We start from the raw sequence: 56,844 nt of genomic DNA on the forward strand, positions 1-56,844 counted from the left end.
ACCAGGCCGTTCATGCGGCTCAGCGCCTGGCCCATCAGTTTTCCTGCGTGGTCTGCGTCACCGGCGCCGTTGATTATATCGTGTCCGACCGGGCCGTCATCAAAGTCAACAACGGCCATCCCCTGATGCCGCGGGTAACAGGCCTGGGGTGCTCGGCCTCGGCCCTCTGCGGGGCCTTTGCCGCGGTCAACCCCGACTATGGCATGGCCGCGGCCCATGCCATGGCCGTCATGGGAATTGCCGGGGAAATGGCCGCAGAGACCTCTCCGGGCCCGGGCAGTTTTCAGGTCAACTTCATTGATGCCCTCTACCGGATCGGGCAACCCGACATTGAACAGCGGCTGAAAGCATGAACGTGGGCCATGGACGTCATTAGCCGCCTATAGCACGGTGATGGTGTTCTTGCCCCTGTCCTTGCTGCTGTAAAGGGCGTTGTCGGCCAGTTGCAGCAGGCCTTTCTGGTCCGGGGCGTCTTGAGGGTAACTGGCAATACCGAAGCTGGCGCTGATACCGATGTCAAGGCCCTCCTCCCGCAGAAAAACCGTGTTGCCGAAGGTCTCCCTTATCCGCTTCACCTTGACAAAAGCAGCCGTTTTGTCCTGTTCCGGAAGGATGATGACAAACTCATCGCCCCCGTAATGAATCAGCCGGTCCTGCGGATCCATGCCGGCGACCAGAGTGGCGGCCACCTCTTTTAGCATTTTACTGCCAAGCTGATGCCCGTGCCTGTCCACCACCGCCTTGAAGTCATCCAGGTCCAGAAATACCAGGGAAACCTCACGTCCGTCGCCGATCGCCCGGGCCAGATAGTCATGCATGAAACGGGTGTTGTAACAGCCGGTAACATCGTCGGTAATCACCAGACGATTGATTTCCTCGTAAACGCGGGCATTGACGATGCCGATGGCGGTAAAATCCGCCAGGATCGACAGGATCGGCTGAAAGTCATCCTCAAAAAGGGAAGTATCCTGGGGATTGATCACCTCCAGAACACCGATAACACGATCATGAACTTTTAACGGCACACAGATAACCGATTCGGTTTTAAATCCCGTCAGGGCGTCGATGTGGGGATTGAAGCGGGGGTCTCTGTTGACACGGTCCCGCACGAAAATAGGCTCGCCGGTCAGCGCCACCCTGCCGGCGATACCCTCCCCCAGCCTAATCCGATGATCCTTTATCAGGTCCCGGTCCAGGCCCATGACCAGGGCAAAGGTCAGTTCTCCCCTTTCATGATCAAGAAGATATAAGGTCCAGTTGCTGGCTTGAATCAGCTCGCTGATCCGTTTAAGGATAACGGTGGTAATCTGCTCCATGTTCGCGGCCGAGGTGACGGCCTTGCCGATTTCGACACAGTTCATCAACTGGCGGGCATAAGAAGACATCTGATACGGCTCCGGGCAAGCGGTTGCCTTAAGGGAAACCTACAACGTTATTCTTTCCGCTTATCACATTTTCCAGTGGTTTTCAAACCCTATCCTGGTTTGGTTCTGGCTTTCCGCGGATCCGTGCAATAACCATCATGGCCTGGGCCATATCAGGGGCACCGAACGGCGGATCACGATTCACCCCGATTCACCTCGGACGGTCTGGTGTCAGGGTTGCGCATAAAGGAATGGCGCAATGCCCTGGGACTGGGAAAAAAGCGCCACCATGCCGACCAGCAATACGATAATGGCAATCGGTATCAACCAGAGTTTTTTGTTTTTCCCCAGGTAATCAAAGAACTCCCTGACCAGATTCGCCGGTGTCATTTCAGCCTCCTTTGGATATGCTCGTGGGCATGAATAGAACGCCCTATTCAACCGGGTCGCCATGCTTGTCGATCCGCGCCATGAGGTCTTCTCTGGCGTTTTCCCCCGTAAAAGCAGCGACCTCGTCATAGATCATTTTCAGTTTATCGGAAAGCAGATACGCCGTTTCATAATCGGCAATGATTTCGCCGATATCTTTCGTAAAAGTTTTTTTGAATCGGGCCCGGATCAGATAAGGCCGGTAATTTCCCGGGTATATCCACTGGTACAGATCCAGATATTGTCGGCCCTCCTCAATACGGCCCTGGTTGACATTCAACGCCGCCAGGATAACCGGATAATCCATTTTCTTTGACTGGGAATCCTGGAGTATTTTGACCATCTGCGGGTCAACATCCGCCTCGGTCAGTCCGTCCACATCTTCCCGGTGGTAAGGGATCAGCATCTGATTATAGGGAGAATGCTCCCGTAATGAGCTCATGGTTCGATAAACCTGGGTCCGGCAAGCCGGCAGACAATGAATCACCTGATCGATCAAGACGTCGTCCCGATAAAAATCCGTGACGTTGCCCTTCTCCGCCTCGTTAAACTTGAAGATATCGGCGATCCGCTCCGCCAGGATCCGACTGACCAGCCGCTGACCCGCCTGGGTAAAATGCACATGATCGATAAAGAATTCGTTTCCGAAGGCGGCTTCTCCGTTCAATTGCGCCATGATCTCTCCCAGGGGGATCAGGCACAATCCGGGATTGTCCGATGAATGGTCACGGCAGTAATCGCGCAAGCTTTTCAACAGGACCTCCTTGGCCCTGAAAGGGATGGCGTCCAGTTCCCTGGCGGCGATAAAATCAGCGCGATCCGTTTTCCCCGTTAATTTTTTCCGGGCCAGGGCATCAAGATAACGGACGTTGGCGTTGCCGTCGACCTGTTCCCGTGACATCCGCTCCTGGTAAAAAGACGCCAGATCCTGAACCTTTCCGCTCTTGACGACGGCGGCATAATCTTGAATAAAATCTTTAAAATCGTCATCCTTCTCGCCGGAAAACGGCGGCATATCATAAATATTGCTGACCGGCTCGATGATGATCACCGGGATATTGTGCCGCCGGTACTGCTTTACAATGGCATCGATGTTTTTGACGAAATTAACGGCCACTTCCCGGTCCATTTCAGGCTTCAGCGGTATGCGCTGCTGACTGAACTGTTCCTCCATTAGCGTGGCATACTCCGGGGGCGGGTGAATCATGTTCCGGAGGTTGAACAAAAACTGAAAAATGCGGATTTCCGCCAGGGCCAGATAAAGAGTTTTGGTAACATAATTTCCACCGGTGGTGGCGCTGATCGTTCCGTAATAATCATTATGTCCGGCGTAAATGACCAGAAAATCCGGCTGATAGGCCAAAATCTTGGATGCCATATCCCTGACGCAATAACTGGTAATGGCGCTTAGCCCCAGGTTGATCGTTTCCACTTTTTCGTATTTGCCGCCGGCCGCCAGGGCCAGTTCGGTCATTTTACCGAACGATTGATTGGGCTGATACGGAAACCCCTGGGCAGTCGACTCTCCGACGATAAAACCCCGCAGTGTCGCGGCGGCCTTTTCCCGGGAAAATTTGTTGACTGACATCATATCCGGAACCGTGTCCGGTCTGGTCAGCGCCCGGCGGGGGTAATATTTTTTAAACAGATTAACGTTGGTTATATAGGTGTCTTCCAGATAACGGGGAGATATAAACGGACGGGTGTCAATGCCATAGCCGGCGACCCGCAACCCGATTTCGGTCAGAACAAGAATAATGACGATCAGTAAACAGAAGATCATGTTGAAAAGCGCCTTTTTCCCGGCGCTGATCTTCTCTCCGGCGTTATGCGATCCGGCGTGAAATACCGGTTCTTTATCCATCCTGCCCCCCCCGATTGATCACAATTTACTAAGGATAAGGATAAAATTTGCTTGCCGGTTCATCGCCTTATGGCCCGGCAGACTTTGGAAACACTACCTCGTGAATGATATCCGCCACAACCGCATGACCCTTTTCATTCCAGTGGGTATCGTCCGGCCAATAAATGAGGTCACCGGAATCATTCCATTCTTTTTCCGCGGCTTCGGTTAAAAACGGGGCCAGGTCAACAAACCTCAACCCATTCTCCCGGCAGGATTCCGCCAGCGCTTCGCCCAGGCCCCCCTGACGCTTTGCCTGATCCCATGGCCGGCGGCCATCGACCACCCAGTCGTACACCTCTTCCTTCGCGGGGAACAGGACAACCACGGTTTGTAAGCCGTGAGCCGCGGCCGCCTTCTGAATGCCCCGGATGGTATTGACAAGCGCGGGGTAGTTGGCATGGCCAAAGGCCATTGACCTGGTCCGGTCCCGGCTGATGACATAAGGTTCATAAAACAGCACCGATCGGCCGTCCGGAAGCTGCCGGGCCAGCACCTGCGGCGCCGACCGGTTGCCGAGGCGGAGTTTTTCCGCCAGCATGACAATAGGCGACCGCCGCACAAAACTGCCGGCACGGACCCCCAGGGCGCCCCAGCCGTCATTCCACGGTAACTCCGCCAGGTCGGTTTTCCCGCCCTCATAATAGTCGTCATCCAGATCATTGCCCGAGAACAGCGTCACCAGAACCAACGCCCCGGCATCAACCCGCAGCCTGTCCGCCTCCAGGGCGAAATTAACGTAACTCTGCCACGGGGACCCGGGTATGGAAAGGTTGTATGGCCTGGCGTCATACCGTTCCCGGAGTTGCGCCACCCAGGTGCGGCTCTGCGTCGTTTCGAGGCCGACCCCGAAAGAGTCCCCCAGAACAATCACATCATATACATCTTCATCCCGGACCTCCCGGCTGTTACTGAACCCGAAGGAATCCGTTTCAAATACGACCCGCCGCTTTATTCGAAAACTCGCGTCGCCGAGCATGGCGGCCAGATCACCGTAAGTCTCACCCTCATACCGGACGTCTTTTTTGTACCGGGAAATCAGCGGCAATTTCGGCCAGCGATTGATGAACATCTCGTGGGGCCGATAATAAAACAATTTTTCGCCGAATATCCGCAGTCCGGTATCCGCGCCCAGGACAGCCAGAACCGTTGATATCGCAACAACAGCAAACGGAATAATCCCTGCTTTGATCTTTTCCTTCAGGCGTGGAAAGATTTCTCGGACCGGACCGATGGCTATCACAGCTAATAATCCTCCTCCAGTTGAGAATCATAGCCAATTTTACTGATGTGTCAATCTATAGTATTCTAAAAAATGATGAGGGCCTGATGATAAATTCAGAGGGAGAATGCATGAAGAACAAACGGATCGAACTGGATTTCGGGGTATTTGTTCTTGAAGCCGGACTGTTTGACACCGCCATGGCTCAAAAATTCGCGGAACGCCTGCCGCTGACGGTCAGCCTGACGTCGTGGGGCAGGGAGCTGTATGGATCTATCGGCATGGACCTCGGCGAAGAGGATCCGGTGCCGGCCATCCCTGAAGGCGGAATCGCCTACACCCGCAACGGTCATTATGTGTGCATATTTTTCGGCCAGACGCCGGCCTGGCCGGTGGAGTACATCGGGCAGATAACCGGCAGCCAGTGGACAAGGCTCCTGGAAAACCCGTCCGTTGATGCCGTGACCATCCGGTTGAAAGCTGGATAGAGAGAATACCTATGGTTTCGCCACGATCCGCCATGATCTGGAACATATTGGAACTGGTGCTCCTGACGACCGGCCTGGCCGGTTCGGCGACCGCCTGCCTGGCCAACTATGGCTGGCACTGGTTTCGGGAAAGCGTGTTTTACATGTCCTGGTCCGCCGCGCCTTTTCTGATGATGGGAATCGGCAGCCATCTCGCCGGCAGATTCGTAAGATCGCCTGCCTTACGTCCGACCATGACGTTGCTGGCCTTTCTGCTGGCCTTTCTGTCGCTGACGGCTTATATCCCGGCGGTGCTTCATCCCCACCACTCCTCCGGAATGGTTTTTGCCGTCCTGCCCCTGTGCTGGATGATCGGTATTCCGGCCGTCCTGACCTTCGTCACGGTCTGCTTTCTGGTCGCGGAAAGCTGGCGCCGAAGGGGATGAATCCGGTTCGGAAATCCTTCTTGTTAAAAACGGCCGCTTTCTCTACAATAACTTTACTATGGCCCGGATCCGGGCCATAAGGCCGGAGCTTGTAATTTAAAATGATCTATTATCAAAGGAGTTTATTATGCGCCGTCCCCGCGTATCCCTTTTGTTACCCGTCCTGATCCTGGCCTTTACCGCCGCCGTCAACGCCGCGCCACAGGCGGACACGGCCGGTTGTTCCGACCACCCGTTGTTCACCCGCATGACCAACATGCGCCTGGTCTACTGCAAAACGCTTCCTTTCGACAGTTTCAAGTTCAAAACCGGCAAAGGGACGGACGTGACGGTGGAGGGCAAGCGCTTTGAAATCAAATACCAGATTCATGAAGGCAACGAATACCCCGGCCCCCTGGCCATCATCCGCAATCACCAGGAAGCCATCAAAAAGATAGGCGGAACGGTCCTGTTTGAAGACCAGCGGTACACCTGGCTGAAAGTGGAAAAAGACGGCAAGGAGATCTGGGCCCAGGTGGATACCGCCTGGAACAAGGGATACATGCTGATCATCATCGAAAAGCAGGCCATGGCCCAGGAAGTGGTCGCCAGCGCCGAACTGTTCAAATCCGGCCTGAACACCGCCGGCCATGTGGAGGTGCCGGGCATTTTTTTTGACACCGGCAAGGCGACTTTGAAACCCGAATCCGAAGCCGCCGTAGCCGAAATCGCCAAACTGCTCAAGGCCGATCCCGGCCTCAAAGTTTACGTGGTGGGGCACACCGATAACACCGCCTCCCTTGACCTGAACCTGAAGCTTTCCCGGGAGCGGGCCGAGGCCGTAGTCCAGGCCCTGGTGGGCGGACACGGCATCGACGCCGGTCGCCTGACCGGCCAGGGCGTCGGGCCCCTGGCGCCGGTGGCCAGCAACGACAGCGAGGACGGCCGGGCCAAAAACCGGCGAGTGGAACTGGTCAAGCAGTAAACGCGGAATAGGTAAAATCAGGTCAACGGATTATCATAACCCTAATACAAGGAGAACCCATGAAAACAAAATCCGCTTTAATTATTGCCATTATCATGCTTCTGCCTGTCCTGGGCATGGCCCAGGAAGGGGCTACAATTACCGTGGATGATATTCAGATCTGCACCGGCGTTCAGGAACGTCAGCCGGTCGGCGCGGGAGAAGCCTTTGCCCGTGACATCGGCCAGCTTTACTGCTTCACCAAACTGAGTGCCGGCCAGGACAGCGCCAGCGTCTCTCATGTCTGGTATTACAACGACAAGGAAACGCTCAAGGTGGCCTTGAACATGGGCGCAAAAACCTGGCGGACCTGGTCCGTTAAGCAGATCCCGAATACCATGACCGGCCAGTGGCGGGTGGATGTGGTAGCCGTTGACGGCGCGGTGCTGACGAGCAAGGCTTTCACGATCAACGAGTAGCGCCAATTCTGTAACCGTTGGCGTTTTTTTAAGGTTGCTTGATGTCCGGATGCGGCTGTGAAATGGAGGCCCGGAATGATCAGGAGAGGAGAACGCTCCTGATCGTTCTGGGCATCAACGCCTTCATGTTCGTGTTCGAACTGGCGCTTGGGCTGCTGGCCGAATCCACCGGCCTGATTGCCGATTCCCTGGACATGCTGGCCGACGCTTCCGTGTATTCCATCAGCCTCTATGCCGTGGGCAAAAGCGCCGCCATGAAAACCCGGGCCGCCCGGTTCAGCGGCCTCTCCCAGATTGTTCTGGCCCTGCTGGTCCTGGCGGATGTGGTGCGGCGGTTCATCCTCGGCAGCGACCCGGTCAGCGGACTGATGATGGGCGTCGGGGTTATCGCCCTGATCGCCAACGCCATCTGCCTGCGGCTGATCGCGAAACACCGCCACGACGGCGTGCACATGCGGGCTTCGCTGATCTTTTCCCAGAACGATGTCATCGCCAATGCCGGCGTCATCCTGTCCGGCGGGCTGGTGTGGTTTCTGGGCAGCCGCTATCCGGACCTGGTCATCGGCCTGATCATCGGAGCGGTGGTGCTGCGCGGCGGCATCCGCATTCTAAAAGAAGCCGCGGCACAGAAGACCGGATCCTCCTGCGCCTGCCGGCCGGAAGAAAATACCCTCCCACCGGACCGGCTTTTATAGGTCACCACTTGATGTACGGGTTAATAATCGGATCCTCTCCCGATTGGTTGGAGAGCAACTGCACAAGCTTCCCGGTTGAGCCGATGTGCTTCGGAAGGGTTCAATGGGTCAAGGATTCAAGGGTCCAAGTGAACAACCGTAATAAAGCCTGTCGAATGCGTTAAACCTCGATGAGGGATTGAAGCCCGGCTATTATTCACTGGGGGTTCCGGCATCATTTGGACAAACTATTTGCCAGGAGAAAAGAACGTGCTGCTTTGGTGCGGCATGGTCCTCGCCATCCCCAACAGCAGATGGTTAGAGGTTCATTTCCTTATTTCCTGCTGGTTGCTCGTATTATTTCACGTTCTTCAGAGTTTGTTTCGCTAATTTTTCCGCTATAAAAATGCCTATTACGTTCAGTTCATTTCTATTGGGAGTCTCTTCTAATGGATGGCTATACCTCAGGGTAAAAATCAACATATCTTCGTTACTATTCGTCCAATCAGAATTCCATGAATATACTTTTTGATTCGGCTTTGTCGTACCGTCCACGAAGTCGGTCCAACCCCTTACATGTGAGGTTGGAATTTCTGGATTGAGCCAATCCGTCTTGAGTTGCTTCCATCCTTTGGCATCCAACCGTCGATTGAGTTCGGCAATGTTCTCATTTGCCGGGTATTCCGCGTAAACTTTGTAGTAAACTTGGTCGGTCCCGTTTAATTTTTCATATCTAACATTTGATGCACCATTCAATATAATCAAAGAATCTGAATAATCAGATGGTGACTGGCTACTTTTTGAGCAGCCAAAAAGCAACATGATTAAAAAAAAGATTAGAAATACTGGCTGTGATTTTCTCGGCATTCATACCTCTAACATTATAATTAAGTAGAAAGTTGTCATGTATTTCATATCAAGGAGACACATGGAAAACAATGATAAATCCCTATAATCGTTGCCGAAGCTTTAAATTCGCCGCGTTCGGAAAAGGGTTTTTTGTTAGCGACCTGCGGGCATTTTGGGAAGCAAGGGATCAGGGAACTTCGCGTCAGGGATTTCTCGCTGTTTGAGGGTGAAGTCCGGACATTTCATGAAATATTGAACAGCCCGAGTTCGAGAAATTCAGCGAAGTTTCCTGATCCCGCCCAAAATGATCGGGGAGCGGACAAAATCCCTTTTTACGAATGCGATCCCTGTTCGTGAACAAAATTTGCTGGTGAAAAAATAGCATGCGGAATTGCCAAAAGCATGTTTGTTCGCGCCTGACCCTTTTGGGGCGGCTGTCCTCATCCACGGCGTTTCTCGAACTCGGGCTGAGCCGGATTTTTCTGAAAGATCTGTCTACACCCTCAGACAGCGAGAAACGCTCCTCGCGGATGACGCCATCCGGCTTTTTCCCAAAAGGCTCAATGGCGCTCACAACCACACTTTTGGCAACGGCGGTCGCCAATGGGAGCCAGGGCTTCCACTGAACATATTAAAAAACGATTAATTTCAATTTTGATGGAAAAGTAAAAAGTCCAGGATCAAGGCGTCGCAAATCCCGAAGGATGCAGCGCAACGCAGATATTGGACTTTTTACGAAGCCATCAATTTTAAGAGATTGCCTTACCACTTGATGGTGATGATGGAGGCGGCCATGGCGGCGCCGCCGAAGATGCCGGCGCCGGCATGACCACCGCCGCCGTCGGAATCCGCCATAAAGATGGACGCCAGGCAGCCCAGGGCACCCAGCGTGCCGAGAATGATATGGGCGTTATCTCGGGAATAAAGACCGTCTTCGGGCGTGAACCGGTTTTGGTATTCCATGTAGCCCGTCGTTACGGCGCCGGCCGCTGCCAGCGTCGCGCCGTAAGCCGCTCCATAATGAATGCCCTTGCTGCTATTGGTTACCGCCGCCAGTGCGACCAGACCCGCCGCCGAAAAGCCCAGGTACTTGTGCAGATCCGTTAAATTGATTGAGTTGCCGGCCGGTTTTCTGGAAACGCTTTTAGGGGGGCATTCGCTGCAGGGAGCCTCCGCCCGCCAGGATCCCATGGCAAGAGTGTCTCCCAGGGAAGGCATGTCTTTTCGCCAGTCCAGAAGCGCCGACGGATCGGCAAAACACACCTGATTCATAAAAAACATGATGACCAGTACGACCACTCCCGTTTTCATTCTGTGACGCATGATTCCTCCTCGTTCTTCCCGGGAACATCCCTGCTTGACAAATTCCCTTTATCCCATTGCGTTAGGAATCCCGGGAGTCAAGCCTGGTGTTCCCCGATGATTTCTATTGAATCTCCCGGCCGAACCAGGCCTTCTTTCAGCACACGGCCGAAAACCCCCTGGCGGGGCATGATGCAGTCTCCGGCCTTATAAAATATGGCGCATTTATTGTGGCACTCCTTGCCGATCTGGGTGATCTCCACCTCGGCTGTTTCGCCCAGGCGCACCCGCGTTCCCACCGGAAGGGTGACCCAGTCCACGCCGATAGTGGCGATATTTTCAGCAAAGGACCCGAAATCCACGTCCAGACCGCTGGACCAGGCGGCCTTAATCTGTTCCGTGGCCAGAAAACTGACCTGCCGGTGCCATGGGCCGGCGTGGGCATCTCCTTCCACGCCGTGCTCCTTTTTCAAAAAAATTTCCTTCACCGGGGTTTTCGGCGTTCCCTTCTTCCTGCTGACGGCCAGCGACACGACCCGCATCATCATCGGCTCCCTTTCCTGACAAAATTGACACCGGTCATGACCAATACCACAATGTGGTATGGCTGTCAAGAACGAGCCGCTTCCCGTCGCATCAGGCCTGTTGTCCGGCGGCAAAATCCACGCCATTTTTAAGCAGACGCACCCCGTCGGTCATGGCACTTTCGGGAAAAAGCCGTCCCTGGCGGAGCGCCTGCGCCTTGCGGCGGGTCCAGGCCGGATGGTTGGTGGGGTGGTGGAACGCTTCCGGATGGGGCATGAGGCCGAAGACCCGGCCGGTGGCGTCGCAGATACCGGCGATGTCGTCCAGTGAGCCGTTGGGGTTCTCGGGGAACCGGCCTTTGGCCAACTGGCCGCCTTCATCGGCATAGCGCAGCACGATCTGGTTGCCGGACGAAAGCCGGGCCAGCATCTCCGGTTCGCAGAAGAACTTGCCCTCCCCGTGACGGGCCGGCAGATCAAAGGTCGTCATGCCGGAAGTAAAGACGCAGGGTGAGGCGTCGTTGACGCGCAGGTGCACCCAGTCGTTGCGGAAACGGCCGCAGTCATTGGCGATCAGGGCCACCGAGCGGGTGCGGTAGTCGTTGTCGCAACCGGGCAGCAGCCCCAGGTTGACCAGTGTCTGGAAGCCGTTGCAAATGCCGATGACCAGCCCGCCGCGCGAAATAAAATCAATCAGGTCGTCGCCCAGGCGCGTCTTGAAACGATGGCCCTGGATAACGCCGGCGCCGTGGTCGTCACCCCAGGAAAAGCCGCCCACGAAGGCCATGATCTTGAATTCGTCCAGGGTGACTTCCCGGGAAATCAGGGAATTGATATGCACCCGTTGCGCCCGGGCGCCGGCCAGTTCCAGGGCATGGGCTGTTTCATGGTCACAGTTCAACCCGTAACCGCATAACACCAGTGCGTTGACTTTCGCGCTCATACTGCTCCCCCCGGCGGATTCTGCCAGGCACGCCGCAGCGTCCCGATCCCCGTGGATATAATTGTCCGGCCGTTTGCACCGGTAATAATCAGATCACCCTGTTCCGCCCCCACCGTCCCGACGCGGGCGCAGGGATGGCCTGCGAACAGGGCCTCAAAATCCGTCTGGCACCGCGGCGGCACCGTGACGATGAATCGCCCCGGGCTTTCCGAAAACAGCAGGGTCGCGTCGGACAGGCAGCCGGCCTGAGGCGCTCGGGCCAGGTCCACGGTCAGCCCCCGTTCGCCGGCCATGGCCGCCAGGGCCAGGTGAACGCCCAGGCCGCCGCGATAAACGCCGTGAACCGAAGCGACCAGTTCCCGGGTAATGGCCGCGAACATTTGATGGTAAACGGGTAAAACCTTGTCAACGGCCAGCGTCGGCACGTTCCGTCCGATATGGCCGAGCAGGGCGTAATATTCCGAGGCGCCCAGTTCATCGGCCGTTTCCCCCACGATGTAAACCAGATCGCCTTCGGTCTTGACATCCATGGTGACACACTTGAACACGTCCGGCACCACGGCCGTGGCTGAAAACTGCATGGTCGGCAGGGCCGATACCTTGTGGGTCTCGCCGTAGCGCCCCGGCAGGTGACCGTCCACGTACATGCTGTCCTTGCCCGAGAGCAGGGGGATGCCGAAGGCGTCGCAGGTCTCCTTGAGCGACAGGCAGGCCCGCACCAGCTGGGCGGCCTTGTATTTGCCGTCGGGGTTGGTCCGGGCGTCGTACTGGATGTTGGGCCAGCAGAAATTGTCCACTCCGCCGATCTCCTCCGGCGGCGCGCCCACGGCGATCAGCCGCCGTAGGGCCTCGTCGATGGTGCAGGCGACCATGGCGTAGGTATCGATGACCGAGTAGGACGGCAGCAGTGCCTGGGAAAAAGCGATGGCCCGGTCGGACGAGAGCACCGGCCGGGTCACGGCCGCGTCCGAGGGGATGTCCCGGCGAACCCCCGTCAGGGGCTTGACCACGCTGCCGGCCTGGACCTCGTGATCGTACTGCCGGGGAATCCATTCCCGGCTGCAGATATTGGGCCGGGCCAGCATGTCGGCCAGCAGGGCGTTGAAATCCCGGGGCGCTCCCAGCACCGGCTCAAACACCCCCCGCATGTCCGGCGAAGTCCATTCCGCTTCAAACACCCACTGGGGGAAATCGGCCTTCATGAACTCAAGATCGATATAGGCACAGGTAACGCCGTTGTAGAGCAGGTGCAGGCGGCCGGAATCGGTGTATTTGCCGATGACCGTGGATTCCACGGCGTGCTTGGCGGAAAGGGCCAGGAAGGCGTCGATGTGGCCCGGGGACACGGACACGGTCATACGCTCCTGGGATTCGGACACCCATATCTCCCACTGGTCCAGGCCCTGGTACTTCAGGGGTACCTTTTCCAGCCAGACTTCGCAGCCGCCGGCAAACCCGGCCGACTCGCCCACGGACGAGGACAGGCCGCCACCGCCGTTGTCGGTGATAAAATTGATCAGCCCCCGGTCCCGGGCCTCCAGCAGAAAGTCGTGCATCTTCTTCTGGGTGTAGGGGTCGCCGATCTGCACGTGCCCGGCCGGCGTGTTCTCGGAAAAGACCTCCGAGGAGGCGGTGACCCCGTGAATGCCGTCCTTGCCGACCCGGCCGCCGCACATGACGATGCAGTCGCCGGGCAGGGGTTTCTTTTCCTCGGACGGCGCGCCGTTGATCGTCGCCGGCATGATGCCGATGGCGGTAACAAAGACCAGGCACTTGCCCAGGTAGCCGTCGTCAAAATAGACCTGGCCGAAGGTGGTGGGAATACCGCTCTTGTTGCCGCCGTCACGGACGCCCTCGACCACGCCGTCCAGCAGGCGCCGGGGGTGCAGGCGGGGCTTCAGGTCGCCGGCGTAATCCCGGTGGCCGGTGCAGAAGCCGTAGCCGCCCATGACCAGCCGGGCGCCCTTGCCCGTGCCCATGGGGTCCCGGTAGACGCCGACGATGCCGGTCATGGCGCCACCGTAGGCTTCGATGTTGGAAGGCGAGTTGTGGGTCTCGCCGGTGATGACGTAGTTGTGGCCGTCGTCGAACCGGGCCGCGCCGGCGTTATCCCATAGCACGGACACCACCCAGGACTTTTTCCGTTTCTGCGCCAGGGTCGGCTGCCGGATGCAGGTGACAAACAGGCTGTCGATGGTCCGCGACTCTCCGGTGGAAAGATCCCGGTAATGGAACAGGCCGCCGAAGGTGTTGTGATTGCAATGGTCGCTGCGGGCCTGGGAGATGTACTCGATCTCAATGTCGGTGGGATCAGACAGGCCCACTTTGGCCCGCCGGGCGCGCACCTCGGGCCGCAGAAAATACTCCCGGATGGTGGGCACGTCGTTGGGATTCAAGGCCAGGTTGCGCCGTTCGCTGACGGCCATCAGTTCCGCGTCCGAGGCCACGGGGATCACAGTCACCGTTGGCTCATGATCCAGTTTCACTTTCGGAATGATCAGGCCGATACCCGTAAGGTCGTTCCAGTCCTTGCGGGAATAGATCCGGCACTGCTCGATGGTGTCGTTGGCCAGGAGTTCCCGGGCGATGCGGTCCGCTTCCGCGGCGGTCAGGCTGGAGGACTGGAGGCAATACCGACGGGAAGTGAAAACACCGGTGTCGCTGGCAAAGGCGGCGCCCAGAGAGTCGGCCATGGCTTCCCGGGCCGTATCGCCGGGATTGTCCTTGACGCCCGGCCGGTACCCCACCCAGATGACCCAGTCAAAGGGAATGGCCAGCGGCTCCCAGGAAGAGACCTGCGTCACCGGGTTGGTGAAGATGTCGCCCACGGCCGTCCGCTGCCGATCGTCCAGATCGGCGTCAATGGTGATGACGCTGACGACCCGCACCGCCGCCAGTTCAATGGACAAGTAGGCCGCCGCCCGCTTTCGGACGGTTTCCCCGGCCGGATCGGTCAAATCGGCCCGCAGGGCTATTTCCAGACGATGGGCCATGCCGCTTTCCGCCTCCTTTTTTATATTTAATCAGGCATCAGCGGCGCGTCTTGTTTGCGCTCCGCTGGATGCCTGACAATTAATTATTCCATGAGCCGGGTGATATCATTATAAAAAACCAGAATCATCAGGGAAATAAGAACGAACATCCCAAACTGCTGGGCGACCTCACGGGTTTTCGTGTCCACCGGCTTGCGGCGGATCACTTCAATAGCGTAAAACAGGAGATGGCCGCCGTCCAAAACCGGGATGGGCAGAAAATTGAGGATGGCCAGGTTGACGCTGATAAAGGCCATAAAGGCCAGCAGGCTCCCGGCCCCCTCTTCAGCCTGTTTGCCGGCCATCTGCGCGATCAGGATGGGTCCGCCCAGCTCTTTGGTGGACAAGGCGCCGGTCACCATCTTGGCCAGGCCGAGCGCCGTCAACCGGATGATGTTCCAGGTGGATTCCAGGCTCTTGGAAAAGGCCGCCACCGGGCCGATGGTTTCCCGGACCACATCTCCGGAAGCGACAATGCCCAGCACATAGCGTTTACGGGGCTCGCCGAAAATCGTTTTGCCGTCAACCATGGCGGGAGTGACGGACAGGGTGAGTTTATCGCTTCTCCGGTCGATCACCAGCGTCAGTTCACGACCGCCGCTGCCGTCGATCATGGCCGCCATTTCTTCCCAGGTTTTGATCGGCTGGTCATTAACGGCAGCGACCAGATCCCCGGGCATGATGCCGGCCCGTTGCGCCGGCATATCGGCACTGACTTCACCGATCACCGGCTTCAGCCAGAAAACACCGTATGTCTGGTATAAAGCGAAAAAAATCAGAACGGCCAGCAGCAGGTTGAAAAAAGGGCCGGCCGCCACAATCATGATCCGGCGGAAGACCGGCTGGTGGGTGAATGATTCGGGAATATCTTCTTCGGCGATCTCGTCCCCGGGATCCTCCCCGACCATCTTGACATAGCCGCCCAGAGGGATGGCCGACACCCGGTAGTCGGTCCGGCCGCGCTGAAAACCGAACAGCCGGGGACCGAATCCCAGGGAGAATCGCTCCACGCCCACGCCGAACAGGCGGGCCATGATGAAATGGCCCAGCTCATGAAAAAAAATCAGGACGCCCAACACAATAATCAAGGCGAAGACTGTTGTCAAAATTTACTCCTCTCTAAACCAACTCCCGGGCCGTCTCTCGGGCCCAGGCATCGCCGTGTATAATATCAGACACGGCCGGTGCTGTCACCACCTTATGCCGGGCCATGACCTCCTCGATGAGGGCCGGGATCCGATAAAAGCCGATGCGTTCCTCCAGAAAGGCGGTCACGGCGATTTCGTTGGCCGCGTTCATCACCGCCGGCATGGTGCCGCCCTGGCGGGCCGCCTCATAAGCCAGATCCAGGCAGGGGAAACGCTCCCGGTCAGGCCGCTGAAACGTCATCCGGCCCAACTCCGCCAGGTCCAGAACCGGTCCGGTCGCGGGAAGACGCTCCGGGTAGGACAGGGCATAGGCAATGGCCCCTCTCATGTCCGGCAGGGACAACTGCGCCAGCATGGACCCGTCGACAAAGGAAACAAGCGAATGGACAATGCTCTGGGGATGCACCACCACCTCAATCCTGTCCGCCGGAACGCCGAAGAGAAAAACGGCTTCAATGACCTCCAACCCCTTGTTCATCAGGGTAGCCGAGTCGATGGAAATTTTTTTCCCCATTTGCCAGGTGGGATGGGACAAGGCCTGGACCGGTCCGGCCGCCGCCATAGCATCACGGCTGGAATTTAAAAAAGGCCCCCCGGAGGCGGTCAGGTGGATTCGTGACAGAAAACGCCGGTCATGGCCCTGAAGGCACTGGAAGATGGCGCTGTGCTCGCTGTCGACGGGCAGGACGGGCACGCCCCGGGCGGCGGCCAGGGACATGACCGTTTCCCCGGCCATGACCAGCACCTCTTTGTTGGCCAGGGCGACGGCCTTGCCGGCTTCAATGGCGGCCAGCGTAGGTGCCAGGCCGGCCGCGCCCACCATGGCGGAAACGACCATGTCAGCGGACGGCAGCGAAGCGGCTTCCCGGTATCCCTCCTCCCCATGGAGGATCTGAACCGTCCTTCCCGGGCCCAGACGACCGGCCAGGTCGCGGGCAGCGGCCTGGTCGACCACCGCCGCTGTTTCCGGAGAAAACCGACGGACCTGTTCCGCCAGCAGCTCCACGTTCCGGCCGGCGCAGAGGGCCCTGACGGAAAACCGCTCCGGAAAGGCGGCCGCGATTTCCAGCGTGTTTCTGCCGATGGAGCCGGTACAGCCGAGTATGGTAAGGCCTTTCATGAGACGAACACGAATTCTTTAAAGAGATAAACGATGGGAATGGCGAAAAGAACGGCGTCGACCCGATCCAGCAGACCACCGTGCCCCGGAAAAATGACACCTGAATCCTTGAGGCCCGCCTCCCGTTTCAAAAGCGATTCAAACAGGTCACCGGCCTGGCCGCAGATGCTGACCACCACGAAGAAGAGCGGCGCCATCACCCAGGGGAACCGGGGCATATCCATGCCCCAGGGCAAAAAGGGCAGCGCCAGGTTGATCAGGCAGCCGATACCGACCGTGGCCGTCATCCCGCCGAAGGCGCCTTCAATGGTCTTGCCGGGGCTGACCTCGGGGATCAGTTTGTGCCGGCCGAAAAAGGTGCCGGCGTAGTAAGCGCCGATATCCCCGCAGAACACCAGAAAAAACATCATCAGGATCCAGGTGTTTCCGCGTGGATCCTGATGAAGCATGACCAGAAAGGCCAACGGCAGGGCCAGGTAGACCATGGCAATCACCTGCATGACCACCCGGTTCATGGCATCGGGTCTTCGTTTATACTGGCTGAGAGCGCCGGCGCCGGAAAAGATGAACAGGCAGGAAACCAGCGCGCAGATGACGTCAAAACGCCCCCATATCGCCGACAGCACGATGGCCGCACCAGTTCCGCAACCTGCCATGGGAATAACGGTGAAAAACGAGGTCCCGGAAACATGCAGGGCGATGCGGTAATATTCGTACAACGCGACGCAGCAGACGGCGCAGATGAACAGGGCGAAAAACCAGTTGGCCGAAGCCAGAATCGTGACGATCAGCAGCGGGGCCAGCACGAGGCCCGTCACCCACCGTTTGGCATGCGATGCATCCGGTTTTTTCACGCGGTTTTTCCTCCCCTATTTCGATTCCGGCAGAAGCGCGGGCTACACTTTTCCGAAACGGCGTTCCCGCGTCTGGTATTCCTTGAGAATACGAACCAGTTCATCCGGCCCGAAGTCCGGCCAAAAGGTATTGGTGACAAAAATCTCCGTGTAGGCCAGCTGCCACAGTAAAAAATTGCTGATCCGCATTTCACCGCTGGTGCGTATCAGCACATCCGGATCCGGCAGATCATGAGTATCCAGATAGGCGGCCACCTGCTGTTCATCGATGCCGTCTATATCGATCCTGCCCGCGACCGCGTCGGCGGCAATCCGCTTGACGGCCCGGATAATCTCATCCCGGCCGCCGTAGCTTAACGCGATGGTCAGCACCATCTTTCGGCAATCGGCGGTCAGGGACCCGGCTTCATCCAGCACCTGCCGGACATCCTCCGACAGCATCCCGAGATTGCCCACGGCGTTGAACCGGATGCCGTTCTCCCGCAGCTCTTCCTGCCGGGTGCGGAGGAACTCTTTCAACAGGGTCATGATGCCGGCCACCTCATAGGCGGGCCGGCTCCAGTTTTCCGTGGAAAACGCGAACAGGGTCAGGTGAGCGAGGCCGATGTTCCGGCAGAAGCGGATTATCGTTTCAATCGTCTCCACCCCCCGGCGATGGCCTTCCAGACGATCAAGGGAACGGCGTTTGGCCCACCGGCCGTTGCCGTCCATGATGATGGCGACATGCGCCGGAAGCCTGTCGCTGTCCAGGCCGGAGGTGTCCGGATCAGGCCGATTAGACTTCAAGTATTTCCTTCTCTTTTTCCTGGTAGGCGGCGTCAATCCGACTGATGTACTTATCGGTGATTTCCTGGACCTTGTCCTTGGCGACTACGGCGTCGTCTTCGGAGATATCGCCATCTTTTTTCAACTGCTTCAGGTTTTCATTGGCATCCCGCCGGACATTCCGCAGGGCCACCTTGTAATCCTCGGAGATCTGGCGGGCCTGCTTGGCGATTTCCTTGCGGCGCTGCTCCGTCAGGGGCGGGATGGAAAGACGGATGATTTTGCCGTCATTGTTCGGCGTCAACCCGATATTGGACTGCAGAATGGCCTTTTCCACGTCCTTGATGGCGTTCCCGTCCCAGGGTTGAATGACGATCATCCGGCTTTCCGGAACCGACAGAGAGGCCAGCTGATTCAGCGGCGTGGGAGTACCGTAATAGTCCACCATGACACCGTCAAGAATGGAGAGGGACGCCCGGCCGGTCCGCACTTTCCGCATCTCTCCGCTGAACTTGGACAGTGTCTTTTCCATCTTCTCTTCCATCTCTTCATAAACCAGATCGATCATGGTTAATGACCTCACTTGACGTTACGATTGACAAAGCCGCCTATTGTCCGATCATTCTCGGACAATCAGCGTGCCGATATCTTCTCCGCAGATGATGCGCCGAAGGTTGCCCGGTTCCTTGATGGAAAAAACCACCAGCGGCAGGCTGTTATCCATGGCCAGGGAGATGGCGGTGGAATCCATGACGCCCAGCTGTTTTTTCAGGACATGCATGTAGGTTGTTTTCTTGATAAACTTGGCGTCGCTGGATTTTTCCGGGTCCGAATCATACAGACCGTTGACCCGGGTCGCTTTTAAAAAGACCTCGGCATGGATTTCTTCGGCCCGTAAAACGGCCGCGGTATCGGTGGTAAAATAAGGATTGCCGGTACCCGCCGCGAAAATAACGATCCGGCCCTTGTCCAGGTGCCGCAGGGCTCTCCGCAATATATACGGTTCGGCCACGGCATGCATGGCGATGGCCGTCTGGATTCGTGTCCCAAACCCGGTTTTTTCAATAGCATCCTGAAGAGCGATGCTGTTGATAACCGTGGCCAGCATGCCCATGTGATCGGCGGCGGTACGGTCCATACCGAAGGAGCTGGCCGCGACTCCCCTGAAAATATTGCCGCCGCCCACGACCACGGCCACCTGGACGCCCATCCGGGCGACCGACACCACTTCCTCCGCCATATACTTGATCATCTTCGGGCTGATGCCGAAGTTTTCATCGCCCATGAGCGCTTCGCCGCTGAGCTTAATCAGAACTCGTTTATAGCGGGAGGTATCCAAGAGAATTATTCTCCCAGCTGAAACCGGACAAACCGCCTGATCCGGATGCTTTCTCCGATTTTGGCGACGGTTTCATTCATATAATCCCGGATGGTGATATTGGGGTCTTTGACATAGGCCTGATTCATCAGGCAGACATCCTGGAAGAACTTCTTTATTTTGCCTTCCACGATCTTGTCCACCATATTGGCCGGTTTGCCCATTTCCAGAACCTGCTCCCGGTACACCTGCCGTTCCCTCTCGATCACGGCTTCGGAGACGTCTTCCGGCTCGATACCGGCCGGATTGGTGGCCGCGATATGCAAAGCGATATTCCGGGCAAAGGCCTTGAAATCATCCGTTTTGGCCACAAAGTCAGACTCGCAGTTGACTTCCACCATGACGCCGATCTTGCCGCCCATGTGAATATAAGAATCGATAATCCCTTCCGCGGTTTCCCGGCCGGCGCGTTTGGCGGCTTTGGCCAAGCCTTTTTTTCTCAAGAAATCAACCGCCTTTTCCATATCTCCATCGCATCCGGTCAGCGCTTCTTTGCAGTCCATCATTCCGGCACCGGTTTGCTCCCGAAGCTGCTTGACCATGCTGGCACTGATTGTTCCCATTTTTGTCTGTTCCTCCATATATAGCTAAAAGCTATTGATCCGCTTTGTTAGTTGCCCGAGCCGTTTTCGCCGAGGTCGTCCTCTTCTTCTTCCTGGTAATCCGCTATCGACGAAAAACCGGATTTTCTGATCCGCTCGACGATGGGGCCGTCGGAACCGTCCGAAATAATTTCACGTCCACCGGCCTGAAGGGTTTCGGCTCCCGGCCTGGCTACGGGCTTTTCTTCCACATCCTTATCGGCCACCGCCTGTTTCTTCTCCGCCCGGCGCTGGGCGCCTTCCAGGCAGGCATCGGCGATCTTCCCGGCGATCAGGCGGACGGCGCGGATGGCGTCATCATTGCAGGGGATAACATAATCGATTTCATCCGGATCGCAATTGGTGTCCACCGTGGCCACCACCGGGATATTAAGCCGATGGGCCTCCCGGACGGCGATGGCTTCCTTGCGGGTATCCACCACGAACAGCGCGCCCGGCAGCTTGGTCATGTGCTGAATGCCGCCCAGCACGCTGTCCAGTTTGACGCGTGCTTTGCCCAGTTTGGACTGCTCCTTCTTGGGATACATTTCAATCGAGCCGTCGTTGACGATTTCATTCAGGTGCTGCAGTTGCTCGATGCTGTTTTTGATGGTCTGGAAGTTGGTCAGCATTCCGCCCAGCCAGCGGTTATGAACGTAAAACATTTCCGCGCGGTTGGCCTCTTCGTAAATCGCTTCCCGGGCCTGTTTCTTGGTACCGACAAACAGAACCGGCTTGCCGCTTTCCACGACCTGCACGATAAAATCATAGGCGTCCTTGAACATCCGGACCGTCTTCTGCAGATCAATAATGTAAATCCCGTTGCGGGCGCCGAATATATACGGCTTCATCTTGGGATTCCACCGACGGGTCTGATGCCCGAAATGCGCCCCTGCCTCCAGCAACTCCTTCATCGACAAATAGCTCATGTTTCTTCTCCTTAAATTTTGTTTTTCCTCCGTTTTCATCATCCCGGCGCCGCACCCCGAGCCGCGGGCACACCGGCGTCCGGTCAGAAAACGTGTGTTTTTACAGCCCTATCCAAATTATAAATGTCGGATAGTATCAAAAGCCACGTGGCGAAACAACATTTTTTTTGTTCGCCGGATAAAAAAAATCGGGCTATTCTTCCGGCTTGATCCCGGAATAACGGATCAGGCCCTGGCTACTTCCACGGCTATCGCCCGGTCGACCGGATTGGCGCACCAGTTCCACCGCCAGAACCGGAGATGGCCGTAATCGTTGATCAGGTCCAGCCATTTGATCATGCCCGGGATGGCCGCGTCATAACTCTTCCACCCGGGGAACATGAACGGCTCCCAGGCGTGGTAGACGATCACCTGGCCAGGCCTGGCCGCGCCTTTTTCCGGACGGGCCGCCGGCGTCACCTTGACATGAATCTTGAAATCGTCAAAATCGTTGTGAACCCGGACCAGGTCGCCGTCCCTGATGCCCCGTTTGTCGGCGTCTTCCCTGCTCATGAACATGAACGGCCGGCCCTGGTGGGTCCGCAGGAGCTGTTCGTTGCTGATCCAGATGGAATGAATGCTCCAGCGCTGATGACCGCTGGTCATTCGCAAGGGGTAATCGCCGCCGATTTTCGGGTTGTCCTTGTGCACCGGTAACCCTTCTCCGGCTTCCAAAAACCAGGGGTGATCAATGTAAAACTGAATCCGCCGGTTGTAGGTCGGGTAGGGGACCTTTTTATCTCCGGTATGCCAGGTCAACGGAACGATCGGCTCATCCGGCTTGATATCCGTGGCCAGGTTCATGGACACCGGATCAAAGATGGAGACACCGGTGAACCGGACAATACCCTCTTTTCTCATGAATTCCAGGTTGGTCCCCGGCGGCATGTTGCCCAGCATGATGCTGGTCTCCAGGGCATCTTCCATCAACTCCTCGAAATTCTCCGCGCCCATGCGCTGTGCTTCAGCAATATTCCGGAGATCAATGTTGCAGTCCCTGTCCCGGGTCTGTAAATGCTGCACCAGCAGCCTGGCTTCCTCCTGGACCGGATATCTGGTCTTAAACCGCGTCTGATCCCGCTTTTTCGCGACCAGTTCAATTTTTTCAGCCAGCAGCCGGCAGATTTCCCATTCGGTTTTGGTCTCCCCCACCGGCTTGACGGCCCCGTCCGTTAACGTCAGCCAGGGGACATGGGGGGTGGGAAAGCGGGTGTCAAGCTTTTCATAAAAGCCGGCACACGGCAGGGCGTAATCGCCGTACAAAAGGGTAGTCGTCCAGCGGGTTTCAAAACCGAAAATAAGTTTGTATTTGTTCCACAGGGAGCCGAGAATATTTTTCATCCAGCCCCTGTTTTTCCGGGCCGGGTTACTGCCCACCCAGAGGTAGACCAGCGGCGTCTGATCCGGGGCAGGCTTGACGTATCCTTCCCACCAGCCTTTGGAGACCGCTTCATCATAATATTCCTTAAACTCGCGCTTCATGGTCGGGCAGTGCCAGGCCCTGTTGTCCCACGCCTTTTTATAGTCGGAATGATTGTAATAGAGGAAAACGGGGATGGTCGTGCTGAACATGCTCCGGTCAATGACCCGTTCCTGCTCGATGGAGGCCATTTCATCCGAACGGGTGGGGTCTTCCATCTTATATTTGTTCCAGATCCCCTGGACCAGACGCAGTTCTTCAGTGGCGTATGACAGCCCGATCTTGCGCTTGAATGTCTGCGCCAGAGACCCTTCGAACAGGGATTCGTTCCAGCCGCGGATGCCGCACCCTTTTTTGCCGTAGCTGCCGGTCAGGGCCAGCACCAGGCACATGGCCCGCTCGATCAAATCACCGTGGTAGTACTTGGGTGAGTTCCAGCCCACCAGCACCTGAATTTTGCCGCTGGCCCGGTAACATTTTTCCGCCAGCCGCCGGATGGTGTCCGGATGCGTCCCGCAGTTTTTAGACGATTTCTCGGGAGTATAGTCCCGGTTCAGCAGCGCCTTCAAATTGTGGAATACCGGCCGAACGGTAACAATCCTGCCGTCCGTCAGCGTCACCGGGAACTCGCCCTCCAGGGCCGGATCGCAGGGGAGTCTCAAGGTTTCAAGGGGCGCCCTGACCACCTTGCCGGCCTTGGCGTCCCAGAAACAGAACTGGTCGGCCCTGCCCCCGGGTTCGATTTCGGATACGGTCAGGAACCGACCGGTGTCTAAACGGACCAGCAGGGGCAGGTCGGTCTGCTCCTTGACAAACGGAACATCGATCCACCCCTTTTCGATAAGCACCTGGCAGACAGCCAGGCCCAGGGCGGCGTCGGAACCCATTTCCACCGGAATGTATTCATCGGCGTGCATGGTGCTGGGGTTGTAATCCGGCGCGATGGAGACGACATCGGCGCCGTTGTATCTGGCTTCCGCTATAAAATGGTAGTCCGGAATCCGGGTATAAACCGGGTTCATGTGCCAGATCAGGATCAGTTTGGAAAAATACCAGCCGTCCACCGAATCCATGAACTGAAACTTGCCGAATGTTTCGTAGATACCGCGGTTGAAGTCGCCGATGGTGGAATCCACATCCAGGACGGTGGCGCCCAGGCCAAGCATCAGCCGGTAAATGGCGATCAGGTTCAGCCACCCGCCGTTGCCCGGACCGCTCTCAAAAATGATGGATTCCGGCCCCTGGGCCGCCATAGCGTCCACCAGGCCTTCGGCGATTTCCGTCAGGCACTGGTCCCAGGAGATCCGTTTCCATTTGCCGCCTCCCCTTTCGCCGATCCGCTTCATGGGGTATTTAAGGCGGTCCGGATTATACATCTGAAGGCTGTAGGAAGCCCCTTTCTGGCATCCCCGGGGGTTGAAGTCCGGGCCGGAAGGATCGATGACCGGATACCTGGCCGCCTGTTCTTCCCGGAAGACGATGCCGTCCCTGGAGTAAACCCGCCACAGGCAGTTGCCGGGATAGCAGTCCACCAGGTGGGTGCCGTAGGTGACCTTGTCCCAGGTCCACTCTTGCCGGTGAAGATCCTCCCAGCCGGTGTAGTCCCAGTCTTCGATGGTTTTTGCGGCGGCGTTGGCGACACTGTTGCCTCCCAGAAAACCAAGAGAGTTCAGGGACAGCAGGGCCACCGTCGCGCCTGCTCCTCTTAAAAAGGTTCTGCGGGTGATTTTCATTTCTTTCATTGCAAAGCCCCCCTGACTTGAATGATCGATAATACTTGAAAGGAATCCGCATGGTTGGAGATTGAAAAGAATGTATTCGGATTTTAAGGATAAAACGCCCGGGTTGCAACTCTTTTATTAAACCGGGGATTTGCCAAACCGGTTAACGGGAACGCCGGCCGTTAATCCTGTTTCCGTAACCGGGCCACCCGGTCATGACCGGCCAGGTCCCGGGAAAAAGAAACATCCCGGCACCAGGCGGATTCCTCCGCCAGGGACTGGATCCGGGGCTGCTGGTCCCAGCCGATTTCCATCATCAGCAAGCCGCCGGGGGTTAAAAATCGGCCGGCCTCGACAATAATGTGCCGGATATGATCCAGTCCATCGCTGCCGCCGTCCAGGGCCCATCGGGGTTCGTAATCACGGATTTCCGGCTCCAGTCCCGGTATGTCGGCGGTGGGGATGTAAGGCGGGTTGACGACGATCATGTCAAAACAGGCGGCAGCGGCTTTGACCGCCCCAAACCAGTCGGAGGCAAAAAAGACAACCCGTTCGTCCGGAAGACAGCGCCGGGCGTTTTCCCCGGCTACACGCAGCGCTGCCGGAGAAATATCGGAGGCGAAAAACCGGCCGGCCGGCGAATCGGCCGCAAGCGAAAGGATAACGGCGCCGGAGCCGGTGGCCAATTCAAGAACCGACGGCGACCGCCCTAAAGAAGCCCGAATCCGGGACAGATCGGCCAGGGCGTTTTCCACCAGGCACTCCGTGTCGGGGCGGGGGATCAGCACGTCCCGCGTGACGTTCAGGGTCAGATTCCAGAACCCTTTGGCTCCGGTGATATAGGCCACCGGCTCCCGCCGCAGCCGCCTCCGGACCAGTTCCCGGTAATCGTCCAGTTCATGGGAGGAAAGCGGTTGATCAAACCGCAGGTAAAGATCGAGACGCTCGGTTTTGAGGGCATGGGCCAGCAGCAGTTCCGCTGAAACCCGGGGGCCTTCAACCTCATGGGAACGGAAAAAATCGGTGGTTAATCGAAGAACCTCGAGAATCTTCCGGGGAGGGTTGTCACTGGGCATGGCCGGCGTCCAGCGACTGGAGCTGCTGGGTGTTGAAATAAACCGACAGGCCGTCGAAGAGTTCCCCCAGCTGCCCCTGGAGAATGGAGTCCAGCTTGTAGAGCGTGATGCCGGCGCGATGATCCGTCACCCGGCCCTGGGGGAAATTATAGGTGCGGATCCGGCCGCTGCGGTCGCCGCTGCCGACCTGCTCCTTTCTATCTTCATCCCGTTTGGCATTCTGCTCCTGGATCATGCGGTCCAGAATACGGGCGCGCAGAACCTTCATGGCCTTGTTCTTGTTCTTCAACTGGGACCTTTCTTCCTGGCAGGTCACCACGATACCGGTGGGCAGGTGCACCAGGCGGACGGCGGAATCGGCGGTGTTGACCGATTGGCCGCCCGGGCCGCTGGACCGGTAAATATCCGTGCGGATGTCGGCCGGATTGATGTCGACTTCCACTTCTTCGGCTTCCGGCAGCACCGCCACCGTCACCGCCGAGGTATGAATCCGGCCCTGGGCTTCGGTTTCCGGGACCCGCTGCACCCGGTGGGTCCCGCTTTCGTATTTAAAACAACTGTAAGCGCCCTGGCCGTACACCATGAAAACGATTTCCTTGAAACCGCCGGAACCGGTTTCATGGCTGTCCATGATTTCGGCTTTCCAGCCCTTGTTTTCAATAAACCGCCAGTACATGCGGAAAAGGTCATGAACGAAAAGGGCCGCCTCTTCGCCGCCGGTGCCGGCCCGGATTTCGATGAGGACGTTCTTGGAATCGTTGGGGTCTTTGGGGGTGAGCTGGGTCTTGAGTTCAGTCTCGAGCAGGTCCAGCCGGGAGGTCAGCATCTCGACCTCCTGTTTGGCCAGTTCCTTTATGGCGACGTCCCGGTCGTTCAGCAGATCGCGGCTCTGTTCCAGGTCTTCTTTTGTCTTTTTGTACTTGCGGTAGACTTCAACAATTTTTGACAGTTCCGAGTGCTCCTGGCTGTAACGCAGATAGGTCGCCCTGTTCTGGTAAACACCCGGATCGGACATGAGGGTTTCCAACTCGGAGAAACGGCCTTCGACCTCTTGTAGCTTATCAAACATCCGCTGTCTTTTTAACCGCCGTCAAAAACGGCTATTAACTGTTCGGCCCGGGCGACTACTGCTGCTTTTTCTGATCCTCGAATTTGGCGTATTTCCGGCGGAACCGCTCGATTCTTCCGGCGGTATCCACCAGTTTCTGCTTGCCCGTAAAAAAAGGATGGCACTTGGAGCAGATTTCAACCTTTATCGTTTCCTTGGTGGAACCGACCGTGAATTCATTGCCGCAAACGCACCTGGCGCTGGCTTCAAAAAATTTCGGATGAATATCGGTCTTCATTTTTCTTCCTCCCTTATCACTGTCTGTATTGTCAGGCCCTGAATCCGTCGTATTTTTGACGCTAAGAATTCATGGCCTGTAAAAATTCTTTATTATCCTTTGTGCTGCTCATTTTATCAAGCAAAAATTCCATCCCATCCACAGAATTTAAAGAAGCCAGTAATTTCCGCAGCACCCAGACCCGGTTGAGCACACTCCTGTCCACCAGCAACTCTTCTTTACGGGTACCCGACCGGTTGATGTCGATGGCCGGATACACCCTCCGGTCAGACAGCTTTCTGTCCAGATGGATCTCCATGTTGCCGGTTCCCTTGAACTCCTCAAAAATAACCTCGTCCATGCGGCTGCCGGTATCGATCAGGGCCGTGGCAAGGATGGTCAGGCTGCCGCCTTCCTCTATATTGCGAGCGGCGCCGAAAAACCGTTTGGGACGATGCAGGGCGTTGGAATCCACGCCGCCGGAGAGGACCTTGCCGCTGGACGGCACCACCGAGTTGTAGGCCCGGGCCAGACGGGTGATGCTGTCCAGGAGAATCACCACGTCCTTCTTGTGCTCCACCTGGCGTTTGGCTTTTTCAATGACCATTTCCGCCACCTGGACATGCCGTTCGGCCGGCTCGTCGAAGGTGGAACTGATTACCTCGGCGTTGACGGAACGCTGCATGTCGGTCACTTCCTCCGGCCGTTCATCGATGAGCAGAACAAAGGGGACCACCTTCTTGTGGCTGGCGATGATGCTGTTGGCGATATTCTGAAGCAGCATGGTTTTGCCGGCCCGGGGAGGGGAAACGATCAGCCCCCGCTGGCCGAAACCAATGGGCGTCAGCAGGTCCATGATGCGCATGGAATAATTGTCCGACTCCCGCTCCAGCATGATCTTCTGGTTGGGGAAAAGCGGCGTCAGGTTGTCAAAGAACGTTTTCTCCCGGGCGACCTCCGGGTCTTCGTGGTTGATGGCTTCCACTTTCAGCAGGGCAAAATACCGCTCGTTTTCCTTGGGCTGTCGGATCTGGCCGGAAACGATATCGCCCGTTCTGAGATTAAACCGACGGATCTGCGACGGGGAGACATAAATATCATCCAGGCCCGGCAGGTAGCTGTAGTCCGGGGATCGTAAGAAACCGAAGCCGTCGGACAGCACTTCCAGCGTGCTTTCGCCGAAAATATAGCCGTTGTTTTCCGCTTCATGCTGAAGGATGGCAAAAATCAGCTCCTGCTTTTTCAGGCCCGCATAGTCGATATTCAGCTCGTGGGCGATGGTTTTCAACTCCTCCATCTTTTTCTTTTTCAATTCCGATAAATTCATACGGTGATCACCTTTGCTGATTGATGTGGTATGTTATGCCGGTAACAGGGTGGCCGTGTCCGGCGACTGGATATTCCTGATATGACCGTCCGCGCGACAATGTCCGAGACGCCTGAGGTGGTTACATCAATTTACCTGAAATAAAAACCTGACTATTGATTGTCCTGCGAAAATTTGAAAAACCTGCTTAAAAGCCTGCTTAAAAAAACGGTGCCTGGGTGTTCATCAAAAGGCGGGCAACGATTATGTTCGTTTCCTGTATATAAAATAAAAATCGGCCGTGTCAAGCAATTTCCGCATGAAATATTCGGAAAATGATTATTTGGGGCTTGACAAACAAGGCCATATTTTTATAAATGAATTTTTTTGCCATCGGCAAGTGAAGGACTCGAACCTGTCAACAAAATCATATAAGGAGAAAGAAATGAACGTTCTGTTTTTCGGTCCCAACGGAAGCGGTAAAGGCACCCAGGGCGCCATTCTGAAGAAGAAGTACGACCTGCCTCACATTGAATCCGGTGCTATTTTCCGGGATAACATCTCCAAGGGCACCGCCCTGGGGAAAGAAGCCAAAGGCTATATCGACCGCGGCGATCTGGTCCCGGACGAAATCACCATCCCCATGATCCTCGACCGCCTGCAGGAACCGGACTGCAAAAAGGGCTGGCTGCTGGACGGCTTCCCCCGGAACAAGGTCCAGGCGGTCAAACTGGATGAAGCCCTGAAGGCCAAGGGACTGAACCTGGATATCGTGGTGGAAATCGTCCTGGACCGGCAGATCGCCAAAGACAGAATCATGGGCCGCCGGTTGTGCGTCAACGACAACAACCATCCCAACAATATTTTCATCGACGCCATCAAGCCCAACGGCGACAAATGCCGCGTCTGCGGCGGCGATCTGAAGACCCGCAGCGACGATCAGGATGAAGCCGCCATCAGCAAGCGCCATGACATTTATTACGACACCAACACCGGGACCCTGGCCGCCGCTTATTATTTCAAAGACCTGGCCGCCAAAAGCAAGGGCATGAAATACATCCCCTTAGACGGCAAACCGGATGTGAAAACCGTGACCGACGAGCTGGTTTCGAAGTTGTAATATTTTAAAATAATTATAAACAACATTATGTTACAGGGCATCGTTAAAAATCAGCGGTGCCCTGTAAAATTTTTCTTGCTAAACCGTTTTAATCTGATAGTATCACCGGCTTGAACAGGCTTATTGAAGCCTGACAAATACAAACCTTCGGAATCAGAAAGATTTTGAAGGATAGAAAGGGTGAGGCAATTTGAAAGAGATTGAAGTCCGCGTCATTGACAACGACTTGGAAAAGGCCATGAAAATTCTGAAGAAGAAGATTCAGAACGACGGCCTGTTCAAACGGTTGAGACTCAGAAAAACCTATGAAAAACCGAGCGAGTTCAAGCGACGCAAAGAGCGTGAAGCCATGCGACGGCAGCGCATCGCCGAAGTCAAACGACGCCGCTACCGGTAATTGTTTCACAGCAGGATTTATTGTTTAAAAACCCGGTCATTACCTTATGGCCGGGTTTTTTATTGGAAAAAGCCATGAGCAGAAAAACCCCCTATGACCGCTGCCTGGAAGAGATGTTCCAGCTCCGGCGGTTCGGCATCAGGCTGGAACTGGCCACCATCCGCGCCATTCTGGCGGCCCTGGGTCATCCCCAGCGCCAATACCCCGCCATCCACATCGCCGGCAGCAACGGCAAAGGTTCCACCGCTTCCATGCTGACGACGATTCTGTCGCGGGCGGGATACAAGGTGGGGCTATACACCTCCCCCCATCTGATCCGCTTCAACGAACGCATTAAAATCAACGGTCGCGAGATCAGCGACAGCCGGGTCGCCGCCGCCTATAAAGCGGTTAAAGACAAACACGGAAGGAAACGGCCGCCGACTTTTTTTGAATACACCACCGCCATGGCCTTTTATGAATTTGCCCGGCAAAAGGTCGACGTAGCGGTGATTGAGACCGGCATGGGCGGCCGCTATGACGCCACCAACGTGTTGACGCCGATTCTTTCCATCATCACCAATATTTCCCTGGAGCACCAGGCTTACCTGGGGAAGACCCTGGCCGCCATCGCCGGTGAAAAAGCCGGCATCATCAAGCCCCGGGTGCCCCTGATCACCGCCGTCCGCCAGGAATCGGCCATAGCCGTCATCCGGCAGACGGCGAAGGAAAAGAAAGCGGACTGTTTCCGGCTGGGCGAACAGTTTACGGTCAGGCGACACCGTTCCGGGGACTTCTCCTATTCCGGTCCGGCTATGAAGATCAAGAACTTGAGTACCCGCCTCCCCGGCGCGCACCAGACCAGCAACGCCGCCCTGGCCGTGGCTGCCTGCGAGGTGCTGAACTCCCGCGGCCGCCTGTCCATCCCCGAAGAAAGCATCCGCCAGGGGTTGCTGGAAGTCAGATGGCCGGCCAGACTGGAAATCGTTTCCAACAATCCCCTGGTCATCATTGACGGCGCCCACAACCTGGCCGGGGCCGGAATCCTGTCCCGGTACCTGTCCACGTCCGCGGAGCTGGCCGGGAAGAAAATCCTGCTGGTCATCGGCATCCTGGACGACAAGCCCTATGAGGCCATGCTCAAAAAACTGGTGCCCTTAAGCGACAGCGTCATCCTGACCCGGGCAAAAATCGGGCGCGCCATCGAACCCCAGGTCCTGGCCCGGATCGTCCGCCCCATGAAGCGCCGGTTTGAAATCGCCGGGTCCGTGGAGGAAGCCGTGCGCCAGGCGGTCGACAAAGCGTCCCCGGCCGACGCCATATGCATCTCCGGGTCACTGTACGTGGCCGGCGAGGCCAGGCACGCCTTGACGAAAATGGGCATCATCCGTGGCGAAACCCCGAAGGCCGCCTCCGGAGAAATGTTTCTGATCTGATCCGCCGTTGCGGCCGGATTTTATTTTACCGCCTTTCTTTCCTCATCCTTGCTGTTGCTGGACGCAAAATTCACTTGGCCAAAAAGCTTCGGGGTGGAATTTGGTGTTGACATGATCGGGGAAACTGGTAAATATGTGCCTGTGCGCCCGTAGCCCAGGGGATAGGGCGTCAGCCTCCGGAGCTGGAGATCGCAGGTTCGAATCCTGCCGGGCGCGCCACACTAAATAGTCTCACAATAAAAAACCGGTCAGTTGCTGGCCGGTTTTTCTATTTTTACAGGGTAAAAGGATTGGTCGCTCTTTCCCTGGCCACGGTCGAGGAAGGCGTCTCGCCATAGTCGTGGCCGGGCCAGACAATGGTGTCACCGGGAAGCGTGTAAATCTGGTCTTTGATGGACGCCAGCAGGGTCCGGGTCGAACCGCCGGGCATGTCGGTCCGGCCCACGGCGCCCACAAAGAGCGTGTCGCCCGTGAAAACATGACCGGGGGTGTACAGGCAGATGCCGCCCGGTGTATGGCCGGGCGTGTGCAGAGCGGTCAGCTTGATGCCGCCGACGGCGATGTCGTCCTTATGCCGCAGCAGCTTGTCCGGCCGGGGTGACGGCCGGCCGCCCAGGGCCGCGGAGAAAACACCGCTGACTACCCCTTTGAGCCGGTCGGCGTCATTTTCATGAATCATCAGTTTGGCGCCGGTGGCCTTGATGACGGCGGCGTTGCCGGCGCAATGGTCGGCGTGCCCATGGGTGTTGATGACACAGGCCACCGTGTAGCCCGCGGCCTTCACCATCCGGACAATCTTGTCGGTGTCAAAGGCCGGATCGATCAGGGCACAGGTTTTGACGGCCTCGTCCCCGACCAGGTAGCAGAACGTGTCCATGCGGCTTAATTTGATCTGTCGGATATCCATGGCAGAAACTTATCCTACTTTACATAAACCGGTGTTAACCCCTTGATCATGGGGTAATTTTTGATATTAAGTGTTTTCAGTGCGGATTTCTCCACCTCGCAGGTAGCAGCTATGATCGCGTCGGCCAGTCCGACCCCGTGAGAGCGGCCATACTCACGCTTATAGAGGCCTCCCCTCCGGGCAATCTCGGCGTTTACCGGGATAACGGGAAAAAGGGAGACAAATTGTTCCAACACCGCTTGTTCCTGCTCCCTTTTCACTCCGGCATACAACTCGGCGACAACGACGGCCGAAAGAACAATCCGGGAAGAATGGGCGGTAACAAAAGACTCTGCCTTACTGTAACCCCGAAAGAAATCCACCAGCACATCCGTGTCGGGAAGAAAAATTGCCGCCATTATTTATGCCTGTCCCATTCCTTCCGGATTGTCTTGAAGTCGGGAAGATCCTTTCTATCCTTCCAGATTCCGGCTGCCTCCCTCAATACGCTTTGCCGCCGGTCAGGACTTGCCTGATGGATGAGGCTGTCAACAGCCTCCCGGATAAGCTCGCTCTGCTTTTTCCCCAGAGCTTTTGAAATGGCGGCCAGTTCCGCACGCTGGCGATCGGTAAGATATATTTGAGTGCGAATCATATTTCATCTCCATTGATGTATACATCATCATTATACATCACTTTTTCCCTCTGTCAATAACCAGACACGGCAGCCAGAAAGCCTCTTATTTTGATCGGCCGGATGGCCAGAACAAATGACGGCCCCCAATTAACACCAACATGGCAACTCAGGCGACACTTCCCAGATACCGTGCCAGCATGCGGTGGCGGTGCCGAAAAAACGCCTTGATGATCCTGTTCGTCAGCCGGCCGGCAAAACGCGGCTCAAAGGTCAGTTCGTCGGTGAGGATGCACCCGGCGGAAGCGGCCTCAATGCGGCGGACATGCCGCCACAGGCGCATCGAGCCCATGGGGGACTGTTCCACCAGGCCGACGCCGGGCTCCAGGCTTTCCAGCGTCAGGTCGGAAAAGTCGAACGGGATGACGCCGAAAAGCAGGATCCAGCTTCGAAAAAGTCGCTTGCCCGGGGTAACAACAATAGACGTCAAATCCGTGACGCCCGGCGGCGCCGACATGCGCATATACGGCGCCATCTCCTTTGAGATCCCGCCAAAGGATGTCATCCACGTCCATACCTTTTCCGGCGTGGCCGAAAGATGCGTTGAAAATTTGAGGTGGTAGGTCATGTTGGCCTGATTTGTTTAACGTTTGCGGTCATCGGCGCTAAGAGCATCCGATAAATTGCCCTGGTCATTCTGATTATATTATTACCAACTGGGGTTGTTTGTTAAATAATCAACAACAATATTCACATTCTGCTCGAATTCCTCTGATGGGGAAAGCTGCGGAGAAATGATGGGCTGCTGCTCTTGTGCTGAACGCCTTGCGTAATCCATAAAGGCATATTCGTGTATCCACCCTTCAATATTTTGCCTGCGCACGCTTACCCAATTCTCCTGCACAGCCAGTACAGTAACATGATCATCAACAGACGCAGAGCCGATGACAGGCGAACCGAAATCCGGCATAGATCGGATTGGCGCAGGCGTTGACTGAATAAGCGCCAAGTTCCCTGGAGTGAAAGTCCTGACGCTGTCATGGTTTCTGATTGGCGTACAGCTAGTCATCAATGTAAGAACAAATAACATTATCTGATATATCTTCATTATTGATAGGCCAGCATTGATATATTAGGTCGCGTGCTCGTTTGTGTCCCCAGTTTGCATTTTGCCATTTTTTTCGTTAATTACAAACGATTATTATAGAATTGGAATGAGCGGATGCACTGCGATTGTTCGCTCTGCATCCCTAAGCATAATGACCTCCCGGAGAGTCGTGCTGATGAGCGCCGCTCGAGCCGTTGGGGAAGAGCCGGATAAATCCAGCTGCGTTAAGAATTTCTCGCTGTCTGAGGGTGCCAGGTAGTGGATTCCGGTGATTCCGGACAGCCCGAGTTCGAGAAATTCAGCAGATGGATTTGTCCGGCCCCCAAAAGGGTCGTGGCGCGCATAAGCACGGCTCTCCGGGAGACCACATTCTCAACCCTATGTTCAACCCTGATCAATAATAGAAATAAACGCAATATGCTCCGAACCTTCAAACTCATCATCGAATACGACGGCACCCATTATCACGGCTGGCAGCGGCAGGCCACCGACCGCACCATCCAGGGAGAAATCGAAGCCGCCCTCCTGACCATGACCCGGCAGCAGGTGTCGGTGACCGGCTCCGGCCGAACCGACGCCGGGGTCCATGCCCTGGCCCAGACGGCCAGCTTCCGGTGCGACACCCGCCTGACGCCGGACAATTTCCAGCAGGGCCTGAACAGCCTGCTGGACGACGACATCGTCATCCGCGACTGCCAGTACGCCCCGGACGAATTCCACGCCCGGTTTGACGCCCAACGCAAGACCTACCAGTACCGGATCTTAAACCGCCTTCTTCCCCCGGCCATCGGCCGCCAGTACGTCTGGCACATCCGCCGGCAACTGGATATTGCGGCCATGCGGCAAGCCCTTCCCCACATCACCGGCGAACACGACTTCACCTCGTTTGAAGGCGCCGGCAGCCCCCAGGGCAGCTCCGTCAGAAATGTAATGGCCGCGATTCTTCATGACGCCCCGGACGGCCATCTTTATTTTGACATCACGGCCAACGGGTTTTTAAAACACATGGTCAGAAATATCGTGGGAACGCTGGCGGAGATCGGCCTGAATAAACTCACCCCTGATGACATGGGAAGAATCCTTGCCGCCCGGGACCGGTCCCTGGCCGGCGCTACCGCCCCTCCCCAGGGGTTGTTTCTGATGAACGTGGAATATCCGGATCAATCCGTGCCGTAGATGTCCGGCCGGCGGTTGGGAAGGAAATAGCGCATGCGGTGATCGCGGACGTTGGCAAGGTCGGCGGCCGGAAGGTCGACCACCAGCATCTGGTCCGGCCCCAGCAGACTGTCCATTATCTTTCCGTCCGGCCCGATGACCAGGGCCACCCCCTGGAACGCCAGCCCGACGCCATTGTCGCCCGACTGGTTGCAGGCCGCCACGAACAGACCGTTGTCATAGGCCCGGGCCGTGAGATGACGCATCCAGGAGTCAAACTTCTCCTGGGAGGTGGCGCCCCGCGGGGAAGCATGGGGGAAAAAAATCGCGTCGGCGCCCATCAAGGCCATGCGGGTGGATAATTCCGGGAAATGGGCGTCATAACAGAGTTGAATGCCGAACCGGAACCGCTGGTCCCCGAAAAGCGGAACCGAATTGCCGGGCACAAAGGAAAAAGTTTCCGGCGGCGCGATATGCAGCTTGTCGTAAATTTCGATGCCGCCGTGGGCAAAGGCCGTCACATGGCAGGGCAGAAGCAGATCGCTGGTTTTATCCTGCCGGACGGTGCCGGCCAGAACCGTCATGTTCTCCCGTTGGGCCAGGCCGGACAGTTCAGCGGTGATATCCGGAAAATGTTCCGCCACTTTGCGGTAGTCGCCGAAACGGAGTCCATACCCGGAAATATTCAACTCCGGAAAGCAGACCATGGCCGCTCCGGCGGATTTGGCCTGAAGGGTCCAGGAAACGGTGTTGTCAAGATTGCGGCGGAAGTCACCGGCCGGACAGCGGCAGGTGACCATCGCCACGCGCATGTCTTTCATAACATACCCCAGCCGTCAAAGGACGAACTCCGCCTTGATCTTAAACACCCTGGTGGCGGGAAGGCTCATGATCTCGGCCACCCCGGTCCGGCGCCGGATCTCCGCCAGGCTCTCTTCGATCCGGTCCATGGAAGGCGCGATAAACGTGAACCAGACGTTAACGTCGTCATCCCGGACATAATTGTGAGTGACCCCGGAATAGGTATTGACCGCTTCGGCAAAGGCATCCAGCTTTTCCGCCGGCACCCGGGCCGCGCACAGGGTGCTGACATACCCGAGCTTGTCCGGGGCAAAATTCCCGCCGATCCGCCGGATGATGCCGGCGTCCTTTAACACCCTCACCCGGGTCAGCACCTCCTCTTCGGTTATCCCCAAATCCCCGGCAATCTTTTTAAACGGCTCTTTGTCTATCGGGAAATCCGACTGGATCGAATTTATAATCCGCTTGTCGACGGCGTCAAGCTCCATTATCCCCCCAAAACAAAAAAGCCCTGATCCTATCAGGGCTTTTTTATCAATCAATAACCAAAAAACAACGAGCGGTTACACGCAACCGGTCGGCTTGGGCAGTCCGGCCATTTTGCAGGCTCCCTTGCCCGGTCCTGAGGGGAACAGCTCATAGATGTGTTTCAGTTTGAAACCGGTGAGCTTGGAAAGAATACGGACCATGGGAGCGATGCCGTTTTTCTCGTAATAGTCCTGAAGGATCTTGATGACCTGACGATGTTCCTCGTTCAGTTCCTCAATGCCTTCTTCCTTCTTTACCCACTGAACCCATTCTTCACAGAATTCTTTATAGGATTCAATAAAACCGTCTTCATCCACGTTAAATGTCTTGCCCTGGAATTCAATTGTTGCCATTTGAGTCAACCTCCTTTATGGTTTCTTATATGCCCGTTCCGATCTCTCTCGATCCCTGATTCTTCTTTATCTTCGAATCGTTATGACAATCTTTCTTTTTCAAATTTTTTACAATAACGTCCGTTTTCCGGCTTGTCAAGCTATTTATCATCAACCGGATATCTTACTGAAAAAGCTAATATTCTTTCGGGGTCCGGTTCAACTCGGACAGCGTAAACACCGGCCCGTCCTTGCATACCAGTTCTTTGCCGATATTGCACCGGCCGCACATGCCGATCCCGCATTTCATCCGGTTTTCCAGGGACATGATGATATTGTCATGACCGTATCCCAGCTTTTCTAAAACCGGCAGGGTGAATTTGATCATGACCGGTGGACCGCAGATAATGGCGTAGCTGTCCGGGCCGCCCTTGGGAGCGAACTCCTCGACCACCGGCGGCACGAAACCGACATGGTATTTCCAGCTCGGATCCTTGGTGCCGTCCACCGTAATGTGCATGTTGATATCGTTCCGTTTCTCCCACTCGGCCAGTTCGTCAAGATACAGGAGCATGCCCGGGGTGCGGGCGCCGTAGACCACGTCTATATTACCGTAATTCTTGCGGTTGGCCGGATCGAGCATGTAAACGATGGACGAGCGCAGCGTGGTAAAGGCAAAACCGCCGCCGACGATCAGGACGTTTTTCCCCTGCAGCATCTTCCAGGGATAGCTGTTCCCCAGGGGCCCGCGGATGCCCATGACATCTCCCACGCGCATGTTGTGCAGGTGGGTCGTCACCACGCCGGCCCGGTTGACCGTGAACTTCACAAACCCTTTTTCCACCGGAGAAGAAGCGATGCCGATGGGAATTTCGCCCTTGCCGGTGACCGACAGCTCGGCGAACTGGCCCGCCTGGTAGGCGAACTTGTCCTCGTCCGCGGGATCGATGAAAACGAATTTGAACGTCTTTAAGCTGCGGTCTTCGGTCTCTGTTTTTATATCATCAATGCGAACCGGATAAGGCAGATATGGATTGCGCATACTTACTCCTCTTGTCATGACGCCTTGCATGACGGCTGATTGGAAGCTTCATAGCTGTTCATCATTTTACAGACCGCGCGGATGTCGATGTTGACCGGGCACTTGCGAACGCAGCGGCCGCAACCGGTACACATGACACCCGCCTGATATTTATCCAGAAAATATTTGAGTTTGTGCATAAACCGCTGACGGACCCGCTGAATCTTCTCACCCCGGGGGTTGTGACCGGTGGTATGCACCGTGAACAGGGGGAACATGCAACTGTCCCAGTTGCGCATCCGCACGCCCTTTTTCCGGTGATTCTCGTCCTGGATGTCAAAGCACCAGCAGGTGGGGCAGAGGAAGGTGCAGGTACCGCAATTAATACAGGAAAACCCGAGGGATGACCAGAACGGCGCATTATACAGATCCAGGAGTGATTTCTCCGCCAGTTTGTCCGTGGGGACGGCGGTGGTGATCTTCTCCGCGGCGGCTTTCCCCGCCGCCGCCAGATCGTCGGCCGCTCCGGCCGGGGCATCCCATCCGCCGGTTTTCAGGAATTCGTCACCCTTGGGGGTCAGGGATTTGGCCAGCAGAAAATCCCCGCGGTCAGCCAGGAGCATGTCCAGCCCGGTTTCATCATAGGGACCGCCGCCGACCGAAGAGCAGAAGCAGGTCGGGCAGGGATTGTCACAGGCCAGGCCCACGAAGGTAGTCGCCTCATACCGCTTGAGCCAGTAAGGGTCCTGATAATCGGGCGTGTCAAAGTTCAGCTTCACCAGGGTCATGGCCCGGGCATCGCAGGGCCGTATGCCCACCACCGCCGTGGGCATCGGTTCCCCCGCGGGCGATTTCATGATATTGCAATCCGGATCGGCCGGATCGAGGGTGTATTCGAACAGGGTCTCGGTCTGCGGGAACGTCACCGCCTTGGGAGAAAGCCGCGTATTGGAAAAGTTCAGCTCCGGCGTTTCGCCTTTTTCCAGTTGACGGAAGTCACAGACGCCGTCCTGGATTTGAGGAGCGATCACGCGGTACTTATCCGCCACGCGGGCAAACTCATCGCGCCATTTCTGTTTGTCTATCTTGATTGTTTTCGCCATGGGGTCCTCTATACCTATTTGATAAAATCTCCGGGATCATTGGATGAAAAACCGTCCAGCGCGGGACGCTTATCGGTGGTCATGCCGGATTCCCAGTTGAACAGTTCCAGGCAGTCCTTTTCCAGCTTCTTGGTCAGCAGCCGGACATTGATGTTCATGGGACAGGCCCGGACGCAGGCGCCGCAGTCCACGCATCTTCCGGCGCAGTGATAGGCCCTCAGAAAATGGAAGGTACGGACATCGATTTCGTCCTGGCCCTTGCCCACCCACTGAGGTTTGGCCTCATCCACGAAACAGGTCGGGCAATAGCACAGGGGACAGGCATTGCGGCAGGCATAACAGCGTATACAGGAAGAAAAAATATCTTCAAAAAAGTTCCATCTTTCCTCGGAAGACATCTTTTCCACGGCTTCGACCATCTCATAACGGACGGCGCCGTCCTGTTCCTTGACGGGCTCGCCGACCAGCTCGTCATGGACGACGGGATTGCGATGAACGCAGACCGCGCAGGTCGTGTCCGCCACGGTCGCCCGGTCGATCTTCTTCTCCCCGCCGCTTCCCCTGACCAGCAACGTATCTCCCTGGTCCGCCACCTCTGTAATCACGCCATCGTAAAGGGCTTCCACCTTCTTCCGGTCGACCATTCCCGTGCAGGGCACGCCGATCACCACCAGTTGCTCGCGGGTGATTTTGTTCTCCACGATATGGTTGAGCACGCTTCTCGATTCGCAGCCCCTGGCCACAATCCCGATCTTCTCCTTCCGATCCGTCAGATAATTGGCCAGATTGGCGCCGCAGAAACCGTCATAATGAAGCGTCTCCGCCTCCTCCGGGGTCCGGGCGCAAAAGGGGACGGATGTCATCGGCAGGGTACCGCCGGTAAACCCGACCACCATGTCGACGCGCTTTTCGGCAAGGAGCTTTTTCGCGATCTCTCTTATTTTTTCAGTATATGACTGCATATCACGTTCCCTTGATCTCTTTCTTGGCGTAACGCGTGTTCGGGCCGACTTTCTTGACCTCCGCGGTCACTTCCTCGACCACCCTCACGAACTTGGTGGATTCCGCCGACGATATCCATGAGAAATGGAGCCGGCCGGGTTCGACCCCCATGTATTCCATCAGGTTCTTGAACAGCGCAAACTTTCTTCTCGCGTAATAATTACCTTCCAGGTAATGGCATTCACCCGGATGTCACCCCGACACCCAGACGGCGTCGGCACCTTCCCGCAAAGCGGCCAGGGCGAACTTGGGGCTCATGCGGCCGGTGCAGGGCAGCCGGACCACCCGGATATTGGGGGGATACTGCATCCTGCTGACGCCGGCCAGATCGGCCGCGCCGTAACTGCACCAGTTACACAGGAAGGCTACGATTTTCGGTTCCCAGTCAGCCATTTATGTCTCTCCGTTTATGTTAAAAAAATTGGTTTCTCTTCTATCATCACTAACCCGCCTCTTTCAAGGCGAAAATCTGAGCGAAAATCTGGTCGTTGTCAAACCCGTTTAAGGCAATGGCGCCGGAACGGCAGGAGGCGACGCAGAGTCCGCACCCCTTGCACAGCACCGGATTGATCTGGGCCTTGCCGGCAAAGAACCGGGCGTCGGCCGGAATAAACGACGGCGCCGAGTAGGGGCAGATGGAAACGCACACGCCGCAGGCGCTGCACACGGCCGGGTTGACTTCGGCCACGGTCCCCGAAGCGAAAACGACCTTCTGCGACAGCAGGGTCACCGCCCGCGAGGCCGCCGCCTTGCTCTGGGCAATGGATTCATCGATGGGTTTGGGATAATGGGCCAGGCCGCAGAGATAAACGCCGTCGGTGGCGAACTCCGATGGCCCCAGCTTGGCGTGTTTTTCAACGAACAATCCGTCGTCATTGAGGGGTACCTTGAAGAAGCCGGCCAGTTTCTCGTTGTCGCTGGGGACGATGGCGGTGGCCAGGGTCAACAGATCGGCCTCGATCTCGACCGGCAGCCCGAGAACATGATCGGTCACCCGGATACGGATCTTATCGTCCGCCGTTACCTGGGGTTTGTTTTCCAAGGAATAGCGGATGAAGATGACGCCGGCTTTCCGGGCTTCCTTATAAAGATATTCGCGCTCGCCGTAAGTACGGATATCCCGGTAGAGGATATAAACACCCATGTCCGGATTGAGCTTTTTCAGTTCCAGGGCGTTGTGGATGGAGTGGGTGCAGCAGACCCGGCTGCAGTAAGGCCGGTTGGGTTCCCGGGAACCGACGCACTGGATAAAAGCGGCCGTTCCGATCTTTTTCAGGGACGGATCGTGATCCATCAGTTTTTTATCCAGGCCGAAAGTGGAGACGATCCGATCGTCCCGGCCGAGGCCGTATTCTTCCGTCTGGAGGGGGGCGCCGCCCGTGGCCAGAATCGCCACGCCGTGCTTGATGGTCTCCTGGCCCTTGTCCGACGCCTCGATCATCGTTTCGAAGTTGCCGACAAAGCCGTTGACGTTGACGATCTTCGAATTCAGATGAACGTGGATTTTATCATCCCGCCTGACGTCGTCGATCATGGCCGCCAGGTTCTTCTGGATATCCTCATCCTGAATGGTTTTGTAAAGATTCAGCGCCTGGCCGCCGAGCCGGCCCTCCTTTTCCACCAGGTGGGTCTCATACCCCTGGCCGGACAGACTGCGGGCGGTGACCATGCCGGAGATGCCGCCGCCGACCACCAGGGCGACCGGGTTTACCTCCAGCTGGGCTTCCTTGAGGGGTTTCATCAGCGCCACCTTGCAAACCGCCATGCGGACCAGGTCCTTGGCCTTTTCGGTGGCCACCTGGGGATTGTTCTTGTGGACCCAGGAGTCATGATTACGGATATTGGTCATTTCAAACAGGTATTTGTTCAGACCGGCATCGAGCAGGGTTTCCTGGAACAGAGGCTCATGGGTCTTGGGCGTGCAGGCGGCCACGACAATGCGGTTCAGGTTCTTGTCCCGGATCAGATCCGCCAGGCCCGACTGCGCGTCCTGGCTGCACGAGTACATGTTATCCGTGGCAAACTCCACGTAGGGAAGTGTCGCCGCATAGGCCGCCACCGAGGGCACGTCGATCACGCCGCCGATATTGGAGCCGCACCGGCAGACAAACACGCCGATTCTCGGCCGGTCTCCCACCACGTTGGTCTGGGGGACCGACTCCTTGGATTTGGTCCGGGTGTTGCGGGCCGTGCTGAGAATTTCCCCGGCCGCGGCCGCGGCGGCACTGGAATCCACCACCGCCTGGGGAATATCCTTGGGCCCCTGGAAGGCGCCGCATACAAAAATGCCGGGTTTTGACGTGTCTACGGGGGTAAAGGTCGACGTTCTGGTGAAATTACCCGGGGTCAGTTCAATCCCCAGCCGCTCCGCCAGTTCCCGGGTCTCTTTAGAAATCTCCAGGCCGACGGACAGAACGATCATGTCGAACACTTCGTTTTTAATCTCGCCGTCATCGGTCACATAACGGACTTCCAGGTCATCGGATTCCGGAACCGTATTAACCGTATGCACCCGGCTGCGGACAAAGCGCACGCCGTCCGCCTGGGCCTTGTTGTAGTATCGTTCGAATTCCTTGCCATGGGTCCGCATGTCCATGAAGAAAATGGCGCAGTCCAGGTCGTAAGGCGCGTGTTCCTTGGCGATCATGGCCTCCTTGATGGCGTACATGCAGCATACCGAGGAGCAATAGGCATTATCACACTTGTTCATATCCCTGGAGCCGACGCACTGGAACCAGGCGATTTTTTTCGGCTCCTTATGGTCGGATATCCTGACCAGGTGGCCGCCCATGGGGCCGGAGGCGGAAAGAATGCGTTCAAACTCCATGGAGGTGACGACATTGGGGAGCTTGGCGTAATTATAGTTGTCAAACCGGGTCGGATCAAAAGGGGTGAACCCGGGCGCCAGGATAATGGAGCCCACGTCCAGTTCGACAATCTCATCCTGCATGGCATGATCGATGGCGTCCACGCCGCAGAACTCCTGGCACACCTGGCATCCGCCGGTCTTGAAATGCATGCACACATCCCGGTCGATGGCCGGCATGTTGGGAACGGCCTGGGCATAGGGCACATAGATCGGCTTGCGGCCCTTCAGGCCCATGTCGTATTCCGAAGGAATCAGCCGTGACGTCCGGGTGGATATCCGCTCCTTGATCTTGTCGATGGTGATATGGCCGGTGGGACAGACAAAAGCGCAGGCGCCGCAGGCCATGCAGATATCCGTCTGGACGTGAAAGGGCGTGTCCACCTTCATTTCGACCCCGCGGCCGGTCAGGCTGATGGCGCTGTTGCCCATCTTTTCGCACATACGCACGCACAGACCGCACAGGATGCAATCATCGTTCTCCAGTTTAAAACGCGGCTTTTCAATGCCGTACTGCCCGGCCAGTTTTTTCAGTATGGGGACCTCGGGACACCGGGCATAAAGCATTTCCACGATCAGCTTTCTGCCCTGATGAACGGATTCCGTGTCGGTCCGCACTTCCATGCCTTCCCAGACCGGATAGTTGCAGGCCGTGACGAACTTGGTCCGCCGACCGTCAAACAGTTCAACGGTACAAAGCCGGCACATCCCCGCCGGCGTCAGCGCCTTATGGTGACACATGGTCGGGATTTCCACCCCGTACTTTTCCGCCACCTGAAGTATATACTGACCTTCTTCCGCCTGGACTTCTTTGCCGTTCAGCTTAAACTTAATCATACCCGTAACCTTATAATATCCTTGTCCTGAATCGTGTCACTATCGAATGACAATAGCGTCAAACTTGCAGGCCTCGTAACAGATTCCGCACTTGATGCACTTGCTCTGATCAAGCTGGTGCGGTTTCTTTTTCTCGCCGGTAATCGCCGCCTGGGGGCATTTTTTGGCGCAGGTAGTGCATCCGGTGCAGGCGTCCGCGTCGATTTCATAATGGAACAGCGGCTTGCACACGCCGGCCGGACATTTTTTATCCCGGATATGGGCTTCATACTCATCCCGGAAATAATGAATCGTCGTCAGAACGGGGTTCGGCGCCGATGTCCCCAGTCCGCATAAGGAAAATTTCTGGACCATGGCCCCCAACTCCTCCAGCAGTTCGACATCGCCCTCTTTCCCGTTGCCGGCGCAGATGTCGGTCAGGATATTGAGCATCTGCTTGATGCCTTCCCGGCAGGGGTTGCATTGGCCGCAGGACTCTTCTTTGAGAAAATCCAGAAAATAGCGGGCCACGTCCACCATGCAGGTGTCCTGATCCATGACGATCATGCCGCCGGAGCCCATGATGGAGCCTATTTTAGTCAGCTCGTCAAAATCGACCCCCATGTCCAGGAACTGTTCCGGTATGCAACCGCCGGAAGGCCCACCGGTCTGAACCGCCTTGAACTTTTTCTTCTTGGGAATTCCGCCGCCGATATCGTAAAGAATCTTCCGCAATGAGGTACCCATGGGCACTTCAACCAGACCGGTGTTAACCACTTTTCCCACCAGAGAAAAAATCTTGGTGCCCTTGCTCTTGGCCGTACCGATGGAGGCGTACCAGTCAGCCCCCTTCTCGATGATAAGCGGAACATTGGCCCATGTCTCAACGTTATTCAGACAGGATGGGCTCTCTCTGAAGCCCTTCTCAACTGTATGCACGTATTTGGCCCTGGGCCTCCCCGGCTTGCCTTCCAGCGAAGCCATCAGGGCCGTTGATTCCCCGCATACAAAGGCGCCGCCACCGCGACTGATGGAAACATCGAAATCAAATCCCGAGCCCAGGATGTTCTTCCCGAGGAGGCCGAGTTCCCTGGCCTTCTCGATGGCAATGGTAAGGTTCGTTACCGCCAGCGGATATTCGTGCCGGACATAAACGTATCCCGCCGATGAGCCAATACCCTTTGCCCCGATGATCATGCCTTCCAGAACACTGTGCGGATTGCCTTCAAGAAGACTGCGGTCCATATAAGCACCGGGATCGCCTTCATCGGCATTACAAATTACATAACGATCGCCATGATGCTTGGCGCATGTTTTCCATTTAATACCGGTCGGGAACCCGCCGCCGCCCCGTCCCCGCAGCCCGGACTTGACGACTTCCTCAATGATCCCTTTTGGCTCAAAATCAAAAAGGGCTTTGGCCAGACCCCGGTAGCCTCCGGTCGCGATATAATCTTCAATACTGGTGGGGTCGATCATGCCGTTGTTGCCGAAAATCAACCGTTCCTGAAATTTATAGAAAGGGATATCATGCTCAATGGTAATCTTCTGCTTAGAGACCGGATCCTTATAAATCAGGGCATCAACCAGTTCCCCGTTTTTAATCGTTTTCTCGACAATGTCCGGGATATTCTCTTCCTTGACCTTGGGATAGAAGATGCCTTCCGGATGGATCACCACAATTGGTCCCTTCTCGCAGAACCCATGGCAACCGGAAAGTTTGATCTCAACCTCATCCTGCAAACCGGCCTTTGCGATCTCGTCGACAAAAGCTTTATGGACCTTTGCCGTTCCATAGGCCGCACATCCCGAACCAGCGCAAAGCGAAACCAGCTTTTTCTTACCGCTCTGTCTTTCACCTTGAAGCGAGCTTCTTAACTTCTCCAGTTCATCTCTGCTCTTTAACTTCGCCATGGTCTGTAATCGCCTCCGTTGCCTCTTGTCACTAAGAGGCATGCTGTTTTTTGTACTGCTCGATTGTTTCTATGACACTGGAACGATCTAAACCGCCATACATCTCTTTGTTGACGGTAATGACAGGGCCTGATGCGCAGCACCCGATACAGCGGACGGATTCCAGCGTAAAAAGCCTGTCTTGGGTCGTCTGCCCTTCCACGATATCCAGTTTGTCCTTCAGCGCGTCCTTGATCTTTTCCGCGCCCCGGACATGACATGCCGTACCGGTACAAACGCTGACAATATATTTTCCACGAGGTTTGAGAGATATTGTCTTGTAGAAAGTCGCTACGCTATAAACAAGGCTTTCCTTGACGCCAAGTTTTTCAACCAGAACGGGGATAACTTCAACCGGAACATAATTATACAGCTCGCTGATATCCTGCATGACCATCAACAAGGCCTCTTTGTCTCCCCGGTATTTGGAAATAATGTTGTCTACTTCGGCCCAGTCGATACGGACTGTCTCTTTTTCACTCATGGGGATAAACCCTTTCTTCCCTTTTATTTCTTAAAGCTGAAATCAAAGGTAAACACCTTCATGCTGTCCTCGTTAAGAATTAGCCGATACCGGCGTGTACAGAACAGGGCAGTTCTCCACACAGGCACCGCATCCGGTACACCGATCCATCCGGATACTGCGCGCCCGCTTTCTGATTTTAACCTTGAAATTACCCGCCGAGCCTTCGACGGATTCCAGATCCGCGTAAGTGATGATCTCGATGTTCAGGTGCCGGCCGACCTCGACCAGTTTGGGTGAGATCACTCACATGGCACAGTCATTGGTGGGGAAAGTCTTGTCCAGTTGCGCCATGACGCCGCCGACCGAAGGACTTTTCTCCAGCAGATACACATAATAACCGGAATTGGCCAGATCCAGAGCGGCCTGCATGCCGGCGATCCCCCCCCCTGTGACCAGAACGGAGCCGATAACATTATTGCCCATGAACGTTCTCCTGTAGCTATGGATTACAGGTTATTCCACCTTACATAATCCCGGTGCTGTTTTTCAAAAGGTTGATCTTATATTTGACAATAGTAATTATCAACCTTTTTTGTAAAATATTTTGCCTGTATCAGGCATTCTCGCTTCAAAAAAACAATTGGTTGATTATATTTGATATTTACTCATCATTTCCGGCCGTTTCCTACCGTGAAAAGAGGGTATAACACCTTATTGAATAGCAGTTTCCATGATACCGACCGGATTGCCGACCGGATTGCCGTTTGACAGGCGGTCAGGCGATGTTTATGATTGCCCCCCAAAAGCATATAGGGAGTTATCCGATGACCGACGGTTCAGAAAAAGAGCCCTTTAATTTCTGGAAAGACCACTCCAATCAATTCCTGGAAATGGCGCTGGGCGCTTCCAAACGGGGACGGCTGGAAAAAGCCGACGGATACGGCCTGAAAAAAGGCGATTGCGGAGACTCCGTCGAGTTCTTTCTGGAAGTTAAGCACAACCGGATCACGTCGGTTGTTTACGACCTGAACGGCTGCCTGCACACCAATGCCTGTGCCAACACCATCACGGTCCTGGCTGAGCATAAGACCGTGGAGGAAGCCTGGGGAATCACTCCGGAGCAGATCGCCGAATATCTGGCCACTCTGCCGCAGGACCATTTTCATTGCGCCGAGCTGGCCGCCGGCGCCTTTTATCTGGCGCTGGCCGATTACCAGAAAACCGCCGGATTCCCTTCCCGTCGCCCGACCCGCGGATAGGCCTTTCAACAAATCCCTGATTTTACGTTTTATCCGTTGACTTCACTTTTTTTTCTATAAATAATCAACGCATATTCCACTCATCCTTTGTTCAGGGGAAACGACATGAAAATCGCGGTGGTCGGCGGAGGCAGCCAGAGCCTGGAACTCATGGAACTCATGGAACGGCATTCCTTTAAGGAAATCGATCCGGTAATCATCGCGGTGGCGGACCCGGACCCCAATGCCCCCGCCATGGTCAGGGCCGGAGAAAGAGGCCTTTTTGTCACCTGCGATTACAGTGATTTCTTTGACCATCCCGGGATCGAACTGATCATTGAATTAAGCGACAGCATGGATATTTATAATGACATACTGTCCAGGAAGAAACCGAATACCGGGGCGCTCTGTCACACCACCGCCCGCCTTTTCTGGGAGTTATCCCATGTCACCGCCCTGCATGAAGGAATCAAGCAGGAACTTCAGGAAGCCAAAGCGCTCAATTTTGTCATGAGCAACAAGATGATCCAGGAAGAGATGATGATCATCTCCCCGGATTATGTCATCCAGGACGTCAACGCCGCCCTGCTGAAGCGGTTCGGGAAAGACCGCGAAGCGGTCATCGGCCGTCACTGCTATGAAATTACCCATAACCAGAGTTTTCCCTGCAGCGGGGACCTCCACCCCTGCCCGCTCAAGCAGGTCCTGGAGGACGGCCGCCCGTCCCAGACAACCCACATCCACCAGGACGATCACGGCAACCAGTTCTACCACTCCATTTCCGGATATCCGCTATTCGAAGGCGACAGGATCGTCGGCGTCATTGAAATCGCCAAGGACATCACCAGGGATCTGCGGCTGCAGAACTCGATGATGCAGCAGGAAAAGATGGCTTCCATCGGCCGCCTGTCCGCCGGCGTGGCCCATGAAATCAACAACCCCCTGACCACTATCCTGACCTCCGCCATGCTGATCCAGGAAGAAATGGAACCGGACAACCCCATTTACGAGGAGATTAAAACCATTGCCAAAGAGGCCCTGCGCTGCCGGAAAATCGTCAAGAGCCTCCTGGAGTTCGCCCGGCAGACACCGACCACCCGGACGGCCGGCAGCATCAATGACGTCGGCCGTGAAAGCCACACCCTCACCCGCAAGCACGGCGCTTTTCACGACGTCACCGTCACGGCCGATCTGGCGGGAGACCTGCCTTTGGTGGACATCGATAAGGATCAGATGCAGCAGGCCCTGATCAATCTTATGATGAACGCGATCGAGGCGACCCCTCCGGGAGGCCGCGTCAGCCTGTCCACCCGATTTCTTCCGGATGAGGACACGGTTGAGGTGACGGTAACGGATACCGGCAAGGGTATTGATCCGGAAAACGCCGACAAGGTATTCGAGCCTTTCTTCACCACCCGCAGCGACGGCAACGGTCTGGGGCTGGCCATCACGCACGGCATTATCGAACAGCACGGGGGCACCATCACTTTTGACAGCAAGCCCGGGGAGGGGACCTGCTTTCGGATCCGGCTGCCCATATATAAAGAGGAAGTCAATGACGACTGATCAGCAGCCGCGTATCCTGGTCATTGACGACGAACCGTCCATCTGCGGAAACTGCGTCAAAATTCTGACTCCGCTGCCCGCTGTCGTGGAAACCGCGCTGAACGGATACGACGCCCTCCGGTTGATGGAGGAAAAGCCCTTTGATGTGGTCATCACCGATCTGAAGATGAGCCGGCTGGGCGGCATGGAAGTCCTCGGCCGGATCAAGGAGCGGTATGCCGACACCGCCGTGATCGTCATGACCGGTTACGCCAATGTCTCCTCGGCCGTGGAAGTAATGAAAATGGGGGCGTACGACTATCTGCCCAAACCGTTTACCCCGCAGGAACTTCGTGCCGTCGTCAACCAGGCCCTGGACCAGCGGCGGCTGAAACTCCAGAACCGGGAACTGATGGAGCAGAAGGAGTCCAGGCGGGCCGTATCGCACCAGCTCATCGGCGGCAGCGACAAGGTAAAAAAAATCGTCGGCATGGTGGCCAAGGTGGCCCCGACCGATGCCACGGTACTGCTCATCGGAGAAAGCGGGACCGGCAAGGAACTGATCGCCCGCGCCGTTCATGCCAACAGCAACCGCCATGACAAGATCTTCTTTGCCGTGGACTGCGGCACCCTGAAGGACAACTTCCTGGAAAGTGAGTTGTTCGGGCATGTGAAGGGCGCCTTTACCGGGGCGCACAAGGAAAAGACCGGTATCTTCCAGCTGGCCCACCAGGGAACGGTTTTTCTGGACGAGATCAGCAACATCAGCCTGGAGGTTCAGGGCAAGCTCCTGCGGTTTCTGGAGACCCGGGAGTTTCTGCCCCTGGGCGGCACGGCCATCCGGAAAGTGGATATCCGCCTGATTTTCGCCACCAATAAAAACCTGGAAGAGATGGTGGCCGCCGGCCAGTTCCGGGAGGATTTTTATTACCGCATCTTTGTCTACCCCATTCATATCCCTCCGCTCCGGGAGAGAAAATCGGATATCCTGCCCATCGCCTACTATTTTCTGAAGCAGTACAGCCGGAACATGGGAAAAACCATCGACGGATTTGACGATGCCGCCGTCAGCCGCATGACGGAGTACAACTGGCCGGGAAACGTGCGGCAGTTGAAAAACACCATCGAAAGAGCGGTCATTCTCTGTGAAAAAGAGAGGATTACGTTAAAAGAATTGCCGCTGTTGCGCGAGTCCGGCGAGTTCGAAGAGATGATCGAGCATGTCCCCGTCAACTGTGAAGAGTTAAAAAGGCTCAAAAAGCAGATCCGCGACCTGGCCGTGCAGAAGGTGGAAAAAAACTTTCTCTTCAACGCCCTGGCCAGGAACGACTGGAACATATCCCGCGCCGCCCGGGAGACCGGCATGCAGCGGACCAACTTTCAAAGCCTCATGAAAAAGCGCGGCATCACCCGTCCGGATTCATCAAAATAAGCAAGCTTCCACTCGAATCAATCCCGGTTCCGCTTTCCATACACTGAATATTTTTTCTATACACCCGCCCCGGCTTCTGATGGTGCCGACAAAACCATTTGAAATCTAAATTGTTTTGTAAGAATCCGCGCTGTCTGTCATCCGACGCCATATTTTTTTGGCATCTCTCCATCTGTATACAAAACGCATACACTACGGCGAAGCCATCAGGCCGGGCAAAATGTATAAAGGCAATATTATCAAATTGTTAAAAATAAATTTCCGCCATGGCATAAAAAATGAATTGGTAAAGGCAAAATGAAATGATTCCGCGTGAGCGGTACCCCACAACATAAGGAGGCAAAAATGGAAAACGTTCAAAGAATCATGGTGGTGGATGACGAAAAAGAGATTTGCCAGAATGTCGAAAAGATCCTCGGCAAAGGGGACTTCGAAATCGTTACGGCCCGGAGTGCCAAGGAGGCCCTGGAACTGATGGCCAAACAGTCTTTTGAACTGCTCATTTCAGACATTGTCATGCCGGAGATGAACGGGCTTTCCTTACTGAAACTGGCCAAGCAGCAGTGGCCCCTGACCAAAGCCATCATCATGACCGCCTATGCCTCCACCGATACGGCCATGAAGGCCATCCGCCTGGGCGCCCTGGATTATATTCAGAAGCCCTTTACCCCCGATGAGTTGAGGACAACGGTCGACAACGCTCTGTCCGGCAAGCTGGCGGAAGCGGCGGTGGCGCACCAGGAAAGAGAAGCCATCGAAGTGATCGGAATCGATATTCCCTATGATCGTGACGAGGTTGTCAGGCAGACCAGCGAGGACTATGCCGACCGTCTGAACCGTTCCGACATGCCGGAAATGAAGATCGCGCCGGCGGAAACCCTGGAAAACTATTGCGCCCTGGGCGAAATGGTCTGCGACATTTTCAAAAAACTCGGATCCACCTGCAAAGGCGGAAAAAAGAAGAATGAGTGCCCCCAGAAGGCGAAAAAAGCCGCGGCCAAACCCGCCGGCAGCCAGGTTGACGTAAAAAAACTGATCGGCATTGATCTGCCGTTTGACTACGAGGAAGTGGTCGCGGCTACCAGCGCTGAATACGTGACGCATATGGGCCGGGACGGATTCGCGTTCATGCCCTATGAAGAACTGAAAAAGTCGGTCCCCGCCGTAAAGACCGCCCCCGCGGAAGACGTGACCGCCGGAGATATTCTGGTCGTGGACGACGAAGTGGCCGTCAACAACAACGTCAGAAAGATACTGGCCAAAAACGGTCTTTCGGTGGATCAGGCCCTTTCCAAGGACGAGGCCCTGGCCAAGGTCAACCGGAACTCCTACAAACTGGTCCTCCTGGATTTGAGAATGCCCGGGGTCCAGGGACTGGAACTCCTGAAGGCCATCACCGAAACCCGGCCGGAGACCCGGGTGGTCATCATCACCGGATACGCCAGCATCGAAACAGCCGTGGAGTCGGCCCGGATCGGCGCCATCGACTATCTGCCCAAACCGTTTACGCCGGATGACCTGCGCCAGGTCACCGGCAATGCGTTGCGACTGGCGGCCTGATGACCCCGGCTTTTCGTTCATACCATCGCCCTGTCATATAAAAAGACCGGCCCGGAAGATATTCCCGGGCCGGCCTTCTAATTATCTTGTCTCAAGCGCGGTCAACAACGGCACTGATGACAATCATTGCCGGCGCATATCCTTAAATTGAGGCAAAGGCCGATCACGCCGATGTTTTTAATGATTTTGCCTTGACGGCATGTTTTCCGCTGATCAGACTTTCCAGGGTAATCTGATCCAGGCAGGCGAACAGGGCCTTGCCGGCTTCCATCCATACCCAGCGGGACAGGCAGTCCCCCGCCCTGGCGCACACACCGCAGTCGATTTCCCCGGACTCCGCGCATTCCGTCAACGCGGTCGTCCCCTCGAGACTTTTGACGATATCGGCTATGGTTATCACGCCAGGTGGCCGGGCGAGTTTATGGCCTCCGGACGGCCCCCGCTGGCTGACAATCAATCCGGCTTTTTTGAGTTTGGTGGTCAGATGCTCCAGATACTTCAAGGAAATCCCCTGGCGTTTGGAAATAACGCGCAGAGGGACCGGTTTCTCGCCCCCGTACAACGCCAGATCCAGAAGCAATCTCGTCCCGTATCTACTTTTGGTTGTAAGCCGCATCTTTCTGCCAGGTCCCCGCGGGATGGAACGCCGTCTACCAACCCAGCGTCAGGTAATCATGCATTGAATTGGCCGCGACACGTCCCGCGCCCATGGCCAGGATGACCGTGGCCGATCCGGTGACAATATCGCCACCGGCCCAGACCGCCTTGCGGCTGGTTTTGCCGGTGGCCTGATCGGCCACGATATACCCCCGTTTGTTCAAGGCCAGCCCTTCCGTGGACTTGGTCAGCAGGGGATTGGCGCCGGCGCCGATGGCGATAATCACCAGATCACAGTCGATCCGAAATTCCGAGCCTTTCACCGCCACGGGGCTCCGGCGGCCGGAAGCATCCGGTTCACCCAGTTCCATCTTCAGTGCTTCCATGCCGATGACCCGGCCCTTGTCGTCGCCGAAGAAGCGGGTGGGATTGGTCAGCAGGCGGAAATTGACGCCCTCCTCTTCGGCGTGATGCACTTCCGCGGCACGGGCCGGCAGCTCGTTTTTGGAACGGCGATAAACGATATAAGAATTTTCGGCTCCCAGACGCAAGGCCGTTCGGGCCGCGTCCATGGCCACGTTGCCGCCGCCGACGGTGACCACGTTCTTCCCTTTGATGACCGGGGTGTCATATTCGGGAAAACGGTAGGCCTTCATGAGATTGGTGCGGGTCAGATACTCGTTGGCTGAAAACACGCCGGCAAAATTTTCTCCGGGAATCCCCATGAACACGGGCAGCCCCGCGCCCACGCCCAGGTAAATCGCGTCATAGCCCTGGGCGAACAGTTCTTCAATGGTGACGCTGCGTCCCACCACCGTGTTTAGTTCCACCCTGGCGCCCATGGCGTCCAGGCCGTCCACTTCGGAGAAAACGATCTCCTTGGGCAGCCGGAACTCGGGGATGCCGTAGACCAGCACCCCGCCCGGCCGGTGAAAGGCTTCAAAGATGGTCACGTCATGCCCCTTGAGGATAAGATCACCGGCGACCGTCAACCCGGACGGACCGGAGCCGACCACGGCCACCTTTTTGCCGGTGGACGCCCCCTTGGACGGCTTGACCGCCTTGCGATTGGCCCGCTCATAATCGGCCGCGAACCGCTCCAGGTTGCCGATGGCCACGGGCGCATCTTTCTTGCCCACGATGCATTTGCCTTCGCACTGCATTTCCTGGGGGCAGACCCGGCCGCATACGGCCGGCAGGCTGTTGCGCTCCCATATTTTCTGGATGGCGCCGGGGAAATCCCCTTCCCGGATCCGGTTGATAAAAGCCGGGATATCCACGCCCACCGGGCATCCTTCCACGCAAGCCGGCTTCTTGCATTGCAGACACCGGCCCGCTTCCATTATGGCTGCCTCCGGAGATAACCCCAGAGGGACTTCATTAAAATTTCTGGCCCGTACCGCCGGTTCCTGCTCCGGCATTTTCTGTCTTGGAATCTTTTCGCTCTTCTCTTTCTCCGCCATTATTATTCTCCCCAGCACAAGGTTATTTGCGATAACAGGTATAGCTTTCCTTTTCCTGCTCCGTGTAGGCTCTCAGACGCAGGGTCAACTCGTCAAAATCCACTTCATGGCCGTCGAACTCGGGACCGTCCACGCAGGCGAATTTGGTCTTGCCGCCCACCGAGACCCGGCAGCCGCCGCACATGCCGGTACCGTCCACCATGATGGGATTCAGGCTGACCATGGTTTTGACGCCGAACTCCTTAGTGACCGCCGAGCAGGCCTTCATCATGGGCACCGGACCGATGGCCACGGCCAGTTTCATGTCTTTGTTTTCGGTTAAAACGGCCTTGAGTACATCCGTGACAAATCCATGGTGACCGTAAGAGCCGTCATCCGTGCAGACCCTCAAGTCATGGGAGGCGGCCCGCATCTCATCCTCCAGAATCAACAGCTCCTTATTTCTGGCGCCGATGATGCAGGTCACCTCGTTGCCGGCCTGTTTCAGGGCCCGGGTGATGGGATGAAGCACCGCCACGCCCGTCCCGCCGCCGACGCACACGACCTTGCCGAGTTTTTCGATGTGGGTCGGCGCTCCCAGCGGACCGATCACGTCCATATAGGCGTCGCCCTCCTTCAGGGTGGCGAACAGGGCCGTGCTCTTGCCGACAACCATGAAAATAATGGTGATAGTCCCTTTTTCCGGATTGGTATCGGCCATTGTAAGGGGAATCCGCTCCCCGGCTTCATTGGCTTTTAGAATGACAAACTGGCCGGGTTTTGCCTTGGCGGCAATCAGGGGGGCTTCGATCTCGTTGAGCACCACCGTCCCCTTGGCCATTTCCTTCCGCTTTACGATTTTAAACATATCCTTCCTCCTTAACCGATATTTTCAGCCATAGTTATTGTCATATGCTCATTATTTCGTTTTTTCTATCGCATGTCGCCTGCATTAATTCAAGGACTTTAGTGGTATTCGACCAGATTTTTATGTTATACAGCAGCATCAATAATATGCTATTGCCTGTCACGGCAACAAAAAACGATACTTTGGAGATAATGTTTTGAAATTATTCGACAGCCACTGCCATCTGGATGATAAGGATTACGATCCGGATCTTGAAGCCGTTATCGATCGTGCCCGGGAGGCCGGCGTTAACGCCTGCATGGTGGTCGGGACCACCACCGCCCGCTCCCGGAAAGCCGCCCGAATCGCCGCGGAACATGACGGCATTTTCGCTTCCGTCGGTCTCCACCCCCATGACGCCGCCAGCGGCAGCGATGAAGTGATAGACATTTTAAGGGATCTGGCCCGGTCCAACCCCAAGGTCCGCGCCTGGGGAGAAACCGGCCTGGATTTTAACCGCATGTACTCTCCCCAGAACGACCAGGAGAAATGGTTTGCCCGTCAGATCGCAGAGGCCGCGGCCTGCGATCTATCACTGATCTTCCATGAGCGGGATTCCAGGGGCCGCTTTCTGGAAATCCTCAAAAGCGACCTGGCACCCGGCCAGACCGGCGTGGTTCACTGTTTTTCGGGTAATAAAAAGGAATTGACCGCCTATCTTGACCTGGGGCTTTATATCGGCATCACCGGCGTCATCACCGTCAAGAGCCGCGGAGAAGATCTCCGCCAACTGGTCCGGCACATCCCGGATGACCGTCTGCTGGTGGAAACCGACGCGCCCTATCTGACGCCCACGCCCGAGCGCAACCGTTACAAGCGCAACGAACCGGCTTTTGTTAAAACCGTCTTTCTGAAGCTGGCCGACGTCAGGCAACAGGACCCGGAGGTCCTGGCCCCAATCATCTGGGACAACACCTGCCGGCTGTTTAAAATTTAGAGATGGTGTTTAAGAACAGTTAAAGATCATATCCACTGATACCCATGCACCAGCGGTTATCCGATTGCTTTTCACGGTTGTTTACAGTAGGTTTACTACAGTATCTATTGGCGCTTGAGCAAGGAGCGTTTTCATGGCCTCTCCACGAATCGGCCTGGCCCTGGGCAGCGGCTCGGCCCGCGGCTGGGCGCATATCGGCGTACTCCAGGCCTTGGAGGAGATGGGCGTCAAGCCCGATGTCATCAGCGGATGCTCGGCCGGGGCCATCGTGGCCGGGGCATACGCCGGCGGAAATCTCCAGAAACTGGCCGATTGGCTGGTCACCCTGAACCGGAAAACCGTCCTGGGCTTTTTTGATTTCAGCCTGTTCGGCGGCGGCGTCATTGCCGGTGAGCGGCTGTTTGACTTTTTTAAAGAGCATATCGGCGACAGCAACATAGAGGATTTACCGATACCCTTTACCGCCGTTGCCACCGAACTGGACTCCGGCCGGGAGGTGTGGCTGAATTCCGGCTCCCTGCTGGAAGCGATCCGGGCCTCGATCTCCCTGCCGGGCATGTTTACGCCCGCCCGGATCAACAATGAATGGATGATTGACGGCGGCCTGGTCAACCCGATTCCGGTTTCTGCCTGCTGGGCCATGAAAGCCGAGGTGGTCATCGCCGTCAATGTCAGCGCCGGCATTATCCGGGCCCATCTCCAGGGTAACCGGGACAGGAACGATAAACGAGGCGACAAAGAGGAAGCGGAGAAAGCCGGGCCTGATAAAAAAACCGGCTGGTGGGACACGGGCTTCTTTAAGAAAATCAGCGGCGACAGTGACACGCCCGGTGTTTTCGATGTCATCCACAGTTCTATTCTGATTATGCAGGAACGCATCACGCGCAGCCGGCTGGCCGGTGATCCGCCGGATCTGCTGCTCCTGCCGCGGGTCAGCGATATCGGGCTGATGGAGTTTCACCGGGCTCAGGAAGCCATTGACGAGGGCCGGCGCTGCGTGGAGCGGGCCGGCAAGTCCATTCTGGATGTCATCGAACTGAATCAATAACCCGGGCATCTTTGGGGCAGGAGCATGTGATGAGCGTGAAGATCAACAGCCGGGAAACGATGTTTCATGTCGGCCGGTTCCGTCTGGACACGGAAACCATTACCCTGGACAACGGCAACGATACCACGGTCCATGTGCTGAGACACCCTGGTGCAGTGGCCGTAGTGCCTTTTCTGGATGAGGGAACTGTTATCCTGATTCACCAGTACCGGCATAGCGTGGGCGACTATATCTGGGAAATTCCCGCCGGAACACTGGACGCGGGCGAAGACCCGCTAGCCTGCGCCGGCCGGGAG

Annotated in this window: 57 protein-coding genes, 1 tRNA gene and 1 pseudogene (2 of these 59 running past the window's edge); 18 read left to right on the forward strand and 41 right to left on the reverse strand. The window is 56.3% G+C overall.

The genetic code is table 11. From position 1 onward, the window contains the following. Positions 1 to 353 carry the 3' portion of a hydroxyethylthiazole kinase gene (gene thiM / locus AB1724_09200; GenBank protein MEW6077976.1) on the forward strand. 445 nt of this gene lie to the left of the window's left edge, so only the last 353 of its 798 coding nucleotides appear in the window; the start codon falls outside the window, past its left edge; the stop codon is at positions 351 to 353. Between the two features lie 27 nt (positions 354 to 380). Here the strand turns inward: thiM and AB1724_09205 are convergent, their stop codons facing one another. The 4 genes from AB1724_09205 to AB1724_09220 form a co-directional block, all read right to left on the reverse strand. Next, entirely contained in the window at positions 381 to 1,385 is a 1,005-nt protein-coding gene (locus tag AB1724_09205) for a sensor domain-containing diguanylate cyclase (GenBank protein ID MEW6077977.1), read from the reverse strand. 210 nt (positions 1,386 to 1,595) lie between these two features. After that, positions 1,596 to 1,754 carry a DUF5989 family protein gene (locus tag AB1724_09210; protein MEW6077978.1) on the reverse strand — a complete coding sequence of 53 codons (159 nt, stop codon included), beginning with the start codon at positions 1,752 to 1,754 and terminating at the stop codon, positions 1,596 to 1,598. Positions 1,755 to 1,797: 43 nt separating this feature from the next. Next, positions 1,798 to 3,657 carry an SGNH/GDSL hydrolase family protein gene (locus AB1724_09215; GenBank protein ID MEW6077979.1) on the reverse strand — a complete coding sequence of 620 codons (1,860 nt, stop codon included), beginning with the start codon at positions 3,655 to 3,657 and terminating at the stop codon, positions 1,798 to 1,800. A gap of 67 nt (positions 3,658 to 3,724) precedes the next feature. Further along, positions 3,725 to 4,939 (reverse strand): GDSL-type esterase/lipase family protein, encoded by a 1,215-nt coding sequence (locus AB1724_09220; GenBank protein ID MEW6077980.1) that lies wholly within the window; start codon positions 4,937 to 4,939, stop codon positions 3,725 to 3,727. Between the two features lie 110 nt (positions 4,940 to 5,049). Between AB1724_09220 and AB1724_09225 the strand changes: the two genes are divergently transcribed. The 5 genes from AB1724_09225 (at position 5,050) to AB1724_09245 (ending at position 7,948) form a co-directional block, all read left to right on the forward strand. Then, positions 5,050 to 5,406, forward strand: coding sequence for a cyclophilin-like fold protein (locus AB1724_09225; GenBank protein MEW6077981.1), 357 nt, complete (start codon positions 5,050 to 5,052; stop codon positions 5,404 to 5,406). 11 nt (positions 5,407 to 5,417) lie between these two features. Then, positions 5,418 to 5,831 carry a hypothetical protein gene (locus tag AB1724_09230; GenBank protein ID MEW6077982.1) on the forward strand — a complete coding sequence of 138 codons (414 nt, stop codon included), beginning with the start codon at positions 5,418 to 5,420 and terminating at the stop codon, positions 5,829 to 5,831. 127 nt (positions 5,832 to 5,958) lie between these two features. After that, on the forward strand, positions 5,959 to 6,795 hold the full coding sequence (locus AB1724_09235) for an OmpA family protein (protein MEW6077983.1): 837 nt from the start codon (positions 5,959 to 5,961) through the stop codon (positions 6,793 to 6,795). Positions 6,796 to 6,854: 59 nt separating this feature from the next. Then, positions 6,855 to 7,253 (forward strand): DUF2914 domain-containing protein, encoded by a 399-nt coding sequence (locus AB1724_09240; GenBank protein ID MEW6077984.1) that lies wholly within the window; start codon positions 6,855 to 6,857, stop codon positions 7,251 to 7,253. A gap of 41 nt (positions 7,254 to 7,294) precedes the next feature. Beyond that, positions 7,295 to 7,948 carry a cation transporter gene (locus tag AB1724_09245; protein ID MEW6077985.1) on the forward strand — a complete coding sequence of 218 codons (654 nt, stop codon included), beginning with the start codon at positions 7,295 to 7,297 and terminating at the stop codon, positions 7,946 to 7,948. A 336-nt stretch (positions 7,949 to 8,284) separates the two neighbouring features. Here the strand turns inward: AB1724_09245 and AB1724_09250 are convergent, their stop codons facing one another. The 18 genes from AB1724_09250 to rho all read right to left on the reverse strand — a co-directional run bounded on the left by AB1724_09250 (position 8,285) and on the right by rho (position 28,260). Then, positions 8,285 to 8,794, reverse strand: a complete 510-nt coding sequence (locus AB1724_09250; protein ID MEW6077986.1) for a hypothetical protein — start codon at positions 8,792 to 8,794, stop codon at positions 8,285 to 8,287. A gap of 744 nt (positions 8,795 to 9,538) precedes the next feature. Further along, entirely contained in the window at positions 9,539 to 10,099 is a 561-nt protein-coding gene (locus AB1724_09255; GenBank protein ID MEW6077987.1) for a hypothetical protein, read from the reverse strand. A gap of 77 nt (positions 10,100 to 10,176) precedes the next feature. Continuing rightward, the gene (locus AB1724_09260) at positions 10,177 to 10,626 is read right to left on the reverse strand and encodes an MOSC domain-containing protein (GenBank protein MEW6077988.1); all 450 of its coding nucleotides are present in this window, start codon (positions 10,624 to 10,626) and stop codon (positions 10,177 to 10,179) included. An 88-nt stretch (positions 10,627 to 10,714) separates the two neighbouring features. Further along, positions 10,715 to 11,545, reverse strand: a complete 831-nt coding sequence (locus tag AB1724_09265; protein ID MEW6077989.1) for a phosphoribosylformylglycinamidine synthase subunit PurQ — start codon at positions 11,543 to 11,545, stop codon at positions 10,715 to 10,717. Continuing rightward, on the reverse strand, positions 11,542 to 14,538 hold the full coding sequence (locus AB1724_09270) for an AIR synthase-related protein (GenBank protein ID MEW6077990.1): 2,997 nt from the start codon (positions 14,536 to 14,538) through the stop codon (positions 11,542 to 11,544). Before AB1724_09270 ends, AB1724_09265 begins: the two co-directional genes overlap by 4 nt. An 83-nt stretch (positions 14,539 to 14,621) precedes the next feature. Beyond that, positions 14,622 to 15,683 (reverse strand): RIP metalloprotease RseP, encoded by a 1,062-nt coding sequence (gene rseP / locus AB1724_09275; GenBank protein MEW6077991.1) that lies wholly within the window; start codon positions 15,681 to 15,683, stop codon positions 14,622 to 14,624. 13 nt (positions 15,684 to 15,696) lie between these two features. After that, complete coding sequence (locus AB1724_09280; GenBank protein ID MEW6077992.1) at positions 15,697 to 16,845, reverse strand: 1-deoxy-D-xylulose-5-phosphate reductoisomerase; 1,149 nt, start codon at positions 16,843 to 16,845, stop codon at positions 15,697 to 15,699. Continuing rightward, positions 16,842 to 17,699: a phosphatidate cytidylyltransferase gene (locus AB1724_09285; protein ID MEW6077993.1), complete on the reverse strand. Its 858-nt coding sequence runs from the start codon at positions 17,697 to 17,699 to the stop codon at positions 16,842 to 16,844. The genes AB1724_09280 and AB1724_09285 overlap by 4 nt, the downstream gene beginning before the upstream one ends. Positions 17,700 to 17,741: 42 nt before the next feature. Further along, the gene (locus AB1724_09290) at positions 17,742 to 18,485 is read right to left on the reverse strand and encodes an isoprenyl transferase (GenBank protein ID MEW6077994.1); all 744 of its coding nucleotides are present in this window, start codon (positions 18,483 to 18,485) and stop codon (positions 17,742 to 17,744) included. Beyond that, positions 18,475 to 19,032 (reverse strand): ribosome recycling factor, encoded by a 558-nt coding sequence (frr, locus tag AB1724_09295; GenBank protein ID MEW6077995.1) that lies wholly within the window; start codon positions 19,030 to 19,032, stop codon positions 18,475 to 18,477. The genes AB1724_09290 and frr overlap by 11 nt, the downstream gene beginning before the upstream one ends. 51 nt (positions 19,033 to 19,083) lie before the next feature. Continuing rightward, on the reverse strand, positions 19,084 to 19,803 hold the full coding sequence (gene pyrH, locus AB1724_09300) for a UMP kinase (protein ID MEW6077996.1): 720 nt from the start codon (positions 19,801 to 19,803) through the stop codon (positions 19,084 to 19,086). Between the two features lie 5 nt (positions 19,804 to 19,808). Then, on the reverse strand, positions 19,809 to 20,405 hold the full coding sequence (gene tsf / locus AB1724_09305; GenBank protein ID MEW6077997.1) for a translation elongation factor Ts: 597 nt from the start codon (positions 20,403 to 20,405) through the stop codon (positions 19,809 to 19,811). A gap of 47 nt (positions 20,406 to 20,452) precedes the next feature. After that, a complete protein-coding gene (rpsB, locus tag AB1724_09310) occupies positions 20,453 to 21,352 on the reverse strand; it encodes a 30S ribosomal protein S2 (protein ID MEW6077998.1) in 900 nt (299 codons plus the stop codon). 225 nt (positions 21,353 to 21,577) lie between these two features. Next, complete coding sequence (locus tag AB1724_09315; protein ID MEW6077999.1) at positions 21,578 to 24,553, reverse strand: molybdopterin-dependent oxidoreductase; 2,976 nt, start codon at positions 24,551 to 24,553, stop codon at positions 21,578 to 21,580. A 161-nt stretch (positions 24,554 to 24,714) separates the two neighbouring features. Then, a complete protein-coding gene (gene prmC / locus AB1724_09320; protein ID MEW6078000.1) occupies positions 24,715 to 25,608 on the reverse strand; it encodes a peptide chain release factor N(5)-glutamine methyltransferase in 894 nt (297 codons plus the stop codon). Beyond that, positions 25,598 to 26,677 carry a peptide chain release factor 1 gene (gene prfA / locus AB1724_09325; GenBank protein ID MEW6078001.1) on the reverse strand — a complete coding sequence of 360 codons (1,080 nt, stop codon included), beginning with the start codon at positions 26,675 to 26,677 and terminating at the stop codon, positions 25,598 to 25,600. Before prfA ends, prmC begins: the two co-directional genes overlap by 11 nt. Positions 26,678 to 26,732: 55 nt before the next feature. Further along, positions 26,733 to 26,954, reverse strand: a complete 222-nt coding sequence (gene rpmE / locus AB1724_09330) for a 50S ribosomal protein L31 (GenBank protein ID MEW6078002.1) — start codon at positions 26,952 to 26,954, stop codon at positions 26,733 to 26,735. A 61-nt stretch (positions 26,955 to 27,015) separates the two neighbouring features. After that, a complete protein-coding gene (gene rho / locus AB1724_09335) occupies positions 27,016 to 28,260 on the reverse strand; it encodes a transcription termination factor Rho (protein MEW6078003.1) in 1,245 nt (414 codons plus the stop codon). 424 nt (positions 28,261 to 28,684) lie between these two features. Between rho and AB1724_09340 the strand changes: the two genes are divergently transcribed. From AB1724_09340 to AB1724_09355, 4 genes are all read left to right on the forward strand, one after another. Continuing rightward, positions 28,685 to 29,359, forward strand: a complete 675-nt coding sequence (locus AB1724_09340; protein ID MEW6078004.1) for an adenylate kinase — start codon at positions 28,685 to 28,687, stop codon at positions 29,357 to 29,359. A 190-nt stretch (positions 29,360 to 29,549) separates the two neighbouring features. Next, positions 29,550 to 29,756, forward strand: a complete 207-nt coding sequence (gene rpsU / locus AB1724_09345; protein ID MEW6078005.1) for a 30S ribosomal protein S21 — start codon at positions 29,550 to 29,552, stop codon at positions 29,754 to 29,756. 74 nt (positions 29,757 to 29,830) lie between these two features. Beyond that, positions 29,831 to 31,171, forward strand: coding sequence for a folylpolyglutamate synthase/dihydrofolate synthase family protein (locus AB1724_09350; protein MEW6078006.1), 1,341 nt, complete (start codon positions 29,831 to 29,833; stop codon positions 31,169 to 31,171). 143 nt (positions 31,172 to 31,314) lie between these two features. Beyond that, positions 31,315 to 31,390 (forward strand) — tRNA-Arg (locus tag AB1724_09355). A 55-nt stretch (positions 31,391 to 31,445) separates the two neighbouring features. Here AB1724_09355 and AB1724_09360 read toward each other — a convergent pair. The 5 genes from AB1724_09360 to AB1724_09380 form a co-directional block, all read right to left on the reverse strand. Continuing rightward, the gene (locus AB1724_09360; GenBank protein MEW6078007.1) at positions 31,446 to 32,078 is read right to left on the reverse strand and encodes an MBL fold metallo-hydrolase; all 633 of its coding nucleotides are present in this window, start codon (positions 32,076 to 32,078) and stop codon (positions 31,446 to 31,448) included. Between the two features lie 14 nt (positions 32,079 to 32,092). Continuing rightward, positions 32,093 to 32,476 carry a type II toxin-antitoxin system VapC family toxin gene (locus AB1724_09365; GenBank protein MEW6078008.1) on the reverse strand — a complete coding sequence of 128 codons (384 nt, stop codon included), beginning with the start codon at positions 32,474 to 32,476 and terminating at the stop codon, positions 32,093 to 32,095. Further along, entirely contained in the window at positions 32,476 to 32,712 is a 237-nt protein-coding gene (locus AB1724_09370) for a ribbon-helix-helix domain-containing protein (GenBank protein MEW6078009.1), read from the reverse strand. The genes AB1724_09365 and AB1724_09370 overlap by 1 nt, the downstream gene beginning before the upstream one ends. A gap of 148 nt (positions 32,713 to 32,860) precedes the next feature. Further along, positions 32,861 to 33,214: a hypothetical protein gene (locus AB1724_09375; GenBank protein ID MEW6078010.1), complete on the reverse strand. Its 354-nt coding sequence runs from the start codon at positions 33,212 to 33,214 to the stop codon at positions 32,861 to 32,863. Positions 33,215 to 33,400: 186 nt separating this feature from the next. After that, a complete protein-coding gene (locus AB1724_09380) occupies positions 33,401 to 33,661 on the reverse strand; it encodes an SH3 domain-containing protein (protein ID MEW6078011.1) in 261 nt (86 codons plus the stop codon). A 555-nt stretch (positions 33,662 to 34,216) separates the two neighbouring features. Here AB1724_09380 and truA point away from each other — a divergent pair. Further along, positions 34,217 to 34,975 (forward strand): tRNA pseudouridine(38-40) synthase TruA, encoded by a 759-nt coding sequence (gene truA, locus AB1724_09385; GenBank protein MEW6078012.1) that lies wholly within the window; start codon positions 34,217 to 34,219, stop codon positions 34,973 to 34,975. Here truA and AB1724_09390 read toward each other — a convergent pair. The 11 genes and pseudogenes from AB1724_09390 to AB1724_09440 all read right to left on the reverse strand — a co-directional run bounded on the left by AB1724_09390 (position 34,960) and on the right by AB1724_09440 (position 46,325). Further along, the gene (locus AB1724_09390; protein ID MEW6078013.1) at positions 34,960 to 35,775 is read right to left on the reverse strand and encodes a nitrilase-related carbon-nitrogen hydrolase; all 816 of its coding nucleotides are present in this window, start codon (positions 35,773 to 35,775) and stop codon (positions 34,960 to 34,962) included. The two genes, truA and AB1724_09390, sit on opposite strands and share 16 nt — an antisense overlap. Positions 35,776 to 35,790: 15 nt before the next feature. Further along, positions 35,791 to 36,243: an AsnC family transcriptional regulator gene (locus AB1724_09395; GenBank protein ID MEW6078014.1), complete on the reverse strand. Its 453-nt coding sequence runs from the start codon at positions 36,241 to 36,243 to the stop codon at positions 35,791 to 35,793. A gap of 75 nt (positions 36,244 to 36,318) precedes the next feature. After that, positions 36,319 to 36,636, reverse strand: a complete 318-nt coding sequence (locus AB1724_09400; protein ID MEW6078015.1) for a TusE/DsrC/DsvC family sulfur relay protein — start codon at positions 36,634 to 36,636, stop codon at positions 36,319 to 36,321. 175 nt (positions 36,637 to 36,811) lie between these two features. Then, positions 36,812 to 37,657, reverse strand: a complete 846-nt coding sequence (locus AB1724_09405) for an FAD/NAD(P)-binding protein (GenBank protein MEW6078016.1) — start codon at positions 37,655 to 37,657, stop codon at positions 36,812 to 36,814. A 14-nt stretch (positions 37,658 to 37,671) separates the two neighbouring features. Next, a complete protein-coding gene (locus tag AB1724_09410; protein ID MEW6078017.1) occupies positions 37,672 to 38,739 on the reverse strand; it encodes a 4Fe-4S dicluster domain-containing protein in 1,068 nt (355 codons plus the stop codon). A 14-nt stretch (positions 38,740 to 38,753) separates the two neighbouring features. Next, a complete protein-coding gene (locus AB1724_09415; protein ID MEW6078018.1) occupies positions 38,754 to 39,701 on the reverse strand; it encodes a 4Fe-4S ferredoxin in 948 nt (315 codons plus the stop codon). Position 39,702: 1 nt separating this feature from the next. Then, complete coding sequence (locus tag AB1724_09420; protein ID MEW6078019.1) at positions 39,703 to 40,134, reverse strand: hydrogenase iron-sulfur subunit; 432 nt, start codon at positions 40,132 to 40,134, stop codon at positions 39,703 to 39,705. Between the two features lie 49 nt (positions 40,135 to 40,183). After that, positions 40,184 to 43,444 carry an FAD-dependent oxidoreductase gene (locus AB1724_09425; protein ID MEW6078020.1) on the reverse strand — a complete coding sequence of 1,087 codons (3,261 nt, stop codon included), beginning with the start codon at positions 43,442 to 43,444 and terminating at the stop codon, positions 40,184 to 40,186. A gap of 39 nt (positions 43,445 to 43,483) precedes the next feature. Continuing rightward, entirely contained in the window at positions 43,484 to 45,337 is a 1,854-nt protein-coding gene (locus AB1724_09430) for an NADH-ubiquinone oxidoreductase-F iron-sulfur binding region domain-containing protein (protein ID MEW6078021.1), read from the reverse strand. 31 nt (positions 45,338 to 45,368) lie between these two features. After that, positions 45,369 to 45,860, reverse strand: a complete 492-nt coding sequence (locus AB1724_09435) for an NAD(P)H-dependent oxidoreductase subunit E (protein ID MEW6078022.1) — start codon at positions 45,858 to 45,860, stop codon at positions 45,369 to 45,371. A 102-nt stretch (positions 45,861 to 45,962) separates the two neighbouring features. Then, positions 45,963 to 46,325: pseudogene (locus tag AB1724_09440) on the reverse strand (FAD-dependent oxidoreductase). Positions 46,326 to 46,666: 341 nt separating this feature from the next. Here AB1724_09440 and AB1724_09445 point away from each other — a divergent pair. From AB1724_09445 to AB1724_09460, 4 genes are all read left to right on the forward strand, one after another. Further along, positions 46,667 to 47,101 (forward strand): iron-sulfur cluster assembly scaffold protein, encoded by a 435-nt coding sequence (locus AB1724_09445; protein ID MEW6078023.1) that lies wholly within the window; start codon positions 46,667 to 46,669, stop codon positions 47,099 to 47,101. A 105-nt stretch (positions 47,102 to 47,206) separates the two neighbouring features. Then, positions 47,207 to 48,646 (forward strand): ATP-binding protein, encoded by a 1,440-nt coding sequence (locus AB1724_09450; GenBank protein ID MEW6078024.1) that lies wholly within the window; start codon positions 47,207 to 47,209, stop codon positions 48,644 to 48,646. Next, entirely contained in the window at positions 48,636 to 50,057 is a 1,422-nt protein-coding gene (locus AB1724_09455) for a sigma-54 dependent transcriptional regulator (protein MEW6078025.1), read from the forward strand. The genes AB1724_09450 and AB1724_09455 overlap by 11 nt, the downstream gene beginning before the upstream one ends. A 345-nt stretch (positions 50,058 to 50,402) precedes the next feature. After that, a complete protein-coding gene (locus AB1724_09460) occupies positions 50,403 to 51,617 on the forward strand; it encodes a response regulator (GenBank protein ID MEW6078026.1) in 1,215 nt (404 codons plus the stop codon). 163 nt (positions 51,618 to 51,780) lie between these two features. Here AB1724_09460 and AB1724_09465 read toward each other — a convergent pair whose 3' ends face one another. From AB1724_09465 to AB1724_09475, 3 genes are read right to left on the reverse strand one after another with little or no spacing between them, the layout of a single operon-like run. After that, positions 51,781 to 52,233, reverse strand: a complete 453-nt coding sequence (locus AB1724_09465) for an Rrf2 family transcriptional regulator (protein ID MEW6078027.1) — start codon at positions 52,231 to 52,233, stop codon at positions 51,781 to 51,783. Positions 52,234 to 52,267: 34 nt separating this feature from the next. Next, a complete protein-coding gene (gltA, locus tag AB1724_09470; protein MEW6078028.1) occupies positions 52,268 to 53,677 on the reverse strand; it encodes an NADPH-dependent glutamate synthase in 1,410 nt (469 codons plus the stop codon). Between the two features lie 22 nt (positions 53,678 to 53,699). Next, positions 53,700 to 54,524 carry a sulfide/dihydroorotate dehydrogenase-like FAD/NAD-binding protein gene (locus AB1724_09475; GenBank protein ID MEW6078029.1) on the reverse strand — a complete coding sequence of 275 codons (825 nt, stop codon included), beginning with the start codon at positions 54,522 to 54,524 and terminating at the stop codon, positions 53,700 to 53,702. 196 nt (positions 54,525 to 54,720) lie between these two features. Here AB1724_09475 and AB1724_09480 point away from each other — a divergent pair, with 196 nt between their 5' ends. The 3 genes from AB1724_09480 to AB1724_09490 all read left to right on the forward strand — a co-directional run. Continuing rightward, the gene (locus AB1724_09480) at positions 54,721 to 55,500 is read left to right on the forward strand and encodes a TatD family hydrolase (protein MEW6078030.1); all 780 of its coding nucleotides are present in this window, start codon (positions 54,721 to 54,723) and stop codon (positions 55,498 to 55,500) included. Positions 55,501 to 55,633: 133 nt separating this feature from the next. After that, complete coding sequence (locus tag AB1724_09485) at positions 55,634 to 56,548, forward strand: patatin-like phospholipase family protein (protein ID MEW6078031.1); 915 nt, start codon at positions 55,634 to 55,636, stop codon at positions 56,546 to 56,548. A gap of 29 nt (positions 56,549 to 56,577) precedes the next feature. Next, on the forward strand, positions 56,578 to 56,844 hold the 5' end (the start) of the coding sequence (locus tag AB1724_09490) for an NUDIX hydrolase (protein MEW6078032.1). It continues 267 nt past the right edge of the window; only the first 267 of its 534 coding nucleotides appear in the window; it begins with the start codon at positions 56,578 to 56,580; the stop codon falls past the right edge of the window.

The sequence above is a fragment of the Thermodesulfobacteriota bacterium genome (assembly GCA_040753795.1).
Classification (GTDB): Bacteria; Desulfobacterota; Desulfobacteria; order Desulfobacterales; family Desulfosudaceae; genus JBFMDX01.

Bases quoted from the DNA above. Each gene is read 5' to 3' on its own strand.
- AB1724_09380 (MEW6078011.1), bottom strand. From the start codon at position 33,661: ATGCCGGATTTCGGTTCGCCTGTCATCGGCTCTGCGTCTGTTGATGAT.
- AB1724_09260 (MEW6077988.1), bottom strand. From the start codon at position 10,626: ATGATGATGCGGGTCGTGTCGCTGGCCGTCAGCAGGAAGAAGGGAACG.
- AB1724_09425 (MEW6078020.1), bottom strand. From the start codon at position 43,444: ATGATTAAGTTTAAGCTGAACGGCAAAGAAGTCCAGGCGGAAGAAGGT.
- AB1724_09360 (MEW6078007.1), bottom strand. From the start codon at position 32,078: ATGGATATCCGACAGATCAAATTAAGCCGCATGGACACGTTCTGCTAC.
- AB1724_09375 (MEW6078010.1), bottom strand. From the start codon at position 33,214: ATGCGCATGTCGGCGCCGCCGGGCGTCACGGATTTGACGTCTATTGTT.
- AB1724_09415 (MEW6078018.1), bottom strand. From the start codon at position 39,701: ATGCAGTCATATACTGAAAAAATAAGAGAGATCGCGAAAAAGCTCCTT.
- AB1724_09430 (MEW6078021.1), bottom strand. From the start codon at position 45,337: ATGGCGAAGTTAAAGAGCAGAGATGAACTGGAGAAGTTAAGAAGCTCG.
- AB1724_09395 (MEW6078014.1), bottom strand. From the start codon at position 36,243: ATGGAGCTTGACGCCGTCGACAAGCGGATTATAAATTCGATCCAGTCG.
- AB1724_09215 (MEW6077979.1), bottom strand. From the start codon at position 3,657: ATGGATAAAGAACCGGTATTTCACGCCGGATCGCATAACGCCGGAGAG.
- AB1724_09370 (MEW6078009.1), bottom strand. From the start codon at position 32,712: ATGATTCGCACTCAAATATATCTTACCGATCGCCAGCGTGCGGAACTG.
- AB1724_09250 (MEW6077986.1), bottom strand. From the start codon at position 8,794: ATGCCGAGAAAATCACAGCCAGTATTTCTAATCTTTTTTTTAATCATG.
- gltA (MEW6078028.1), bottom strand. From the start codon at position 53,677: ATGGCGGAGAAAGAGAAGAGCGAAAAGATTCCAAGACAGAAAATGCCG.
- AB1724_09350 (MEW6078006.1), top strand. From the start codon at position 29,831: ATGAGCAGAAAAACCCCCTATGACCGCTGCCTGGAAGAGATGTTCCAG.
- frr (MEW6077995.1), bottom strand. From the start codon at position 19,032: ATGATCGATCTGGTTTATGAAGAGATGGAAGAGAAGATGGAAAAGACA.
- AB1724_09280 (MEW6077992.1), bottom strand. From the start codon at position 16,845: ATGAAAGGCCTTACCATACTCGGCTGTACCGGCTCCATCGGCAGAAAC.
- tsf (MEW6077997.1), bottom strand. From the start codon at position 20,405: ATGGGAACAATCAGTGCCAGCATGGTCAAGCAGCTTCGGGAGCAAACC.
- AB1724_09455 (MEW6078025.1), top strand. From the start codon at position 48,636: ATGACGACTGATCAGCAGCCGCGTATCCTGGTCATTGACGACGAACCG.
- AB1724_09405 (MEW6078016.1), bottom strand. From the start codon at position 37,657: ATGCGCAATCCATATCTGCCTTATCCGGTTCGCATTGATGATATAAAA.
- AB1724_09435 (MEW6078022.1), bottom strand. From the start codon at position 45,860: ATGAGTGAAAAAGAGACAGTCCGTATCGACTGGGCCGAAGTAGACAAC.
- AB1724_09460 (MEW6078026.1), top strand. From the start codon at position 50,403: ATGGAAAACGTTCAAAGAATCATGGTGGTGGATGACGAAAAAGAGATT.
- AB1724_09475 (MEW6078029.1), bottom strand. From the start codon at position 54,524: ATGTTTAAAATCGTAAAGCGGAAGGAAATGGCCAAGGGGACGGTGGTG.
- AB1724_09410 (MEW6078017.1), bottom strand. From the start codon at position 38,739: ATGGCGAAAACAATCAAGATAGACAAACAGAAATGGCGCGATGAGTTT.
- rho (MEW6078003.1), bottom strand. From the start codon at position 28,260: ATGAATTTATCGGAATTGAAAAAGAAAAAGATGGAGGAGTTGAAAACC.
- rpmE (MEW6078002.1), bottom strand. From the start codon at position 26,954: ATGAAGACCGATATTCATCCGAAATTTTTTGAAGCCAGCGCCAGGTGC.
- AB1724_09210 (MEW6077978.1), bottom strand. From the start codon at position 1,754: ATGACACCGGCGAATCTGGTCAGGGAGTTCTTTGATTACCTGGGGAAA.
- prmC (MEW6078000.1), bottom strand. From the start codon at position 25,608: ATGCCCAGTGACAACCCTCCCCGGAAGATTCTCGAGGTTCTTCGATTA.
- truA (MEW6078012.1), top strand. From the start codon at position 34,217: ATGCTCCGAACCTTCAAACTCATCATCGAATACGACGGCACCCATTAT.
- AB1724_09270 (MEW6077990.1), bottom strand. From the start codon at position 14,538: ATGGCCCATCGTCTGGAAATAGCCCTGCGGGCCGATTTGACCGATCCG.
- AB1724_09465 (MEW6078027.1), bottom strand. From the start codon at position 52,233: ATGCGGCTTACAACCAAAAGTAGATACGGGACGAGATTGCTTCTGGAT.
- AB1724_09205 (MEW6077977.1), bottom strand. From the start codon at position 1,385: ATGTCTTCTTATGCCCGCCAGTTGATGAACTGTGTCGAAATCGGCAAG.
- AB1724_09240 (MEW6077984.1), top strand. From the start codon at position 6,855: ATGAAAACAAAATCCGCTTTAATTATTGCCATTATCATGCTTCTGCCT.
- prfA (MEW6078001.1), bottom strand. From the start codon at position 26,677: ATGTTTGATAAGCTACAAGAGGTCGAAGGCCGTTTCTCCGAGTTGGAA.
- AB1724_09225 (MEW6077981.1), top strand. From the start codon at position 5,050: ATGAAGAACAAACGGATCGAACTGGATTTCGGGGTATTTGTTCTTGAA.
- rpsB (MEW6077998.1), bottom strand. From the start codon at position 21,352: ATGAGCTATTTGTCGATGAAGGAGTTGCTGGAGGCAGGGGCGCATTTC.
- AB1724_09400 (MEW6078015.1), bottom strand. From the start codon at position 36,636: ATGGCAACAATTGAATTCCAGGGCAAGACATTTAACGTGGATGAAGAC.
- AB1724_09245 (MEW6077985.1), top strand. From the start codon at position 7,295: ATGTCCGGATGCGGCTGTGAAATGGAGGCCCGGAATGATCAGGAGAGG.
- AB1724_09315 (MEW6077999.1), bottom strand. From the start codon at position 24,553: ATGAAAGAAATGAAAATCACCCGCAGAACCTTTTTAAGAGGAGCAGGC.
- AB1724_09450 (MEW6078024.1), top strand. From the start codon at position 47,207: ATGAAAATCGCGGTGGTCGGCGGAGGCAGCCAGAGCCTGGAACTCATG.
- AB1724_09340 (MEW6078004.1), top strand. From the start codon at position 28,685: ATGAACGTTCTGTTTTTCGGTCCCAACGGAAGCGGTAAAGGCACCCAG.
- AB1724_09230 (MEW6077982.1), top strand. From the start codon at position 5,418: ATGGTTTCGCCACGATCCGCCATGATCTGGAACATATTGGAACTGGTG.
- AB1724_09265 (MEW6077989.1), bottom strand. From the start codon at position 11,545: ATGAGCGCGAAAGTCAACGCACTGGTGTTATGCGGTTACGGGTTGAAC.
- AB1724_09235 (MEW6077983.1), top strand. From the start codon at position 5,959: ATGCGCCGTCCCCGCGTATCCCTTTTGTTACCCGTCCTGATCCTGGCC.
- AB1724_09390 (MEW6078013.1), bottom strand. From the start codon at position 35,775: ATGAAAGACATGCGCGTGGCGATGGTCACCTGCCGCTGTCCGGCCGGT.
- AB1724_09485 (MEW6078031.1), top strand. From the start codon at position 55,634: ATGGCCTCTCCACGAATCGGCCTGGCCCTGGGCAGCGGCTCGGCCCGC.
- AB1724_09365 (MEW6078008.1), bottom strand. From the start codon at position 32,476: ATGGCGGCAATTTTTCTTCCCGACACGGATGTGCTGGTGGATTTCTTT.
- AB1724_09255 (MEW6077987.1), bottom strand. From the start codon at position 10,099: ATGCGTCACAGAATGAAAACGGGAGTGGTCGTACTGGTCATCATGTTT.
- AB1724_09445 (MEW6078023.1), top strand. From the start codon at position 46,667: ATGACCGACGGTTCAGAAAAAGAGCCCTTTAATTTCTGGAAAGACCAC.